Annotated in this window: 57 protein-coding genes, 4 tRNA genes and 1 pseudogene; 55 read left to right on the forward strand and 7 right to left on the reverse strand. The window is 68.4% G+C overall.

All coding sequences use genetic code 11. The features are described from left to right. The 8 genes from AIIKEEIJ_RS15940 to AIIKEEIJ_RS15975 form a co-directional block, all read left to right on the forward strand. On the forward strand, positions 1 to 257 hold a 257-nt coding region (locus AIIKEEIJ_RS15940; RefSeq protein WP_161996071.1), incomplete at its 5' end, for a hypothetical protein. Then, positions 254 to 799 carry a DUF3310 domain-containing protein gene (locus AIIKEEIJ_RS15945; protein ID WP_338020966.1) on the forward strand — a complete coding sequence of 182 codons (546 nt, stop codon included), beginning with the start codon at positions 254 to 256 and terminating at the stop codon, positions 797 to 799. The genes AIIKEEIJ_RS15940 and AIIKEEIJ_RS15945, both read left to right, overlap by 4 nt. Then, the gene (locus AIIKEEIJ_RS15950; protein WP_161996072.1) at positions 796 to 1,101 is read left to right on the forward strand and encodes a hypothetical protein; all 306 of its coding nucleotides are present in this window, start codon (positions 796 to 798) and stop codon (positions 1,099 to 1,101) included. Before AIIKEEIJ_RS15945 ends, AIIKEEIJ_RS15950 begins: the two co-directional genes overlap by 4 nt. Next, complete coding sequence (locus tag AIIKEEIJ_RS15955; protein WP_161996073.1) at positions 1,098 to 1,289, forward strand: hypothetical protein; 192 nt, start codon at positions 1,098 to 1,100, stop codon at positions 1,287 to 1,289. Before AIIKEEIJ_RS15950 ends, AIIKEEIJ_RS15955 begins: the two co-directional genes overlap by 4 nt. Next, positions 1,286 to 1,888 (forward strand): hypothetical protein, encoded by a 603-nt coding sequence (locus AIIKEEIJ_RS15960; protein ID WP_161996074.1) that lies wholly within the window; start codon positions 1,286 to 1,288, stop codon positions 1,886 to 1,888. Before AIIKEEIJ_RS15955 ends, AIIKEEIJ_RS15960 begins: the two co-directional genes overlap by 4 nt. A gap of 96 nt (positions 1,889 to 1,984) precedes the next feature. After that, a tRNA-OTHER gene (locus tag AIIKEEIJ_RS15965) sits at positions 1,985 to 2,055 on the forward strand. Between the two features lie 218 nt (positions 2,056 to 2,273). Further along, positions 2,274 to 2,346, forward strand: a tRNA-Asn gene (locus tag AIIKEEIJ_RS15970). A gap of 149 nt (positions 2,347 to 2,495) precedes the next feature. Then, positions 2,496 to 2,568: transfer RNA gene (locus tag AIIKEEIJ_RS15975), tRNA-Trp, on the forward strand. Positions 2,569 to 2,940: 372 nt separating this feature from the next. On the opposite strand, the gene AIIKEEIJ_RS15980 is transcribed toward AIIKEEIJ_RS15975, so the two are convergent. After that, positions 2,941 to 3,141 carry a hypothetical protein gene (locus AIIKEEIJ_RS15980; protein ID WP_161996075.1) on the reverse strand — a complete coding sequence of 67 codons (201 nt, stop codon included), beginning with the start codon at positions 3,139 to 3,141 and terminating at the stop codon, positions 2,941 to 2,943. A gap of 297 nt (positions 3,142 to 3,438) precedes the next feature. On the opposite strand from AIIKEEIJ_RS15980, the gene AIIKEEIJ_RS15985 reads away from it, so the two are divergent. The 33 genes from AIIKEEIJ_RS15985 (at position 3,439) to AIIKEEIJ_RS34055 (ending at position 32,281) form a co-directional block, all read left to right on the forward strand. Beyond that, positions 3,439 to 4,062 (forward strand): hypothetical protein, encoded by a 624-nt coding sequence (locus AIIKEEIJ_RS15985; RefSeq protein WP_161996076.1) that lies wholly within the window; start codon positions 3,439 to 3,441, stop codon positions 4,060 to 4,062. After that, on the forward strand, positions 4,055 to 4,351 hold the full coding sequence (locus AIIKEEIJ_RS15990; RefSeq protein WP_161996077.1) for a hypothetical protein: 297 nt from the start codon (positions 4,055 to 4,057) through the stop codon (positions 4,349 to 4,351). Before AIIKEEIJ_RS15985 ends, AIIKEEIJ_RS15990 begins: the two co-directional genes overlap by 8 nt. A 530-nt stretch (positions 4,352 to 4,881) precedes the next feature. Continuing rightward, positions 4,882 to 5,352: a hypothetical protein gene (locus AIIKEEIJ_RS15995; protein WP_161996078.1), complete on the forward strand. Its 471-nt coding sequence runs from the start codon at positions 4,882 to 4,884 to the stop codon at positions 5,350 to 5,352. After that, entirely contained in the window at positions 5,339 to 6,364 is a 1,026-nt protein-coding gene (locus tag AIIKEEIJ_RS16000) for a terminase (RefSeq protein ID WP_161996079.1), read from the forward strand. The genes AIIKEEIJ_RS15995 and AIIKEEIJ_RS16000 overlap by 14 nt, the downstream gene beginning before the upstream one ends. Beyond that, positions 6,348 to 6,956, forward strand: a complete 609-nt coding sequence (locus AIIKEEIJ_RS16005; RefSeq protein WP_161996080.1) for a terminase — start codon at positions 6,348 to 6,350, stop codon at positions 6,954 to 6,956. Before AIIKEEIJ_RS16000 ends, AIIKEEIJ_RS16005 begins: the two co-directional genes overlap by 17 nt. Before the next feature lie 12 nt (positions 6,957 to 6,968). Further along, positions 6,969 to 8,357 carry a phage portal protein gene (locus AIIKEEIJ_RS16010; protein WP_161996081.1) on the forward strand — a complete coding sequence of 463 codons (1,389 nt, stop codon included), beginning with the start codon at positions 6,969 to 6,971 and terminating at the stop codon, positions 8,355 to 8,357. Further along, a complete protein-coding gene (locus tag AIIKEEIJ_RS16015) occupies positions 8,338 to 9,372 on the forward strand; it encodes a hypothetical protein (RefSeq protein ID WP_443217110.1) in 1,035 nt (344 codons plus the stop codon). Before AIIKEEIJ_RS16010 ends, AIIKEEIJ_RS16015 begins: the two co-directional genes overlap by 20 nt. Before the next feature lie 131 nt (positions 9,373 to 9,503). Then, positions 9,504 to 10,217 carry a hypothetical protein gene (locus AIIKEEIJ_RS16020; RefSeq protein ID WP_202917114.1) on the forward strand — a complete coding sequence of 238 codons (714 nt, stop codon included), beginning with the start codon at positions 9,504 to 9,506 and terminating at the stop codon, positions 10,215 to 10,217. A 35-nt stretch (positions 10,218 to 10,252) separates the two neighbouring features. Next, the gene (locus AIIKEEIJ_RS16025; RefSeq protein WP_161996082.1) at positions 10,253 to 11,149 is read left to right on the forward strand and encodes a phage major capsid protein; all 897 of its coding nucleotides are present in this window, start codon (positions 10,253 to 10,255) and stop codon (positions 11,147 to 11,149) included. Continuing rightward, positions 11,146 to 11,445: a hypothetical protein gene (locus AIIKEEIJ_RS16030; RefSeq protein ID WP_161996083.1), complete on the forward strand. Its 300-nt coding sequence runs from the start codon at positions 11,146 to 11,148 to the stop codon at positions 11,443 to 11,445. Before AIIKEEIJ_RS16025 ends, AIIKEEIJ_RS16030 begins: the two co-directional genes overlap by 4 nt. Continuing rightward, positions 11,442 to 11,855, forward strand: a complete 414-nt coding sequence (locus AIIKEEIJ_RS16035) for a hypothetical protein (protein WP_161996084.1) — start codon at positions 11,442 to 11,444, stop codon at positions 11,853 to 11,855. Before AIIKEEIJ_RS16030 ends, AIIKEEIJ_RS16035 begins: the two co-directional genes overlap by 4 nt. Then, a complete protein-coding gene (locus AIIKEEIJ_RS16040; RefSeq protein WP_161996085.1) occupies positions 11,852 to 12,226 on the forward strand; it encodes a hypothetical protein in 375 nt (124 codons plus the stop codon). Before AIIKEEIJ_RS16035 ends, AIIKEEIJ_RS16040 begins: the two co-directional genes overlap by 4 nt. 7 nt (positions 12,227 to 12,233) lie before the next feature. Further along, entirely contained in the window at positions 12,234 to 12,419 is a 186-nt protein-coding gene (locus AIIKEEIJ_RS16045) for a hypothetical protein (protein ID WP_161996086.1), read from the forward strand. Positions 12,420 to 12,423: 4 nt separating this feature from the next. After that, positions 12,424 to 12,732 carry an HK97 gp10 family phage protein gene (locus AIIKEEIJ_RS16050; protein ID WP_161996087.1) on the forward strand — a complete coding sequence of 103 codons (309 nt, stop codon included), beginning with the start codon at positions 12,424 to 12,426 and terminating at the stop codon, positions 12,730 to 12,732. Positions 12,733 to 12,735: 3 nt separating this feature from the next. Further along, complete coding sequence (locus AIIKEEIJ_RS16055; RefSeq protein WP_161996088.1) at positions 12,736 to 13,179, forward strand: hypothetical protein; 444 nt, start codon at positions 12,736 to 12,738, stop codon at positions 13,177 to 13,179. 108 nt (positions 13,180 to 13,287) lie between these two features. After that, positions 13,288 to 13,860, forward strand: a complete 573-nt coding sequence (locus tag AIIKEEIJ_RS16060; protein WP_161996089.1) for a phage tail tube protein — start codon at positions 13,288 to 13,290, stop codon at positions 13,858 to 13,860. 15 nt (positions 13,861 to 13,875) lie between these two features. Next, complete coding sequence (locus AIIKEEIJ_RS16065) at positions 13,876 to 14,352, forward strand: hypothetical protein (RefSeq protein WP_161996090.1); 477 nt, start codon at positions 13,876 to 13,878, stop codon at positions 14,350 to 14,352. A 56-nt stretch (positions 14,353 to 14,408) separates the two neighbouring features. Next, positions 14,409 to 14,690, forward strand: a complete 282-nt coding sequence (locus tag AIIKEEIJ_RS16070; RefSeq protein WP_161996091.1) for a hypothetical protein — start codon at positions 14,409 to 14,411, stop codon at positions 14,688 to 14,690. A gap of 49 nt (positions 14,691 to 14,739) precedes the next feature. Next, on the forward strand, positions 14,740 to 15,075 hold the full coding sequence (locus AIIKEEIJ_RS16075; protein WP_161996092.1) for a hypothetical protein: 336 nt from the start codon (positions 14,740 to 14,742) through the stop codon (positions 15,073 to 15,075). Positions 15,076 to 15,209: 134 nt separating this feature from the next. Beyond that, the gene (locus AIIKEEIJ_RS32645; protein WP_238406434.1) at positions 15,210 to 20,615 is read left to right on the forward strand and encodes a phage tail tape measure protein; all 5,406 of its coding nucleotides are present in this window, start codon (positions 15,210 to 15,212) and stop codon (positions 20,613 to 20,615) included. Further along, on the forward strand, positions 20,612 to 21,517 hold the full coding sequence (locus AIIKEEIJ_RS16085; protein ID WP_161996093.1) for a phage tail protein: 906 nt from the start codon (positions 20,612 to 20,614) through the stop codon (positions 21,515 to 21,517). Before AIIKEEIJ_RS32645 ends, AIIKEEIJ_RS16085 begins: the two co-directional genes overlap by 4 nt. Then, positions 21,517 to 23,109 carry a Gp37-like protein gene (locus tag AIIKEEIJ_RS16090; protein ID WP_161996094.1) on the forward strand — a complete coding sequence of 531 codons (1,593 nt, stop codon included), beginning with the start codon at positions 21,517 to 21,519 and terminating at the stop codon, positions 23,107 to 23,109. Before AIIKEEIJ_RS16085 ends, AIIKEEIJ_RS16090 begins: the two co-directional genes overlap by 1 nt. A gap of 19 nt (positions 23,110 to 23,128) precedes the next feature. Further along, positions 23,129 to 23,272: a hypothetical protein gene (locus AIIKEEIJ_RS16095; protein ID WP_161996095.1), complete on the forward strand. Its 144-nt coding sequence runs from the start codon at positions 23,129 to 23,131 to the stop codon at positions 23,270 to 23,272. Continuing rightward, positions 23,269 to 24,372, forward strand: coding sequence for a hypothetical protein (locus AIIKEEIJ_RS16100; protein ID WP_161996096.1), 1,104 nt, complete (start codon positions 23,269 to 23,271; stop codon positions 24,370 to 24,372). Before AIIKEEIJ_RS16095 ends, AIIKEEIJ_RS16100 begins: the two co-directional genes overlap by 4 nt. Before the next feature lie 16 nt (positions 24,373 to 24,388). After that, a complete protein-coding gene (locus tag AIIKEEIJ_RS16105; protein WP_161996097.1) occupies positions 24,389 to 25,444 on the forward strand; it encodes a hypothetical protein in 1,056 nt (351 codons plus the stop codon). Then, a complete protein-coding gene (locus tag AIIKEEIJ_RS16110; protein WP_161996098.1) occupies positions 25,441 to 26,850 on the forward strand; it encodes a C39 family peptidase in 1,410 nt (469 codons plus the stop codon). Before AIIKEEIJ_RS16105 ends, AIIKEEIJ_RS16110 begins: the two co-directional genes overlap by 4 nt. Next, positions 26,850 to 27,239, forward strand: coding sequence for a hypothetical protein (locus AIIKEEIJ_RS16115; protein ID WP_161996099.1), 390 nt, complete (start codon positions 26,850 to 26,852; stop codon positions 27,237 to 27,239). Before AIIKEEIJ_RS16110 ends, AIIKEEIJ_RS16115 begins: the two co-directional genes overlap by 1 nt. Before the next feature lie 3 nt (positions 27,240 to 27,242). After that, positions 27,243 to 27,539 carry a hypothetical protein gene (locus AIIKEEIJ_RS16120; protein WP_161996100.1) on the forward strand — a complete coding sequence of 99 codons (297 nt, stop codon included), beginning with the start codon at positions 27,243 to 27,245 and terminating at the stop codon, positions 27,537 to 27,539. Positions 27,540 to 27,542: 3 nt separating this feature from the next. Continuing rightward, positions 27,543 to 28,835: a phage upper tail fiber protein gene (locus AIIKEEIJ_RS33110; RefSeq protein ID WP_238406435.1), complete on the forward strand. Its 1,293-nt coding sequence runs from the start codon at positions 27,543 to 27,545 to the stop codon at positions 28,833 to 28,835. Further along, entirely contained in the window at positions 28,835 to 29,329 is a 495-nt protein-coding gene (locus AIIKEEIJ_RS16130; protein ID WP_161996101.1) for a hypothetical protein, read from the forward strand. The genes AIIKEEIJ_RS33110 and AIIKEEIJ_RS16130 overlap by 1 nt, the downstream gene beginning before the upstream one ends. A gap of 12 nt (positions 29,330 to 29,341) precedes the next feature. Continuing rightward, the gene (locus tag AIIKEEIJ_RS16135) at positions 29,342 to 29,590 is read left to right on the forward strand and encodes a hypothetical protein (protein WP_161996102.1); all 249 of its coding nucleotides are present in this window, start codon (positions 29,342 to 29,344) and stop codon (positions 29,588 to 29,590) included. Positions 29,591 to 29,599: 9 nt separating this feature from the next. Continuing rightward, the gene (locus tag AIIKEEIJ_RS16140; RefSeq protein WP_161996103.1) at positions 29,600 to 31,219 is read left to right on the forward strand and encodes a hypothetical protein; all 1,620 of its coding nucleotides are present in this window, start codon (positions 29,600 to 29,602) and stop codon (positions 31,217 to 31,219) included. Positions 31,220 to 31,366: 147 nt separating this feature from the next. After that, positions 31,367 to 32,281, forward strand: coding sequence for a tyrosine-type recombinase/integrase (locus tag AIIKEEIJ_RS34055; RefSeq protein ID WP_161996104.1), 915 nt, complete (start codon positions 31,367 to 31,369; stop codon positions 32,279 to 32,281). A 158-nt stretch (positions 32,282 to 32,439) separates the two neighbouring features. Here the strand turns inward: AIIKEEIJ_RS34055 and AIIKEEIJ_RS16150 are convergent, their stop codons facing one another. Then, positions 32,440 to 33,087: a helix-turn-helix domain-containing protein gene (locus AIIKEEIJ_RS16150; protein WP_161996117.1), complete on the reverse strand. Its 648-nt coding sequence runs from the start codon at positions 33,085 to 33,087 to the stop codon at positions 32,440 to 32,442. Positions 33,088 to 33,294: 207 nt separating this feature from the next. On the opposite strand from AIIKEEIJ_RS16150, the gene AIIKEEIJ_RS34335 reads away from it, so the two are divergent. Beyond that, a complete protein-coding gene (locus AIIKEEIJ_RS34335) occupies positions 33,295 to 33,639 on the forward strand; it encodes an HNH endonuclease signature motif containing protein (protein ID WP_443217111.1) in 345 nt (114 codons plus the stop codon). A 49-nt stretch (positions 33,640 to 33,688) separates the two neighbouring features. On the opposite strand, the gene AIIKEEIJ_RS16160 is transcribed toward AIIKEEIJ_RS34335, so the two are convergent. Then, positions 33,689 to 33,762: transfer RNA gene (locus AIIKEEIJ_RS16160), tRNA-Gly, on the reverse strand. Between the two features lie 221 nt (positions 33,763 to 33,983). Between AIIKEEIJ_RS16160 and AIIKEEIJ_RS16165 the strand changes: the two genes are divergently transcribed. Continuing rightward, on the forward strand, positions 33,984 to 35,267 hold the full coding sequence (locus AIIKEEIJ_RS16165) for a PGAP1-like alpha/beta domain-containing protein (protein WP_161996106.1): 1,284 nt from the start codon (positions 33,984 to 33,986) through the stop codon (positions 35,265 to 35,267). Here the strand turns inward: AIIKEEIJ_RS16165 and AIIKEEIJ_RS16170 are convergent. Further along, positions 35,218 to 36,039, reverse strand: coding sequence for an oxygenase MpaB family protein (locus AIIKEEIJ_RS16170; protein ID WP_161996107.1), 822 nt, complete (start codon positions 36,037 to 36,039; stop codon positions 35,218 to 35,220). The two genes, AIIKEEIJ_RS16165 and AIIKEEIJ_RS16170, sit on opposite strands and share 50 nt — an antisense overlap. A 90-nt stretch (positions 36,040 to 36,129) precedes the next feature. On the opposite strand from AIIKEEIJ_RS16170, the gene AIIKEEIJ_RS16175 reads away from it, so the two are divergent. The 12 genes from AIIKEEIJ_RS16175 (at position 36,130) to AIIKEEIJ_RS16230 (ending at position 48,836) form a co-directional block, all read left to right on the forward strand. Next, complete coding sequence (locus AIIKEEIJ_RS16175; RefSeq protein ID WP_006947584.1) at positions 36,130 to 36,747, forward strand: TetR/AcrR family transcriptional regulator; 618 nt, start codon at positions 36,130 to 36,132, stop codon at positions 36,745 to 36,747. A gap of 87 nt (positions 36,748 to 36,834) precedes the next feature. Beyond that, positions 36,835 to 37,425 (forward strand): dCTP deaminase, encoded by a 591-nt coding sequence (dcd, locus tag AIIKEEIJ_RS16180; RefSeq protein WP_006947585.1) that lies wholly within the window; start codon positions 36,835 to 36,837, stop codon positions 37,423 to 37,425. A 293-nt stretch (positions 37,426 to 37,718) separates the two neighbouring features. Then, on the forward strand, positions 37,719 to 38,756 hold the full coding sequence (locus tag AIIKEEIJ_RS16185; protein ID WP_161996108.1) for a patatin-like phospholipase family protein: 1,038 nt from the start codon (positions 37,719 to 37,721) through the stop codon (positions 38,754 to 38,756). 4 nt (positions 38,757 to 38,760) lie between these two features. Beyond that, positions 38,761 to 39,198, forward strand: a complete 438-nt coding sequence (locus AIIKEEIJ_RS16190; protein ID WP_006947587.1) for a PPOX class F420-dependent oxidoreductase — start codon at positions 38,761 to 38,763, stop codon at positions 39,196 to 39,198. A gap of 22 nt (positions 39,199 to 39,220) precedes the next feature. After that, entirely contained in the window at positions 39,221 to 40,096 is an 876-nt protein-coding gene (locus AIIKEEIJ_RS16195; RefSeq protein ID WP_161996109.1) for an alpha/beta fold hydrolase, read from the forward strand. A 146-nt stretch (positions 40,097 to 40,242) separates the two neighbouring features. Next, entirely contained in the window at positions 40,243 to 41,787 is a 1,545-nt protein-coding gene (locus AIIKEEIJ_RS16200) for an ABC transporter substrate-binding protein (protein ID WP_161996110.1), read from the forward strand. Positions 41,788 to 41,837: 50 nt separating this feature from the next. After that, positions 41,838 to 43,361: an ABC transporter substrate-binding protein gene (locus AIIKEEIJ_RS16205; RefSeq protein ID WP_161996118.1), complete on the forward strand. Its 1,524-nt coding sequence runs from the start codon at positions 41,838 to 41,840 to the stop codon at positions 43,359 to 43,361. A gap of 61 nt (positions 43,362 to 43,422) precedes the next feature. Then, positions 43,423 to 44,958: an ABC transporter substrate-binding protein gene (locus AIIKEEIJ_RS16210; RefSeq protein WP_161996111.1), complete on the forward strand. Its 1,536-nt coding sequence runs from the start codon at positions 43,423 to 43,425 to the stop codon at positions 44,956 to 44,958. 53 nt (positions 44,959 to 45,011) lie between these two features. After that, complete coding sequence (locus tag AIIKEEIJ_RS16215) at positions 45,012 to 45,959, forward strand: ABC transporter permease (protein WP_006945898.1); 948 nt, start codon at positions 45,012 to 45,014, stop codon at positions 45,957 to 45,959. Next, positions 45,956 to 46,861, forward strand: coding sequence for an ABC transporter permease (locus tag AIIKEEIJ_RS16220; protein ID WP_050035823.1), 906 nt, complete (start codon positions 45,956 to 45,958; stop codon positions 46,859 to 46,861). Before AIIKEEIJ_RS16215 ends, AIIKEEIJ_RS16220 begins: the two co-directional genes overlap by 4 nt. After that, positions 46,858 to 47,844 (forward strand): ABC transporter ATP-binding protein, encoded by a 987-nt coding sequence (locus tag AIIKEEIJ_RS16225; protein WP_050035822.1) that lies wholly within the window; start codon positions 46,858 to 46,860, stop codon positions 47,842 to 47,844. The genes AIIKEEIJ_RS16220 and AIIKEEIJ_RS16225 overlap by 4 nt, the downstream gene beginning before the upstream one ends. Before the next feature lie 2 nt (positions 47,845 to 47,846). Then, the gene (locus AIIKEEIJ_RS16230) at positions 47,847 to 48,836 is read left to right on the forward strand and encodes an oligopeptide/dipeptide ABC transporter ATP-binding protein (RefSeq protein WP_161996119.1); all 990 of its coding nucleotides are present in this window, start codon (positions 47,847 to 47,849) and stop codon (positions 48,834 to 48,836) included. 73 nt (positions 48,837 to 48,909) lie between these two features. Here AIIKEEIJ_RS16230 and AIIKEEIJ_RS16235 read toward each other — a convergent pair whose 3' ends face one another. From AIIKEEIJ_RS16235 to AIIKEEIJ_RS16245, 3 genes and pseudogenes are all read right to left on the reverse strand, one after another. Continuing rightward, positions 48,910 to 50,739: a glycoside hydrolase family 15 protein gene (locus tag AIIKEEIJ_RS16235; RefSeq protein ID WP_161996112.1), complete on the reverse strand. Its 1,830-nt coding sequence runs from the start codon at positions 50,737 to 50,739 to the stop codon at positions 48,910 to 48,912. Next, on the reverse strand, positions 50,736 to 51,884 hold the full coding sequence (locus tag AIIKEEIJ_RS16240) for an alpha/beta fold hydrolase (RefSeq protein WP_161996113.1): 1,149 nt from the start codon (positions 51,882 to 51,884) through the stop codon (positions 50,736 to 50,738). Before AIIKEEIJ_RS16240 ends, AIIKEEIJ_RS16235 begins: the two co-directional genes overlap by 4 nt. A gap of 125 nt (positions 51,885 to 52,009) precedes the next feature. Then, positions 52,010 to 52,327: pseudogene (locus tag AIIKEEIJ_RS16245) on the reverse strand (SDR family NAD(P)-dependent oxidoreductase); the annotation flags it as partial.

The following is a 52,327-nucleotide window of genomic DNA, read 5'->3' on the forward strand; positions in this document are numbered from 1 at the left end:
GAGTCAGCCGCGCGGGCTCGATCGTTGAGATGATGCAGGCCAGCGAAGAACGCGACCGCGCCGAAGCCAAGCTCCGGGACGTACAGGACCGCCTTGACAAGCTCATGCGGGATCTGCACGAGCAAGCCGAAGGGCTCGGTGAGTGGCACGACGCTACCGAGTACCTCGAATGGGCCGAGAAGGAAATTCGACTGGCGTGGCTGCGCAGCAAGGGACTCGACGAGCGCGGCAAGCCGCTGCAGGAGGATGTGAAGTGACCACCATCGGTGAAGCCCTCGACAACAACACCATCCACCGCGAAGACCAATGGGGCGCCAGCGCCGTCACCATCGGCCAAGCCCTCGACCGCGGATGGATCACCGAAGACATGCCAGCACCCGCCAAGCCCAAGCCCGACAAACTCGACGCCGCCGGCATCGACCCCGTCTCGCTCGTCGGCGGCCCGGGAAACGCGCAGAAGATCAGGGAAGCCGTGACCGGCTACCGGGGAGGGGATCCGGGAGCGGATCCGGCAGAGGAATGGGACCGGCAGGACGCTGTGCATGATGCGGTCAACCACCCCAGCCACTACACCGGATTCTCCAACGGCGCCGAAGTCATCGACATCACCGAGAACCTGACCTTCAACCGCGGCAACGCCGTCAAGTACCTCGCCCGCGCCGGCAAGAAGGGCCTGGACCTCGGGATGCCCGCGTTCGAAGCGAAACAGCTCCGCGCGAAGGAACTCGAGGACCTACGCAAGGCCGCCTGGTACGTAGCCCGCGAGATCCAGCGACTCGAGAAGGAGTCCACAGAATGAAGTGGCCGTTCACCACCAAACGCACCGCCACCGCATACGCCAGCGCTCAGGTCGAGCGCACTGCGAACGCCAACAGGGCCGAGATCGAGCGGCTCGCAGACTGCACGATCCGCGCCGAAGGCAAGGTCGATGCGGTGTGGAAGCTGCACACCCCGCCGTACCCACAGAACAAGGGCTCAGCGGTGGACGCGTACCTGAATTGGTACTGCCCGGAGTGCCGCACAGCGTGGCCGTGCGACACGGTCCAGGCAATCAAGGGCGGGAGCTACTCGCCGCTCCAGTCAGAGCGGGTGGCCGAATGACTGCGACTGTGCACCCGCTCCCCGTCCGCACCCACGCAATCGTCTCCGAAGTGCACTACGACAGCGTCGCCGGTGAATGGACCATCGTCGCCACCGAACGCGAACTACTCACACTCGCCACCCCTGACGCCCTGCCCGACTACGTGCGGGACGCCCTCCGCGCGTTTCTGGAAGGAGCCGCCGCGTGACCCTCCTCGACGACCTCAACTCCACCGCAGACATCCTCGCGAATCTCAACGCACTCGTCACCACACCCCCCGTCGTCCGCGGCGGACCCCGCATCGGATCATCCGGGCACAGCGCAGCACACCTCCCCATCAACGCCCACGCACTCGACACTGTCCGCCGGCTCACCCACCGCCTCAACCGCGAAGTCATCGAACTCAAACTGTCGGCACCGACCTTCCCGGATGATGCCCCCGGATGGACGTACACCGCTGTTCTCGCCGCGGACTGGCTCGCGGCCATGTACCGCCACGACCCCGACGGGTTCGGGGTGGAGCGTGAGCAGCGGCTGTTGGACGAGTACGCCACCGCCCGCGCCGTCATCGACGGGCCCGCGGACGCGCCGGCCGAGGTGTCGCCGCTGGTGAAGGCCGCGGTCACGCAGAAAATGGGCACCGCTGTCGAACTCGAGGAACTCACCGCACAGACCGGGGAGCGCGTGAAGGCCTCCACCATCCGCGTGTGGGCGACCCGCGGCAAGATCCGCAAGTACACGTTCGACGGCAGCACGTTGTACCTATTGGGGGAGGTGCTGGCTTGCGCCGCAGGGAAGGCGGCATGACCTGGGCTGCTACCACTATTGACTGGGTGTAACGCCTAGTGGTATAGGCTATCGCCAATCGATCAGCCCATCCATTCAAGGAATGGGCTGGTTTTCCGCCTTGTAGCTCAATGGAAGAGCTCCTCGGGTGCGCCGGGTGGACGCAGGTTCGATTCCTGACATGGCGACAAAGCGTCGGGTAGCTCCCGACGCTGGCAGTGACAGAGAGTTCGCGTACTCGACCGCGCGCAATGTGCACGACGAAGCGGGATACCGACGCCCAAGTGGGTGAGGCGAAGCCCTGGCGGGCGGACACCGTGTGCGTAGCTGCATCGTCGTGGCCCGAGCGACTACATCGAATCCGAGGTCGACGCTCGGCGGGGACTGGACATCCCCCTGCCACCTTTGGTCTGTAGCTCAATTGGCAGAGCTGGCGGCTGTTAACCGCCCGGTTTCAGGTTCGAGTCCTGACAGGCCAGCAAACGATCCCGTGCCGGTACGGCCGCCGCGGGACGGCCCGACGTTCACAGCTACGGCAGGCGTCGGGTAACCAGTGCTGATCCAGCCCAGTTGGCTGGGGTAGGCGCTAGCCGCCGTTCCTGCGCACGGCCTCACAAAGCGCGGGCATGGGTGCGTAGCTCAATGGCCAGAGCAGCGGTCTCCAAAGCCGCCGGTTCCAGGTTCAAGTCCTGGCGCATCTGCATAGACCGACAGTCCAGTCCCGCACCAGGGGCGGCTGGCAATACCTGAATCAACAGGGCGTGCGCACGATGACCCAGGGAAGCATGTGCGTGCTCGGTCATCTCTTGCCCGCAGACATCGGGCACCAGGAGAGTGAACCGCCAGCGGTGGCGGGCCGGCCTCGAAAACCGATCGGGCGTAACTGCCAGCAGTTCGACTCTGCCGCTCTCCGCGCAATGCCGCCGATCGCCACGGCCATCGACGGCATACAAACATTGACGGTGGGGCCAACAGGCGCGAAACCGTCACGCGGGCCCGCTTCCTAGGACGTGCGCGGTCCGACCTTCCGTCGCGCCGGGGCACCCGAGACCGGGTCCCCGGCGCAGACGCGACTACATCTTGTACGACCCCCGGAAGTTCGACATCCCCGGCTCCCCGCTGATGCTCGTACGACCAGTCACCATCAGGTCGGCATACCCCGACTTGCCCTCACGCTGCATGCGAGGGAACACCTCGTCCCGCAGAGCGATGTTCTCGACATCCTCGAACGGAGTGCGCGACGGCGCCTTGATAGTGAAGTGATGCTGGGTCATGGACACGTGATCCCCTAACTGCAGTAACCGACACGCCGGATTCGACGCTCCCGCCACCATAACGCACAATCCCGCCCGAGAATCACTGCGCCCCACACAGTTTCGTGCACCCACAAACCGTTGACGTGCACACCCACACAAGCCCGCCCCGACTCCCGCGACTGATCACCCGGTCGAGTCGGGGCGCCCAACTCTCGCCCCCACACACGCTCCCGCAAGAACCATCGAAAACGGCGGACGAAGCTGTGTGGGGGCGAGACACCACATCCCACACCCCACAAGACAAGGACCCACAGGGTGACCCCACGCGAAGACGGCAAGGAAGTCCTGCAAGAAGTCCACTTCCGCCCGAGCGGCAAAACACCCCCACCCGGCTACGTGGAGAACCCCAACTCGCCCGGCCAGTGGGTCACCCCGCAGTACCTCGACTGGATCCGTGACAGCCTCTCCGGTGCCGTGGCCGCACGGGCGGCTGAGGCCGAGCTCGATCCCGAGGTCAAGCGCCTCGCCGACTTCCTCGCAGTCCTGCACCTGCCCGAACACACGATCGGCGAACGCAAGGTCGCCGACCCCACCCGCGTCGAGATCCACCAATCCGCCCGCATGGCGCAATACCTCGTCGACTGCGGCTGGCGCTTCCACTCCGAACACGAGACCAAGCGCTGGGTGCCCACACCCAACGGTCCCAGCGGCGACCTCGGCATCCACATCGAACGCAACCCCGACGGCACCTGGCCCACCCCGGACCCCGAGGACTTCTACGACCCCGAGAAGATCGTCACCTCACAGGGCCGGGACGGAAGCTGGGTCGCCTCGCACCCCTGCGGCGTCTACGCCCAGGCCCCGACCAAGGCACGCGCACACGCCGACGTCGTGCAGCAGCTACTCACCAAGACCGAGGAGGCACGAGCCGATGAGTGACGACATCCAGGTGAAGGAAGCCGGCACCGGCCAGTGGACCACCCTCACCGACGCCACCTCACAGGTCGACGGCGGAATCACCATCACCATCCCCGCCACCTCCGAATTCGCCGCACGCCTCAGCGCCGCCGGGCCACGCAAGTACCTCGTCCTCATCGGCGACCTCAACCCACCCGAGGGCCGGCCCGTCCACATGCTGCACGGCGTCATCCGCAGCTGGAAGCCAGTCGGCGACAGCCTCGTCATCGACGTGCGCCCCGCCGCCACGGTCGAGGACATGCAAGGCTGATGGCACTCAAGCCCTGGCTCGCCCTGCTCGTCCGACTGCTCAGGCTCGTCCGATGAGCAGGGCCCGTAAGCGCGTATGCACCGAGCCCGGCTGCCCCGCCATCCAGCCCGAGGCCCGCTGCGCACAACACCGACGCGACACCGAACGGCGACGCGGCACCTCAACCGCACGAGGCTACGGCCAAGCCCACCGCAACCTACGCGAAGCATGGCGCCCCAAAGTCGAGGCCGGCACCACCCGCTGCGCCCGATGCGGCCGGACCATCCAACCAGGGCAGCCCTGGGACCTCGGACACGACGACCATGACCGCAGCCGCTACCTCGGACCCGAACACTCGGCCTGCAACCGAGCCACCGCCGGCCGCCGAACCCACACCTGAGGGGCAGGGGGAGGGGGTGACCCCCAACGCACCCACTCTCCCCGACCGCGGGTAAGGGCAAAAAAGTCCGCGGCGGGTTCAAAACTTTCCGGACCGGCGCAAGGCCGGCCCAACTCGGGAGGCGCAATGCCCCACTGAGGAGTGATCACGAATGACGTCTGGAGGTTCGCGCACCCGCTCCGGCCCGGCGAAGGATCCGAACTCGTTGCGGTCTGCGATGTCGCAGAAACAGGGGTCTTGGCGGACGCTGCCGACCGAACCCCCGGAGGCCGAAGCGCCACCGTGCCCGCTGCCGGAGATGTCGGTGGCGGAGTCGGAGATGTGGGAGACGTACTGGCGTAAGCCGCAGTCGATCATCTGGCGTGAGAACGGCATGGAGATCGAGGTCGCACTGCATGTGCGGCACCTGGTCGAGTCGATGGCCTCGGAGGCATCGGCCGGCGCCCGCAACCTGGTGCGCCAGCAGATGGACTCGCTCCTGCTCACGCACAAGGCGATGTCCGATGCGATGATCCGCATCGGTGTCCCGGAGGAGCCGGACGAGGACACGGCACCGAAGTCGCAGCGCCGAATGTCGGCTCGTGAGCGCCGCAAGGCCGCGAGGTCCGATGAGGCCTCCTGATCTGACCCTCGACGTCGTCCCGGACTGGATCGAGCAGCACTGCGCTGTCCCGGACGGGTTCGACGCCGGCACGATGCTGGAGTTGGTGCCCGAGCAGCTGACGTTCGTGCAGAACCACTACGCGATCCGCCCCACCGCCAAGCGTGGCGAGTTGGCGCAGGCGTTCGTCTATCGCCGCTCGCAGTTGGTTCGCGCGCAGAAGTGGGGCAAGTCCCCGCTGATCGCCGCGTTCGTGTGCGCCGAGGGTGTCGGGCCGGTCCTGTTCGACGGCTTCGCCGAGGGCGGGGAGCTCTACCGCTGCAACCAGCACGGTTGTAGTTGCGGCTGGGTGTACGAGTACGAGCCGGGTGAGCCGATGGGCCGGCCGTGGCCGACTCCGCTGATCCAGGTGACGGCGACGACGGAAGATCAGACGGACAACACCTATGGGGCGTTGCGGCCGATGATCGACCGGGGCCCGTTGTCGGAGGTCATTCCCCGCACGGGTGAGGAGTTCATCCGTCTGCCCGGTGGTGGCCGCATCGACGTGGTGACCTCGAAGGCGACCTCGCGTCTGGGCCAGCGTGTGACGTTCGTGCCGCAGGACGAGACCGGCATCTGGACGGACTCGAACGGTATGACGAAGACGGCGCGCACGCAGCGTCGTGGTCTGGCCGGTATGGGTGGCCGGGCGATCGAGACGACGAATGCGTGGGATCCGTCCGAGAACAGTGTCGCGCAGCGCACCTTCGAATCCTCCGCTGAGGACATCAACCGGGACTTCCGGCTGCCGCCGGCCGATTGGTCGTTCAAGGACAAGCGTCAGCGCCGCAGGATCCTGCAGTTCAACTATGCGGGTGTGCCGTGGGCGTTGAAGAACCTCGACGGCATCGAAGCCGAGGTCAACGAGATGATCGAGAAGGACCCGTCGGAGGCGGAGCGGTTCTTCGGGAACCGCATCGTGTACGGCGCTGGTTCGTGGCTGCGTGACGGCTTGTGGGAGGACCGGTGGGCGAATGCTGTGGCTGCCTGAACCTCCGGCCGGCACCCGCATCTCGTTGGGCTTCGACGGTTCGGAGAACAACGACTTCACCGCCATCAAGGCGGAGACGATCGACGGGCTGATCTTCACGCCCCGGTACGGGCCGGACAAGCGGCCGACGATCTGGGATCCGGCGCAGTGGGGTGATCAGATCCCTCGGGGCGAGGTGGATGCCGCGGTTGATGAGCTGTTCGACCGGTTCGAGGTGTCGCGGATGTATTGCGACCCGCAGGACTGGCGGTCGGAGATCGGGGACTGGGCGCTGCGGCACGGCGACGAGCATGTGTTCGAGTGGGCCACGAGCCGGATTCGGCAGATGTACGACTCGATCCGCCGGTTCGAAACAGACCTCGCCACCGGGCGCATCTCGCAGGACGGCTGCCCGATCACCGCGGTGCATATCGCCAATGCCCGCAAGGTCGCGAAGCCGGGGCAGAAGTACATCCTCGGCAAGCCCGCCGACCACCAGAAGATCGACGCCGCGATGGCGTCCATTTTGGCGCACGAGGCCGCATCCGATGCCCGCGAGGCCGGATGGGCGAAGGAATCCGCAGTGGACAGACGAGTGATCGTGTTCCGATGAGGGGGTGAAGAGATGGCAGAGCTAGGCGATGACCAGAAGAAGGTCTTCGATTCCCTCTCGGATGAATTGAACAAGCTGGCGCCCGATTTCGAGTTGCTGGACAAGTACTACGACGGGCAGCAGACCTTGCAGCAGCTCGGGTTGGCGATTCCGCCGGACCTGTTGCAGTTCACGGTGATCGTGAACTGGCCGCGCATCGCGGTCGATGGTGTGAACGAGCGTCTCGAGCAGAAGGGGTTCCGGCTGCCGGGGGCCGATGGACGGGCGCAGGACCTGTGGAATATGTGGCAGCGGGCCCGCATGGTCGAGCAGTCCTCGATGGCGCGTGCCGACTACCAGATATTCGGACGTACCTACGCCTGCATCGGCTCGAACGAGGATGACCCGTCGACGCCGATCGTGACGGTGGAGTCGCCGCGCAACGTGATCACGAAGCGTGATCCGCGCACCGGGAAGGTGTCGGCGGCGCTGCGTCTGTACGACGTGCAGAACGGGCAGCCTACCGCCTCGACCCTGTACCTGCCGGAGGAGACGGTCTATCTGTCGTCGTCGGGTGGCGGCTGGTCGATCGATGAGAAGGACGAGCACAACCTTGGCGTGGTGCCGGTGGTGCCGACGTTCCGGCGGCGGCGTACGCAGATCCCTTCGCATCGCACCGGTCAGGGCGTGTCGGCGATGGCTGACGTCATCCCGATCACTGACTCAGCGGCCCGGGTGATCACGAACGCGCAGGTTGCACAGGAAACACACGCGGTGCCGCAGCGGTACGCGTTGGGTGTGACCAAGGGCGACTTCGTCGACCAGGACGGCAATCCGCTGCCGGTGTGGGAGGCGTACTTCGGGTCCGTGTGGGGCTTGGCCAACCAGGACGCGAAGGTCGGCAACCTGTCGTCGTCGGACATGTCGAACTTCGAGCGGATGGTTGAGTTGTACGCCCGGCTCGCGTCGGGTGTGTCGTCTCTGCCGCCGAACTACTTCGGGCTTTCCGCTGACGATGCAGCATCCGCCGATGCGATCCGCTCGCGTGAGGCGAAGCTGGTCAAGTCCGCCGAGATGGACCAGCAGGCCCTCGGTCATGCGGCCGTCGAAACGCTCCGCATCATGGTGAAGATCCGGGATGGCGCGAACGCCGACCCGCTCGACGGTCTCGAGTCCCTGTGGTACGACGCGGCGACCCCGACGGTGGCGCAGCGCACCGACGCGGTGGTGAAGCAGTACACCGCCACCGACGGCCGCGGCCTGTCCCTCCTCCCCGCCGAGGCGGCCTGGGAAGAACTCGGGAAGTCGCCGACGGAGATCGAGCGACTCAAGGACATGCGGGCGCGTGACATGGAGGACCCGCAGTTGGATCGGATCACGCGCACATTCAACGATGTGACCGGTGGCAATGCTGCCGCCTGAGGCCGGGCGTTACTGGGCGGACCAGCAGCGCACCACCGCCGCCCTGGTGATAATGATCCGCCGGCTGTGGCGGCGCATGGGCAGTGACTTCGACGCCTCGTGGCAGATGATCGAACCGATCTTGCTGATGTCCGTCCTGCAGGCGCAGGAGAGCATCGCAGTTCGGTCTGCCGCGTTCATCCCCGAGGTCGTCGACGCCCTGAACATCGACGTCGCGCCGGAGGGGGCGATCGTGCCGGACGCGGTCGTCGGGGTGACCGGAGACGGACGCCCCGTCGACGCATTGCTCGCGGGCGGCCCTATCGCCGCGAAACGCGCCATCACCGCGGGCGCCACTGAGACTGTCGCTCTCGAGACCGGTGGGCGGTGGCTCGAACTTGCGGTGAAGACCCTCATATCGGACACCGGGCGGGCCGTCGAATCGGTCGGTGTCGCCGCCCGGCCGGGCGTCGGGTACGTGCGGATGCTCAACCCGCCGTCGTGCTCCCGGTGCGTGATCCTCGCCGGACGGTTCTACCGCTACAACCGCGGGTTCCTGCGCCACCCTGGATGCGACTGCCGGCACATTCCGTCCCGCGAGTCGATGGCAGGGGACCTGCGGATCGACCCGGACCGCTACTTCCACAGCCTCCCTGCGTCCGAGCAGGACCGGATCTTCACCAAGGCGGGCGCCGAGGTGATCCGCGAGGGCGCCGACATCAACCAGGTGGTCAACGCCCGCTCCGGCATGTCGACAGCACAGACGAACCTCGCCGGGTGGATCCCGAAGGGCCGACTGTCCCGCACCGAGGTGTACGGGCAGATGGTCGAGACCACCACCGCCGGAATCACCCGCCGCGGTGTCGCCTACCGGGCGATGAGCCGCGCCGGGTACGCGCAACGACAAACCGACGTCCGAACCGGACGGTACTTCCAAGCCCGGGCGCCGCGGCTGATGCCGGAGTCGATCCTACGACTCGCCGACGACCGCGCCGATGCGATCCGGCTGCTGAAACTGTACGGCTACATGACCTGATTCCCGCTCGAATCACCCACCGACCCAGAGGACCCCGAACTGCGGCATTCCGCTTCGTGGCCCTGTGTCATGCCCCGATTCCCCTGCCCGCAACGGGTGGGACCGACCTCTCGCAAGGAGAGACCACTCCCATGAAGAACACTCGTCTTCCCCTCTGGATGATCCCCGGTGTCGAGTTCACCCGCGGCGGTCTGGCATCGCGGAAGTTCCCGATGCGTGACGGCGACGGCCACCCGAACGGCGACGCCGTCGACAACGACGACGAGGCTGGCACCGACGGTGTCGGCGACGAAGACCAGGACTCCGACGTCGACGTCGATACGGACACCGGGGAGGACGACGACGAGAACCCCGACGGCGCCGACCAGCTCGGCGACAAGGGCAAGAAGGCCCTCGACGCCATGAAAGCCAAGTGGCAGGCGGAGAAGGCGAAGCGCGTCGCCGCCGAGAGCCGCGTCGCCGAACTCGAAACCGGCGACGACGAGAACGCGCAGGCGCAGCGCCAGGCCGACGCCGCGGCACTGGCGAAGGCGAACGCCCGCATCGTCAAGGCAGAGGTGCGCGCCGCCGCCGCCGGGAAACTGTCCGACCCGGCCGACGCCTTCCGATTCCTCGACCTCGACGACTTCGAGGTCGACGACGACGGCGATGTCGACCAGGACGAGATCGCCGCCGCGATCACCGATCTTCTGGAACGCAAGCCCTACCTCGCTGCGTCCAGTTCCGACGGCACGCAACGTGCCTCGAAGAGCCCGAAGCCTGACCGCTCGCAAGGAGCCGGAGGTAAGGGCAAGGCCACCCCGCAGCAGGACTTCGAGTCCGCGATTGGCCGGCTCCTCTCCTGATCCACCCCTTTTGACTGAAAGGACGCGAGTCCATCATGGCTCCCTCGAACATCAACCGCGGCACCAGCGGAATCGTCCTGCCCAAGACCGTCTCGAACGAGATCTGGCAGAACACGCAGAACCAGTCGATCGTGCAGCAGCTGTGCCGCCAGATCCCCCTGCCCGGTGGTGGCGTCGACGTGCCGATCATCACCGGTGACCCGGTCGCCGCGTGGACCGCGGAGACCGAAGAGAAGCCGGTCAGCCGGTCCACCTTCGGGTCGAAGAACATCAAGGGCTACACCCTCGCGGTGATCGAGCCCTTCTCGAACCAGTTCAAGCGCGACCTGCCGGGCCTGTACAACGCGCTGGTGCAGCGTCTGCCCGGTGCGCTCGCGAAGACGTTCGACCAGACCGCTCTCGGGTTCGCAGCGTCCCCCGGGTCCGGCTTCGACACCCTCGCTGGTGCGCCCACCGCGTCGGTCTCCACCAACTTCTACGACGGCATCCTCGCCGGTCTCGGGGCGGTCGCCGCGAACGGTGGTGACGTCACCGCATGGGCCCTGTCCGGTCAGGGTGAGATCGCCGCGCTCGGAGCGAAGGACGGCAACGAGCGCCCGATCTTCATCGACTCGGTGACCACGCAGGGCTCGGTCGGCAACATGCTGGCCCGCCCCGTGTTCAAGACCCCGAACGCGTACAAGGCCGGTGCCGCCGGCTCGCCCGGCACCCCCGAGACCATCGGTTTCGGCGGCGACTGGAGCTCCGCGGTGTGGGGCTACGTCGAGGGCATCCGCATCGACATCGCCGACCAGGCCACCCTCAACGACGGCGGAACCGCGCTGAACCTGTGGCAGCGCAACATGTTCGCCGTGCGCGCCGAGGTCGAGGTTGGCTTCGCCGTGCGCGACGTCAACCGCTTCGTCCGGATCACCGGAGCCACCCCCGCGTGATCACCCTCCGGCTCCCCTACGGCGGAGGGTCGATCACCGTAGCTGACGACGTCGCCGACCGGTACCTGTCCCAGGGATGGGTGCAGGTCGGCGCGGCGCAGCCCGCCACCGTGTCCCGGCCGCTTCCGGACCCGCCCCCACGCACAGGCAAGGGGTCCGGGGTGAAGGAGTGGCAGAAGTACGCCCTCGCTCTCGGCATTGCGTCCCCAGAGGACGCTGAGGCCACCCGAGACGAGATCATTGCCCGCATCGAGGCCGCCGGGTTCGCGGTCGATCGCACCGGTGACGGTGCATGACCGCGCCGCTGCAGACGCTCGTCGAGACGACTGACGTCGAGGCCCGGCTGGGGGAAACCCTGGCCGGGCCCGAGCTCATCCAGGTCAACTCGCTGATCGAACTCGCATCGGAGAAGCTGCGCACCCCGGCCGCACGCGCAGTCATCGGCGACATCGACGAGAGAATCACCGACGGCACCCTCCGAATCGGGCTGGTGCGAGGAATCCTGGTCACCGTCGTGCACAGGGCATTCGATGCCCTGCGCGTCGGAACACGCGTCCGCTCCGAGCAGTACCCGGAGATCCAGACGACCTACGCCGACCCGGACCAAGGGCTGGTGTACTTCACCGACGAGGAGATGGCGTCGCTCGCCCCCGAGCCGGACGCGTCCGCCGCCGGTGGCGCCTTCACGATTCGGCTCGGCCGATGAACCGCCTACCCGAGTCGTGGACGCTGCTCGTCGACAACCCACCGACGCAGGACGACTCGACCGGCAACCGCATCCCGTCCCCACCGACGGAGATCCACTGGACCGGGCTGCTGCAACAGCGGCAGCTCTCCGCCGCATCCGTCGATGCCGGCAACACCGAGTTCGAAGCCGGGCACGTGGTGTCGTCGTACCTCCTGCTGCTCGATCCCGGCATCCCGGTCCTCCCCGGCCGGCGGGACCGGTTCCGCGACGACCAGAACGTCATCTACCAGATCGAAGGCACCCCGCGAGTACGGCGCCCGGCTCGGGGCTCGCGTCGACCTGCCTACATCGCCGCCAACGTGCGCCGTGTATCCGACATGAAGGAGTGAGCCAGACATGGCCGAAGCGAAGAAACCCACCAACAAGATCGTCAGCTACACCGACGACGCCGGCAACACCCACTGGGCGTCCGAGGACTCGAAGGCCTACCAGCAGCACCTGAGCGCGCAGGAGGCGAAGAAGGCGAAGCCGGTGAGCGCCACCACGACCGGCGCCGCGGCGAAGTCCGACGGCAAGTCCTGACGTCGTGGCGAATCGGATCACCGTCTACGGCGATCGCGCCCGCAGGGAAGCGCGCGCGCTCTCGTTCGACGGCAGGGTCGAGATCGCCCGCAAAGCCGCCGCCGACGCACGCTCTGCTGCGCCGGTCTACACCGGCGAATACCGGGACGGCATCGACGTCGAGGTCCAAGGAGACCGCGTCTTCGTCGTCGACAACGACGACGAGTCGATCTTCAAGGAGTACGGCACCAGTGACACCCCGGCCCATGCGTCGGTGACCGACGCCGCACGCCAGTACGGCCGCTACTCCGGCTGGCAGCCGAGAGGGGGATAGTCGATGGCCATGCCGTTCGCGCCCGGCGCCGCCCGGGCATTCCTCACCGGGCAGCCAGGGTTCGTCGCACTCGTCCCTGCGGAGAACATCGCCACCCGCGACCTTCCCGAGGAGATCACCGGCCCGTGCGTGACGATCCGTTCGCCGGGCAACGTCGGCGGCGACCCCATGCTGCGCCGCCCGATGATCCAGGTCGACGCGTGGGTGCCGAAGCTGGAAATCCTCGGCGGCAACATCGATCCCGACGAAGTCGCGTGGAACATCGCAGCCCTGGCCGGTGAACTCATCGGGAAGGCCCGCACCATCCGGTTCCGCAACGCGGCCTGGTCCGGCAAGTGGGTGGACGGGCCGATCACCTTTCCGCCCGACGTCAAACGCGGACCGGACTTTCCGCTGTTCCGCGCGACCATCCGCGCCGAACTGAAGATGCGGATCAACCCCGCCTGACGCCACTCGGCGTCTCTCATTCGTCCCGCCCCGGGGTGCCTGCCGGACACGCCCTGGGCGGGACTTTCCATTGCTCACCGCCGGTGAGCTGACCTCAGGAGGTAACCCGTGAGCACTTTCGCGGATCCCAACAAGGCATTCGTCTGGCTCGACGGCGACATCTTCCGCGCCCCGGCCGGCACCGCCATCCCCACCGACCCGTTCGCCGCCACGGTCACCAGCGGCACGAGCCCGGTCGTGAACTGGGACGCCTTCGGTGGCGTCGAGGCCGGGTTCAACGTCGACCCCAAGCGCGACCTCAAGCCCCTCACCGTCTGGAACCGGCGCACGTCGCCGTACAAGTACGTCAAGGGCGTGCTCGAGGAGCGCATCAAGTTCCGGGCCGTCGACTTCTCCAAGGCCACCGCGCTGACCGCCCTGCAGGGCGGCACCATCGAAGAGATCGGCACCAGCTCCGGCATCTTCCGCTGGAACCCCGGCCAGGACGAGGAGTTCGCCGCCCTGTTCCGGGTCGTCGACGAGACCGGCAGCGCCGGGTTCTACGTCGAGAAGGCCACCCTGGCCACCCCGCCCCCGCGGGTGTTCGGCGGTGAGACGCTCGACGGCTTCGAGTTCGAGCTCCTTGCGCTGAGCGAGGTCGTCCCGCTGACCGACTTCAACCCCCTCGTCACCACCCCCTGATAGGAGCTACACCCCATGTCCGGCACCCCGAAGAAGAACGCCCACCGTGAGGCTCCGGTTTCCGCTCCGGAGCCTGCGGTGGAGCGGTTCGACATCCTCACCGAACTCGCCATCGACGGCGGCGCTCCGCAGCCGATCACCCTGCGTGGGGTGGACGCCGAAGTTCGGTGCACCTACACCGGCGACGAGGCCGCACGATTCCACGCTCTCGTCGCCAAGAACGAGTTGCGCGACGCGCTGGATCTCATCACCGACGGCAAGGGCCAGCAGATCTGGGACGCGGTCGCTGACCTCCCGTCTACCATCGTCGCGCGCCTGCTCAACAAGGTCATCTCCCTTTCCGGGCTGTCGGAGGGGGAATTGCGGCCGCTCTCGCCTCCCTCCTCCGAGAGGATGGCTGGCGCGGTGCTCTCACAGGCTGTCGCCGATGGTTTGGCCTCGACCTCCGCCGAGCGCTCCGAGAACTCGACTGGCGCGACTGCGGCCGCCTGATCCTCGACGCCGCCGAACGCGAGGCTCAGGCCGGCCGCGACGCCGAGAATCTCGCGATGTTCGTCGACCGGATCGACTACTGGCTCACCAGCGAGTACCGAAGCTGGATCACCGACCCGAATGATCCCCAGGTCAAACAGGAACGGGAGATGCAACGTCGCAGCGGCCGCAGGCCACCGCCGATGCCGCTGATACCGCCGGTGGCCCTGCGTCCGGCGGACATCGCCGAGCTTCGGCGCAGGCAATACGCCGACGCAGTCGCCGCCCATGCGCCGGAGTCGGGCGAACGAAAGATCAGCAGCGCCGCAGATTTGAAGCGGCTTCTCGTCGGACGGTAAGTGCGACAGGCTCTGCTGCGCTGTGCGCGAGTCTGACATGATTCGCCCCATGAGAAAGCGGATGTGGGTGGCGGCGGCGGTCGGTCTCGTCGCGGTGGGATGCAGCTCATCGCCCCAAGGGCCGAGCCCGGAAGAGGAGCGACAGCGACTGTGCGAGTCCTTCGCGCAGATCACCCCAGGCGTCTACGAGAATCGGAAGAACCTCGACATCTTGGCAACCCCTGGGATCTCGAGTTCCGAGCGGGTGGCTGCCCTGCGGGATCAGATGGACATGCAGGCAGGCAACGGCCGATCCCGCCCGTACGACTGCAACTCTCCGGCCGACCAGGAGTTCTTCGATGACTTCGTCCGCTCGCAAGATGACGGCCAGCAGGACGCTGGCTGACAGCCTGCCATCGCGGTAGACGCCTGGAAGGGCGTGGAGCGGCGGTCCATGACAACTGAATAGCAATTGATGTAGGAGACCCCGGAAGGCGTGATGCCTCCGGGGTCTCTGCATTCTCGCGTGAGGAGAAAGCCATGGCCGGCGGACGCATCGACGTCGAAGTCGCACCCGATCTGCGGCATTTCCCCGCGCAGCTCGAATCCGGGATGCGCGGGGCGATGGGTGTCGCCACGAAGATCGGCGGCGCACTCGGGGTGGCCCTGAGCGTCGGAGCCGGTGCGAAGGCGGTCCTCGACCTGGGCAACAGCTTCACCAACGAGCTCAACACTCTGCAGGCTGTGTCGGGTGCGACCGCGGACCAGTTGCAGAAGGTCCGGGACGCGGCGATGGGGCTCGGCAACGACGCGTCGTTGGCGGACACCTCGGCGACGGACGCTGCGGCGGCGATGACCGAACTCGCCAAGGGCGGGTTCTCGGTCGATCAGGCCATGGGCGCGGCCCGCGGCACCCTGCAGCTCGCCGCGGCGGCGCAGATCGATGCGGCCTCGGCGGCGACCATCCAGTCGCAGGCCCTGCAAGCGTTCGGGCTGGACGCCGACTACGCTGCCAAGGCCGCCGATGTTCTCGCCAACGGTGCGAACGCCTCGTCGGCGGAGATCACCGACGTCGCGCAGGGTCTACAGCAGGCCGGTGCGGTGGCGAACCAGTTCGGTCTCACGCTCGAGGACACCGTCGCCGGTCTCGGCCTGCTGGCCAACGCAGGTATCCAGGGCAGTGACGCCGGCACTCTGATCAAATCCACCCTGCTTGCGCTCACGGACACGGGGAAGCCGGCGCAGGCCGCGATCCGCGACCTCGGACTGGAGGTGTACGACGCGCAGGGCCGGTTCGTCGGTCTTGGTTCGCTGTTCGAACAGCTCGAGGACGCCGCCGGGCAGATGACGCCGGAGCTGTACCAGGCGGCGACGGCGACTCTGTTCGGGTCCGACGCTATGCGCCTGGCCGGTATCGCCGCCGATGATGGGGCGGCCAAGTGGGACACGATGCGGGAGGCGATCGACCGGCAGGGCTCTGCCGCCGAGGTTGCCGCGTCCAAGACCCAGGGTCTTCCTGGGGCGATGGCTGGTGTGCAGAATGCGGCCGAAGGTCTCGCCCTGTCGATCTACGACGTTGTCGACGGGCCGCTGCAGTCCTTCGCCACCAAGGGCGCGGAGTTCATCACCGCTGCCGCACCGCAGATCGTGTCTGGTCTTAGCAGCGTGGTCGACATCGCGGGCGAGGTCGGCTCCGCCTTGGCGCCGGCCGCCGGTGTGGTCGGAGACCTGGCCGCCGCGTTCCTCGAACTTCCCGCGCCGATCCAGCTCGCGGTCGCCGGTATCGCCAGCATGAAGGCGTTCGGTGGCGACGACAGGATCGGCACCTGGGTCGACGGAATCAAGGACAAGTTCGAGGGCTTCCGGGAGCAGATGGACGCTGTCCGTCTGGCCATGGCCGAATCGCAGCTCGAATCCGAGGGCTACGACCTTTCGGGTGAGACGCAGAGCGTGGAGCAGCTCGGGGTCCTGCTGGCGGAGAACGAGGAACAGATCTCCGACGTGGCCGCGGCGTGGTCCACGCTCGAGGCGCGTTCCCCGGCGATCGCTCGGATGGGCGAATCCTACCGGGGTGTGACGGCGCGATCCGCTGAGTTCGCGCAACGCCAGCGGGAAGCCGCGACCGAGTCGGGCCGGATGGTGGGGGCACTCCGCAATGCGGGCGCCGCGGCCGTCACGTTCGGTGGACGCGTCGGAGGTGTTGCCGCAGCTGGCCTGTCGGGCATGCGGTCCGCGGCCGGCAACGTGATCTCGGCGTTCGGCGGTCCGTGGATGGTCGGTCTCGCAGCAGCGGGCATGGCCGTCTCCGGCATCATCGCCGAGGTTCAGCGAGCCGAACGGCAGAACACCCTCCTGTCCGATGCCACCGAACGAGCCGCTGCCTCCCAGCGCGATCTGGCCAAGGCATTCGTCGAATCCAAGGGCCTGATCACGGACGACGTCCTCGCGGTCGCCACAGAGTCCATCACGAAGTTCCGCGAGGAACAGGAACAACTCGCCGACACCGCCCCGGCCTGGTATGCGGGTGTCGTCGAAAAGTGGAACGACATGCTCGGCTCGTTCAACGGGGAAGAGCAGCGCGGCCGGCAGATGCTCGCAGAAGACCGTGAGGTCGCCGGCCGAGCAGAACGAATCAGCAACGCGCTCAACAGCCTGGGGATGGAGAGCGACGAGCTGGCCTCCACGCTGGCCGGATCGCGGTCCGGCTGGGACATCTTCATCGACGGTATCGACCAGTCGACCGAAGGCGGAGCCGAACTCGTCGCGTCCCTGCAGGGGCAGCGTGAAGAATTCGAACGCACGCAGCGAGTCGCGCAACAGATCGAACCCGAGTATCTGGCGATCCGCGATGCGATCGAGCAGATCGCCGAGAGCGCCGGCAACTCGGAGCAGAAGGTCGCTGGTCTCAAGCGGATCCTCGACATCCTCGCCGGTGGGCAGGTGTCCTACACCGAGGCGCTCGACGAGTACAACCAGACGATCATCGATGTTGCCGAGTCGACGCAGCAGGTGGTGGACCAGTCTCAGGGCTATGGCTCGGAGCTGATCGCCCAGAACGGCACCCTGGCCACGAACACCAAGAACGGCCAGGCACTGTCGGCGACGCTGCGTGATCTCGCTGACGCCAGTGTCGAGGTCGCCGAAGCTGCCTACCAGCAGGCCATCACGGATGGGTCCACCGTCCCGGAGGCGCAGGCCAAGGCGCGTGAGGCGATGGCGCAGACCGAACTACAGCTGGCCGCGCTCGCCGAGCAGTACAACGTGCCGATCGAGAAGGTCCGCGAATTCGCCGCGGCGCGCGGGTACCTGCCCGAGGATCTGATCTTCCACCTCGCGGTGGAGGGCGCCGACGAGGTGACCAAGAAGCTCGTCGAGGTGCGCGATCAGCTGATCCGGGACCCGGACAACGTGATCAAGCTGCCGATCGACGACGAGGGCGTCAAAGAGGTACTGCGCGGGGTCGGTCTGCAGCTCAGGGACCTGCCGGACGGGATCGTGGAGATCAAGGCGGACAGCGAGCTGGCCGTCGCGGGTCTCGAGCAGGTGATCCGCAAGACCCTCGAAACCGGCGGGACCATGGCCGATGTCAAGGTCACCGCCGACACCACCGAGTTCGACCTCAACGTCGATCAGGCGAAAGCACTGATCGCCCAACTCGACGCCGAGGAGGCCAACCCTGCCGTCGGGGCGATCTTGGACAAGCTCAAGGAAGGCAAGGCGATCACCCTCGCCGACCTGCAGGAGCTGGACAAGTCCACCGCCACGCCGGAGGTCAAGGCGGCCGTCGCTCAGGCCATCGCGGACCTGGATTCCGTACAGATCCACCTGGCCGGGATCAAAGACAAGAACGTCAACGTCACGATCAACATCGACGAGGTCCGCCGAACTGCATCGACCTACGGCGCCGGCTCCCGGCAGGCGCTCGACGCGGCGGGCCTGACAGGCATGTCCCCCGACGAGTACGAGCGGATCTTCGGACGACGACCACCTGGACGTGAGCGCGGCGGCCGGATGCCGACCACCGGGCCGGGCACCGAGACCACCGACGGGATCTACGCGGTCGATCCGAGCGGCATGCCGATCGCGATGGTCGACGGCGGCGAATGGGTCATCCGCAGCGAGATGTCCGACAAGTACGACCGCGAGCTGGCGATGATGAACGCGGGCACGTTCCCGAAGCTGCCCGGCTTCGAGACCGGCGGCCGCATCGCGGTCAACCGGGCCACGTCGTACCTGAGCGGGGAGGACGGCAAGGAGTACCAGTACGGCGGTGTCGGTTCACCGTCGTGGGACTGCTCCGGCTACGTCTCGGCCGGCTACGCGATGCTCACCGGCCGGGATCCGAACACGCGCTGGTTCACCACCGAGTCCGATTTCAACGCTCTCGGCTTCGAGGACGGGCCAGGTCCGCGGTCGGCGCTGAACATCGGCGTCATGCGTGGCGGCGGCGGCATGTACTCGCACATGGCCGCCACCCTCGACGGCATCCCGTTCGAGTCGGGCGGCGCCGGCGTCGTCTTCGGCCACTCCACTCTCGGCGCGGACGATCCGAACCTGCCGCTGAAGTGGCACCTGCCGGTGTCGGCGTTCGTCCCACCTGGGGACGAGTCGTCGGCCGGTGGCGGGTACGAGCGGCGGCGGCCGCGTAACCGGGAGACGTGGGACGAGCAGGACGATCTGAAGCTCGATTCGGCGCGGATCGCGGTGCAGCAGGCGATCGAGAGTCGCGACAAGGCGATGAACGATCCGAAGAAGTCGCAGGCCGACAAGGACCAGGCCGAGAACAAGGTCGCCCAGGCCGAGGCGAAGGTCCGCGAGCTCGAGGAGAAGAAGCGCGCCGCCGAGTCGGGGGCGTCGATCTCGCCCGAGGCGCCGGAGCTGCTGACCAACCTGACCGACGAGGAGCTGCGGCTGCGCAGCCTCGAACGCGCGGTCGACGAGGCGCGGTGGGATCGCAACGACGTCTACGCAGATCCGGAGTCGACGAAGTTCGAACGCGACGAGGCCGACGACAAGCTGCAGACCGCGATCAACGCGCTGCGTGAGGAGCAGGTCGAGCAGCGCGACGAGCTCGCGCCCGCGGCCCCGGCGTTGCGGGGCCGGATGACCGACGATCAGATCCGGCTCGTCGAGCTCGAGCAGGCGGTGAAGGAGGCCGAGCAGGACCGCAACGCGGTTTACGCCGATCCGCGCTCGACCGACGACGAGCGCCTGGCCGCCGACCTCGACCTGCAGAAGGCCCTCAACGCACGCGACGAGGGCCGCAAGGGCGGATCCGGCTCCGGGTCGGGTGTGAAGTCGCTCGGCGCGGTCGGCCTCGAACTCGCCGAGGTCTTCGCCGGCGGCGTCCTCGAGACCTTCGGGCTCGAGGACTCGCCGCTCGGGTTCGTGCCGAAGCTGTTGTTCGGCTCCGGAGACATCGGCGGCCCGCTGCTGGAGGGCATCGGCACGACCGGCATCCCGGCGATGATCGCCCAGCAGCAGGTCGGTCCGGCGGTCGCCCCGACGTTCTCCGATGCGGAGATCGCCACCCAGGGCCCGGTCGTACCGGGCTCGCCGGGCTGGCTCGAAGAGCTGGTGAACAGCCTCCGTATCCCGGCGGTGCTCCGCGATGCCGGTGGTCCGCTGCCGCACGGCATGGCCGGACTGAACCTCTCCGGTGAGACGGAGTGGGTGCAGACCGCCGAGGACAAGCGCCGCTACGACCGGGACATGCGGGAGTTGGCGGCGCTGCGGGCGGGCGCGTCCGGCGCGAGCGGGGCGGCGCTCGAACAGTTGGGGCAGCGGCAGGAGTCGCTGCTGAAGTCGCTCGGTCAGCTCGCCACCCGGCGAGGTCACACGATCAACGCCTACGGCATGGATCCGGACAAGGTCGGCCGGCAGATCGAGCAGGTGCTGCGGCGCGATTCGCTGGCGCAGATGAGCATGGGAGGTCTGCCCGGGTGAACATCCTCGAGTTCGACGATACGAAGCTGCTGTGGATCGGCCCGCCGAAGCTGGACGGCACCCCGGGCAGGACCTACCACCTGTCCGGGGTGAACTCCGGGACCGAAGGAGTGTTGCTGTCGGATCATCCGGACGGGTTCGAGTTCGGTCCGACGAGCCTGCTCCGCTCGAAGGGCGCCAAACAGGACGGCGCCACGTTCCTGCGGTCGGTGCGTGACGAACGCGAGATCCGTTTCAACGTCCACGTGTTCGGGCGCACCGCCCGTGAGGCGATGGCGGTGCGCACCGGCTGGTTCCGGTCCTGGGAGACCGACCGGCCGGGTCACCTGTGCTTCTACTCGCAGAACCTCGGGTGGCACTTCATCCGGCTCCAACGCGGGGAGGCGCCGCGACCGACGCTCGGGGTGGACCTGGCCGACGAGCGGCAGTTCGGGTTCGTCGAGACGTACGAGATGCACGGTGTGGCGATGGACCCGGACTACTCCTCGTTCGAGGAGGAGATCATCTGGACCAACAACCTCGGGTTGAACGAGGCCACGCTGCGCGCCCGTAACCCGGGGCAGCGCAAGCTGTGGCCGCGGTACACGATGAACGGCCCCGGCCGGTGGTGGATCGAGGATCCCCTCAACGCCGAGGACGATCTGCGGCTGCTCTCGACCCCGCCGCTGGCGGCGAACGAGGAGCTGCGCATCAACACCCATCCGCGGCGCCGGACCGCGCGGGTGTACTCCCCGGCCACCGGCATCGACGGCCGCAACGTGTGGGCCCAGCTCGGCGGCCGGCGCTGGCTGCAGCCGGTCCTGCCCGGCACCAGCAAGGAAATCGTGGTGCGCATCGAAGGAGGAACCTTGGCGTCGAAGCTCATCATGCAGGGCGTCCCGAAGTTCGAGGAGCCGTACTGATGACCGCGGTGTGGGATGCGCGCGCCGCGGCCCGGCGCATGGATCAGGCCGACCTCGACGACGAGGCGATCTACCGGGCACCCGAATCCTACGTGCGGGTGTGGAACAAGTTCATGGAAGAGGAGGGGGTGGTCGGCGACTACCTCTCCAAGGTCCACGGCAAAAAGCGCAACGCCGTCGGCACGGCGACGATCGAGCTGCCGCACGACACCCAGTTCCGCAGTCACCTGCTGAACAACCCCGACGGCGAGGACGCGATGATCCCGCTGACCATCGACACCCCCGGGGACCGGTGGTCGGGCAAGGTCGAGCGGGTCACGCTGCTGCGCGACGCGGACGGCACCGAGACGATCGAGGTGTCGGCGCTGTGCGACCTGCAGCACGTGGCGACGACCTGCCTGTGGGCCTCGCCCGGGGCGCCGCTGTGGGCGCAGTTCCCGCGGCACTCGATCAAGATCGGACCGGCGCGGTCCATCTGCACCAGCTGGCTGGACGAGAACATCACCCGCCTGCAGCGCCCGCGCGGTTCGGACAACTGGCCGATCGCGGTCGTGCCGACGAACGTATGGACCGACACCTCGAAGTGGGCCGGCGGCAGCGCCCGGTTCGACATGGCGTTCCCGTTCCTCGAGCAGTTCCTCAAGGATGCGGGCCTGGTGATCCGCGCCGAGATGTTCCTGCCCGAGGAGGACGAACAGCCGGCGCCCGAGTGGTTCTGGCTCGATCAGCCGACGATCGTGATCCGGATCGACGACGAGTCGAACGTCACCGGCCCGACCGGCACGCTGCTCGACGGCCTCGTCTCGTGGTTCGAGGATTTCCTCGACGACGGCACCACCCCGGTGCGGTACCCGAACTTCGGGGCCGAGACCGACTACGAGCAGGCGTACGCCAGCGGGAAGCTCGGCACGCGGACGAGGTTCCCGCACGTGTGGTACTTCCAGTCCGAGTACGACGGGCTCGGCGACATGCAGATCGCCGTGCACAAACCGCCGGCCACCGACATCCTCGTCGGTGGCCGGTCCCCGTCGTACATCAACGCCGCGATCGAGATCGCGATCAAGAACATGCTCTCGTGGCTGGGTCTGCTCATCGGCGTGCCCGGTCTCGACTCGCTCTACCGCGGGCAGCTCGACGACGTGTTCCTCGCATTCGACGTCGGTGTCGACATCGGCCGGGTGCAGCGCGCCGGCCCGTACGCGTGGCGTGAGCTGTTCATGACCGGCTCGGAGAAGGCCTTCACCATCGACGGGCAGATGGCGAAGCTGCAAGGCCTGCACGACTCGCGGGGCTACACCAGTCACAAGGTCACGATCCAGGACTTCGCGCCGTACATCTACGGCAAGGACTTCCGGGTCGGGCAGCAGATCGGGTTCGCGCTCGAGCAGCTGCTGTTCACCGACTACGTCACCGAGGCCGTGCACACCGACGACCGCCAGACCGCGCCCCGGTGGACGCTCACCGTCGGTGACGGCGCGAAGGAACTGCACCCGGTGGTGCGCGGCTGGAACCGCACCAAGCAGCTCACCCAGATCGTCTCGGTTCTGTCCAAGGACGTCGGCATGGAAGCCGACTTCTTCGGCCTGTTTTGACTCACCCAGGGAGGAAACCATGCCCAACCTCGACGAGGCATTCGCCCGCATCCGCGAACTGCTCGACTGGCTCGGCGACTTGATCGGTGTCCCGACTCTGGCCGCGCTCATCGATGACGACGAGATGCGCGCCGACATCGCGCTGGCGATGAGGGCCGCATGAGCGATCTCGTCATCCCGGCGAAGGTCACCATCACCCGCGAGGTGGATCTGTTCGGGCTGCCGATCACCCGCGCCCACCTCGACGTGGACGACGACACGAAGGGGTTGCCGCTGCCCGCCGGACGCCAAGGCGACCCGGGCCCGCGGGGTTTGCCGCGGGCACCGTGGATCAAGGCCGGGGAGGTCGCCACCGCCGCGGCCCTGCCGACCGGCCTCGGCCCGGACGATCGCGGTAAGTGGTGGCACGACCTGGCCACCGACGACATGTGGACCTGGAACGGCTCCGAGTGGAAGCAATCCGTCGGTGCCGTCGGCCCCCGCGGTCCGGTGGCACCGGACTACTCGCTCGACATCACGCAGACGATGTCGAACCCGAAGATGCGGGTCGCCGCCGCCGAACTCACCGGAGGCGGCGGCGCGCAGAGCATGAAACTCACCGTGCCGGCCGGACCGAAAGGCCCGGTCGGACCGATCGGGGCGTCCGGGTCGCTGCAGACCTCGACGGACTACAACGCCACCGCGTCCGGGCCCGTGAACGGATCGCTCATCGCATACGACCGCATCACGCGCAAACTCCGGGCGACGCCGCCGCCCGGCCCGGTCGGCATGTGGGCGAAAGGCCCGGCGGACTTCCCGGCCACAACCGCACTGGCGAACGTCGAGACGATCGAACTCGTCATCCTCGAGATCCCGGCATTGCCGTTCGCCTGGCGCCCCCGGGTGCACGGACGGATCGCGACACTGGCCGACTCTACCGGCGGCAACAACGCACCCGGCTACCCGCACGTGTGGGCGCGGCTCAACGACTGGGCCGGCCCGATCCTCGCCGTCGGACTCAACCCGTTCCGCGGCAGCCTGCTCAACGAGAACATCATCCGCCCCCACTACTCGGAGCAGGGCGGCACCGTCTCGACCGGCAACAGCCCCGGGCACGTGCGCCTGTCGCCGACGTCGACAGTCGGGGTCGTGCAGCCGTACGAGCCCGCGCGGATCTACGTCCGCGTCGAACGCGACCTCGGGAACGCGTCCACCGGGTCGCAGATCCAGTACGTCAAGACGGCCCCCTACATCCAAGTCCAAGCCATGCCGCTGTGGCTGTGAAAGAAAGAGGCAGAACATGGCCGAAGTGACCGTCGGCGAATACCTCGCATCCGTGCGTATCACCGGCATCGACGACGGCGTCGGACTCGAGAACGCGGTGAACAGCTTCCAGGCCACCCCGAACGACGGGCGGCTCGAGATCATGGCCGGCAACCCGGGACCGCCCGGGCCGCAGGGCCCGGACGCGCACCCGTGGCTGTGGCGCGGCGACGTGGCGGACATGGCCGCGCTGAACGCGATCCGCCCCACTCTCGGCATCGCGCACCGCGGCTGGGCGTACCGGGTCGTGTCCACCAACGCCGTCATGTACTGGGACGGTGAGACGTTCTACCCGTTCCTCAACGCATTCGGCGCCGAAGGACCGCGCGGGCTGCCGAACGAACTCGCCATCGGCACGGTCACCACGATCGACGAGGGTGAACCCGCTGACGCGCAGCTCGTCGGCGATTCTCCGAACCAGGTGCTGAACCTGTGGCTGCCGCGCGGCGGCCTCGGCGAGCAGGGCGATCCGGGCCAGCCCGGGCCGATCATGGGCTCGGCGGACGTCGACAGCTCCGTGCCGCTCGCCGACGGGTACGTGCTCGCCTACCAGGATGCGACGGAGAAGTTCACGCCGACACCGTGGCCCGGCGCGGCAGGCCCGTACGGACTGAGCAACACCGACTTCTCGTCGGGTTCGAATGTGTCCGCGGCATCGAGTGTGATCGCCACCCGCACGATCCCGGCGCAGCCGACCGCGTGGCGGCCGCGCTGCGAGGGCGGGATCTCGATGCAGTCGCATGTCCAGTCGGTCGGCGCGGGCCGGGTCGACGCCGAGGTGCGGATCGGGTCGGCGACCGGCCAGATCGTGGCGCAGGCACCCGGATTCCCGTCGGCGAACTGGATCCGGGCGACGTTCTCCCCGTATTTCGGGGCGACGCTCACCCCCGAATCGACGATCGGTGTCGTTCCCGCCAACACCACCGTGACTCTCTACGTCGTGATCAATCGCAATCTCGGCAGTTCCAACTACTCCTGGTCCAACAGCCTTGCGTCGCTGATGGTCTACTGCGAACCGGTGGTGATCCCGTGACCGAGAAGGTCCTTCCGTACAACCGCAACATCGTGCCCCAGGAAACCGGATACTGGTGCGGACCGGCATCGACACAGGTGGTGCTCGACAGTCTCGGCATCCACGTGCCCGAACCGCAGCTCGCCCGCGAGATCGGCACCCACACCGGTGGCACCGACCACATCGGTCTGATCACCCCGATCCTGAACCGCTACACGAACGCCGGCTACTTCGCTGTGCAGATGCCGCAGGACCCGCCCACCCAGGCGCAGGTCGATCGACTGTGGCGCGACATCGTCGCCTCGATCAACGGCGGCCGCGGCGTCGTCGTGAACTGGGTCGCGCCGCCGTCGAACTACCCCCGCGGGGTGAAGGGCTCGGAATCGCCGCGCTACCACTCCGGCATCGTCTACCACTACGTCGCGGTCATGGGCTACGACGACGAGGCCATGGCAGTGTGGGTCGCCGACTCCGGGTTCCAGCCGCAGGGCTACTGGCTCTCGCTCGCACAGCTCGCCACGCTGATCCCGCCGAAGGGATACGCCGCGGCCCCGGGCCCTGCCAAGGTGGAGCCCGCACCCGTGCCAGCCGCCGAGGGGCTCACGGCCGAGGTGCTCGCCGAGGCTATGGGCGGCGCCGTCCCGCTCGACCGCTACCGCCAACTGCTGCCAGCCTTCTCCTCGGCGATGATCCAGGGAGGCTGCACAACCGTCGAACGCGCCGCGATGTGGTGCGCGCAGCTGGGACACGAGTCGAAGGGCTTGAGTCTGTTCCGGGAGTTGTGGGGCCCAACCGATGATCAGCGCACCTATGACGGGCGTATGGGCAACGGCGCCGGTGAGGGGTTCAAGTACCGCGGTCGAGGCGCCATTCAGGTCACAGGCAAGAACAACTACCGGTCGTTCTCGCAGTGGGCCCACAAGCACGGCCACGTTCCGACGCCGACGTTCTTCGTCGACGATCCTGACCAGCTCGAAGCCGATCGCTATGCCCTGCTGGGCGCTGTCTGGTACTGGACGACTCAGCGCCCGCTGAACGACCTGGCCGATGCCCGCGACATCGTCGGCGCCACCCGTGCGATCAACGGCGGCACGAACGGTCTTCCGGACCGGCAGCTGCGATATCAGCGGTGCCTGGCGCTCGGGTCCGCACTACTACCCACTACAGGGGGTTTCCTCATGGCACTGTCCGAAGCCGAACAGCGGCAGCTGTTCGAGGCGATCTGCAAGCCGCAGAAGTCGCTGGTCGAAGCGGAGTTCCTCGGCGGTCAGCCGCCGGCCGAACTCGACGCCGCGACGTTCGCGCGCACCGCGGACTACCAGGCATTCCACGCCGCCAGGCTGGCCGAGAAGTCCGTGAGCCTGGTCGAGAAGCTGACCGAGCGGGTCGCCCAGCTCGAGCAGCGTCTGGCGAACGGAGGCAAGTGATGCTGCAGAAGATCTCGACGACCTGGCCGGCGATCCGGCAGGTCATCTACTCCGCCGCGGCCGCGATCTTCGGCGCCCTGACACTGCTCGGGGTGTTCACCGACGCCGACGTGACGACCTACCTCGGACACACCGCCACGGTCCTGACCGGCATCGGCACCCTGGTCTACATCCTGGCTGGGCTCTACACCCCGAAGCCGAAGGGCGCGCAGCCGCCCACGATCGGTGACGGCACCGACACCCCGGTCAACTACCAGACAGAGACGGTACGGCCGGGAGCCGGTGACGTCGTCACCGAGACGATCCGCGTCGCCACCGAGCGGGCACAGCAGCTCGCCCCCAGCGTCGGACAGTTGCGCGCCGACCTCGAACGCCGACTCAAGGGGTAACGCGTGCTGCTCGAGCTTCTTTCGCCCGAGCGGATCCAGCAGTTCGGAATCGCAGCCACGAGCATTCTCGGCGTGTGGCTCGGCCGGCAGTCCTCGAAGGTGAAGAAGCTCCAGGCACGGCTCGACGAGCTCGAAGCGCAGTCCGAAAAGGATCGGAATCTCATCTCGAAGGCCGTGCGCTACATACGAGAACTGCTCTGGCATATCCGGACGCAAGATCTGCTATTGCGGCAACACGCCCCGGCCGTTCAGATCCCCGACCCGCCGGAGGTCCCCGACGAACTCAAAGAGGAGGTCTGAGTTATGGGAACCCTGCAGCCCGCGAAGTACGGGAAGGTCATCGGCCGCCTGATGGCGATCGTCGGTGACGGACCCGACGAGGACGAGTATCCCGTCGCCGGTGGATTCCCGGACGCGCGCCCGCTCGCCGGGACGGTGACCTTCACTCCGCGGGTCGGAACCATCCTCGTCGCCGGCGCGCAACCGGACCCTGTGACTGCGTTCGCCCATCCGGTCACCGCCCAGCTCGACGAGAACGGGTACCTCACTCTCAACGGGAAGAGGGGCGTGTTCCTGCTCTGCCCCAGCGCGGAGACGAACCCCAGCTTCTTCACCTACTCGGTGCGCTACAACGTCACCCTCGACCAGCGCCCGGTCTCGACACCGGCGTTCGACATCGAGCTCGTCGAGTACGTGCCGGGACCGGACCCCGATGATCCCGACGAGGGTTCGACCGCGGTCAACCTCACATTGATGACCCCGGCGCAGCCGTCGGCGGGCACACCGGTGGTGCGTGGCCCGAAGGGCGACAGCGTCACCGATATCGCCCTCTCGCCGGACGGCACCGCGCTGGTGTTCACGATCGCACGAGCGAACGGCGACGAGGAGCGCACCGTCCCGGTGCCAGCGCTGCCGATCATGTCCGACGTGGAGGCGTTCGCGGCGATCGCTGGCGCGGGTGCGACGACCGCGACGGAGATGGCGGAGGACGCGGCCGACTTCGCGGCTGCCGCGGCGGCATCGGCGGCCGAGGCGGCCGGGTACGTCGGTGGCGTGGCGGACAACACGATCACCTCGGCGAAGATCATCGACGGGGCGATCATGGACGTCGATATCAACGCCGCGGCCGGGATCGCCCAGTCGAAGATTGCTGGGCTCGTCGATGATCTCGCCGGGAAGGCGCCGTCGTCGCACACGCACACGGCGGCGCAGATCTCCGACGCGACAACCGTCGGGCGCGGCGTGCTCACCGCCGCGACGGCTGGCGACGCTCGGACGGCGATCGGCGCCGGCACGTCGAGCCTGACGCTCGGCACGACCGGGACGACGGCGTGCGCCGGGAACGACGCTCGGCTCTCCGATCAGCGCGTGCCGACGGACAGCTCCGTGACGAGCGCGAAGATCGCCGACGGGGCGATAGTCGACGGAGACATCTCGCCGACGGCCGGGATCGCGCTCTCGAAGCTCGCGACCGGACGCGTCGCCGGATCCGACAACGCCGGCGCCCGGACGCTGACGATCTGGGTCGGCACCGAGGCGCAGTACACCGCGATCGGAACGAAGGACGCGAACACGCTCTACTTCAGGACCGCGTGATGGCGGGCCTCGCATGGGCTGCGACGGCGATCGCGAAGGTCGCTCTCGGTGCCGTCGCGATCGAGAAGATCAGTCTCGGCGCCGCGCTCGTCTGGCAGGCTGTGACGTTCCTGCCGTCCGGCATGACGAAGAACGGGACGCAGAACTTCACGACGTCGTGGGCGCTGCTCACCGGGTGGACGGCGAACACCGGCACCTACCCGGGATCGACGGTCGTGTCGAATGCGCTGCAGGCGCAGGGCGGAAAGACGGGCGCGACAATCTCGGTTTCCCTGCCCTACACCGGATCGTTCACCAATCCGCACACGGCACGCATTCTGTTGAACGGGGCCGTGATAGCGACCGGAACACCGAACGGTGCGGCGTCGGGAACGATGACCGCGACCGCCTCGGATGTCACGCTCGCCGACGGCGACGACGTCACGGTCGAAGTCATGGTCGACACATACGCGGACGGCTCCGTCTCCGCCGGCGGCACCGTGACCATCACGTAGGAGGAAGATCCAATGACTTCGCCGAACCCTCTGGTCGAGCAGCTCGTCGCGCGTATCGGCGCACTCGGCTTCGGCGCCCCGCCGTCCGTGCCGGACGGTGCGATCACGCTCGCGAAGCTGGCACCCGACGTCACCGCGCAACTCGGCGCCGGAGGTGGAGGGTCGGTCACCGTCGACCCGGACGACCCCGACTATCTGACCGCGACCGGCGGCACCATCGCTCCGGATCCGTCCGATCCCGACTACCTCACCTTCACGTAGGAGGCCACCGTGACCACACCCTCGCAGCCGCGCTGGCCCAACCCGGGCTCGGACGGGCGACTCAAGGAGAAGCACCTGCCCGCGCACCTCGGGCAAACGAACCTGAATGCCACTTATGGGCTCCAGGCGAAGACGACCGGGCCCGTACAGGACGCACTAGACGCTGGCGCAGTGGGCGGCCTTCCAGTGTTCGTTACGCCGGGAACCCATACGGTCACGCGCACCACTTCCGGCGATCGCCGGGCGCTGGCGAGCGCGGCTGGAACCCGGATCTCCGGCCTCGGAACATCCTCAATCGTCAGGCTCGATACGTCTGAGGCGCCGCAGGCCAGTCTCAGCCACTTTCTGCTCCTAGGCAGCACTGTCGACGGTGTAAGCGACGTGACTGTCGAGAAGATCCGTGCCGAGATCAATCAGCGGCAGATCAACCGGTGGTCCCGGATCGTGTCGCGCCAGGTGGCTTCGGACAACTCCTACTGCACAGTGTTCACCCTGGGGGACCACTACCTCACGGTGGGCGACTCCATCGAGATTGCGAACGCCGAACTCGCGGCCCTGAACGGGATCAAGACGGTCAGCGAGGTCCTGACCCCCAAGTCCTTCCGCGTCACGGGCGCCTCGTCCTCGAACAAGGCGGTCGTCACGCAGGGGTATGACGCGACGGTTCGTCTGGTCGGTGCTACCGGGTCTATCGACGGAATCACGTCGATTCCGAACAGCCTGTCAACGAAGGCGTCCGAGAACATCTTTGTCCGGGACTGCATCATCAACGGCACGTCGAACGCGGTGAGGGCAACAATTATCCGGGCTGCGGAGAGTGGCGTATTCCACCGAAACTGGCTCGTGCAGAACTGCCGGGGCCGCGACTTCAGCAACAAGGTTGTCGAGTACGGCTTTGTCGACGGCGGCAAAGTGATCGACTCCCAATTCTCGGGCTGCGCCGACGGTCTCCAAGCGATCTTCTGGTCTCGCAACATCGAGTTTCGGGGCAACCGCATCGGCTACTACCTGAGCGGGATCAACGTCACCTCAGGCTCGCACGACGTCGACATCGTGAACAATCTGGTCGAGGCAGAGGCGGACGCCCCCAAGCTCTTGCGCGGGGCCGCTCTACTCCTGCGGACCGAGAACACGTCCGGCGAGAACTACGTGAGCTACAACGTCCGCTCACGCGGGAACATCTACCGCAACACCGTGACGGACTCGCGGGACGTCCTCGCATTCTCAACACTGAGCGCCGTCGCATCATCCGAGTTCCGCGATCTCTCGTTCGATCATGACACCTTCGACGGAGCTGTTCGGCTGTACGAGCAGGTCACGCCCGCAAAGACGACTATCCGCGGGGTCCGCTTCACGGCGTGCCGGATCAAGACCCTCGTCACGGTGCCGTACGCGACCAGCAAGGTCTACGACGTGGTGTTCCGTGACTGCGACTTCACCGACGATGTGACGGTCAACGCCAGCGACGTGCAGTTCATCGACTGCCGTTTCGCGGGCGGGGTCACCATCTCGGCGGACGCATCGGACATTGTGATGCGCGGGTGCACCTCGGCGACCGCGATCGTGAACAACGGTACCGGCGCGGTGCTCGAGGGCAATCGCGTGCGGCCGACTTACCCCCGCCCGTAACGGCTCACGCGAAGCCCATTACCAACTCGAGTTTTCACGACCATGCAGGTATGGTGGCGAAGCCCCCGAAACGAGGGCGGCCCCGCACCGGTGCTACCAACACCGATCGGGGCCTTGCCACCACACCAGCGCAATGGAGTGATGACCGTGCCCAACCCTACCCTCGAGGCGACCGAAGTCCTCGGAACACCCAAGTTCACCCAGGACGACGTCCTGTTCGCCTCGTTCCTCGCCCGCTACACCGGGCAGACCTTCACCAGCTACAGCCTCGACATCCGACTCTGGCGCGACTGGTGCCGCAGCTACGGACTCGACCCCATCCGCGGAATCCAACGCGCCCACATCGAACTGTTCGCCCGCCACCTCGAAATCGAGCGCAACAACAAACCCTCCACCGTGCACCGCCGCCTGTGCTGCCTGCGCACCTTCTTCTGGCTCATGCAAGAAGACGGCATCATCGACAAGTCCCCGGCGGTCAACGTGAAGATGCCCCGCTGGCAGATCGACATGACCAAGAAGGTCGGGCTCGAACGCAAGGACTACATGGCGCTGATGGCCGCGGCCCGCGAATCCTCACCGGCCGACGAAGTCCTCATCGCTCTGATGGGGCAGCTCGGGTTGCGGGTATCCGAGGCGTGCGGGCTGGACATCAAAGACTTCCAGGACACCGTGCTGGGGCATCGGGTGGTGCGGTTCGTCGGCAAGAACACCAAGGCCGCATCGATCCCGATTCCGGTGCCGGTGCTGCGATCGATGGAACGCGCCGCCGGCGGCCGCACGTCGGGCCCGCTGATCCTGCGCCGCGACGGGAGTCGTATGACGCGCCGGTCTGCGGATCGGGTGGTCAAGCGGATCGCTCGTCAGGCTGGTCTGCCGTCGATCTCGTGCCACACCTTGCGGCACACGTTCGTGGTGTCGGCGCTCGATTCGAATGTGCCGTTGCGTGAGGTGCAGATAGCGGCCCGTCATGCCGACATTCGACAGACGTTGGCGTACGACCGGGGACGGTCGAGCCTCGACCGGCATGCCGCGTACGTGGTGTCCGCGTACATGGGGCAATAGACACAGGCAACCCGCTTCTATCGGCGGACACACACGAAGCGCCCCACGACCCAGGGATGGGTACGTGGGGCGCTTTTCGTGTATGCGGGGAAGGGGCGGGCGTAATGCTTCCCGGACACCGCGACTTCGGTGGCCCACCACACCCGCCGGTGTCGAGTCTAGGCGGCGGTCTGCCAGCGGCGGATGGTGCGTTCGGTGACCCCGACCATCTCGGCGGCTTGGCGTTGGGTCATGCCGGCGGCGATCGCTTCGAGGGCTCTGGTGCGTCGGTCGTCGCCTGGTTCGTCCGGCGCCGGGGTGGGCTCGCCGGCGACCGGTTCCGGATCCGGTTCGGGTGTGGGGATCGGGGCGGGATCATCATGACAATCAACGAGCTCGAACGGCTCCAGAACGTCCGGTTCTGTCACGTGACCAATCGGTGTAGGGGTGTGGAGTAGCCGAACCGTCAGGTGGGTGGCGACCAGATGGGCGAGCGGGGGCGTAGCGGCGATCGCAGCGGACAGCCCGACCGCCAGGGCGCCGGGGGCGAGCACGGCGTGGGTGACGTTCCCGGCGAGGGAGCCGAGCGAGGCCACCGACAGGATCGCCCACGGGTAGGCCCGGCGGTGCGGGTCGGCGTAGACGGAGAGGGTGGCGACGACGATCAGGCCGTCGACGACGACGGCCCACGCTTTGGATTCCCAGTGTCCCCAGCCGGCCCAGGAGGCGAGGGTGGACAGGGCGACGAAGGACAAGGCGAGGGCGAGGGCGGCGATGGTCGCGGACGTGGTGACGGCGATCCATCGCGCTGGGGTGCGCGTGGTCATGGTGGGTGGTTCCTTGCTGGTCGGGCGCCTGGCAGGGCGCTTTCGATCTTGACGACACTCTACCGCGGTGCTGCCATGGGGTGTATGCGGCGGGAACCGGATGGGCACATGTTGGCGAGGTTGCCGGCGCGGTGGCGGCACAAGATCCGGCGGGACCGGGCGGGGTGTTGGATCTGGGGCGGTGCGGTCGGGACCCGCGGGTACGGGATGGTGCGCCACGAGCGGCGGACGCAGACGATCCACCGGGTGGTCTATCGCGAGCTTGTCGGGGAGATCCCGGAGGGGTTTGAGATCGATCACACGTGCACGGAGAAGCTGTGCGCCAATCCGCGGCACTTGGAGGCGATCGCTCCGGCCGAGCATCACCGGAGGACGAGGGAGAGGGCGAACGAGCGGTGTAGAAGACGCGAGGAGAGGCGCCGCATTGCCCGTCTGAGCGATGTTTGCACTTCGGTTTACCCCGAGAGCCGGGCGACGCTCTCAGGAGCGCTCAGCGGGCCGGATTTCCCGGTCGCGGAAATTGGGCATCAAATGAGACTCTTCGCAGGTTGACCTACGGATTGGAGGATTGAACCTTGCGCTCAGGCAGTTGTCTGTCAAATGGAGCCGATGACGGGAATCGAACCCGCGTATTCAGCTTGGGAAGCTGATGTTCTACCATTGAACTACATCGGCACGCTGGGCTTTTGCCGATTTCTCGGCTCCGTCCACGCTCGTCGCACACTGTAGCAGACTCCGCACGGACGACGTCACATCCACCCCGGAGCGTTCCGTTTCGAGGGGGAGGTTGTTGCGGCAAACGCCGAGTGGAGGCCTCCGGAACCACCCCCTCGTCGCCGGAACCTCCCGCTCGCACCCGCCGCGACAGCGGCGCGTCGCACCCCCACACTGGGAGCATGAAGGCCACGGGGGAGCGGTCCGAGGCGTCCGAGCTGGCTCGGCTGCTGCTGGACGAGGTGGGCGCGGCGACCGGGGGCGTGCAGGCGATGCACCGCAGCATCTCCGACCGGGTGTTCGGGGCGGTCGCACTGGGCGTCGGGACGCCGGCGCTCGCGGTGAAGGCCGCGCACGACGCGATCGCCGACGGGGTCTATTCCGCGATCAGGGGTGCCGCCGCGGCGACGGGGAAGCTGGCCGCGCTCGGGCTCGCGGAGTCCACCGGCGACCGGTTGCCGTCGGAGAGCGTCCGCGGGGCGATGGCGATCGCCGCGGTCGAGGGCCTCATCGGCGACGTCCTCGAGGCCGAGGGCTCACCGCTGGCGCTGCCGATGTCGGTGCGGGTGGACAGCCGGGCCGTGCCGCTCACGACCGAGGGCCTCGCCCGCGCGTTCCCGCCCGCGACGGGCCGCGTGGTGGTGTTCGTCCACGGTCTGATGGAGACCGAGACGACGTGGCGGTTCGGCGGCCGTCGTACCTACGGCGAACGACTCGTCGACGATCTCGGCTGCACGTCCGTGTTCGTCCGCTACAACACGGGCCGGCGCATCTCCGCGAACGGTCGGGAGCTGTCGGCGCTGCTCGACGCGCTCGTGCGGGCGTGGCCGCGCAAGGTCGAGCAGCTCGCGTTGATCGGCCATTCCATGGGTGGGCTCGTCGCGCGCAGCGCCTGCTTCTACGGCACCGAGACCGATGCGGCGTGGACTCATCTTGTGCGCCATGTCGTTTCGCTCGGATCCCCGCATCTGGGGGCGCCGCTCGAGCAGGCGGTGCACTACGCGAGCGCCGCGCTCGTCGCGGTCCCGGAGCTGCGGCCGTTCGGGACGCTGCTGCGACGGCGCAGCGCCGGCATCCGCGACCTGAACCAGGGCGCCGTGGTGGACGAGGACTGGTCCGGTCGCGGCATCGACGACCTGCGCCGCGCCGTGTGCCGGGAGGTGCCCCTGTTGGACGGGGCGATGCACTGCTTCGTGTCGGCGACCCTGACGCGCAGCCCGGCTCATCCGCTGGGGCGGTTGCTCGGGGACGGACTCGTCCTGGTGCCGAGCGCGTCGGGGCACGGCCGGACCCGGCGCATCGGCTTCCGCATGGAGGACGGCATGCACCGGGCGCCGGCGCACCATCTGACGCTGCTCAACGACGACGAGGTCTACCGGCAGCTGCTGATGTGGCTGCGCACCGGCCCCGGAGGGCCTAGACCAGCGGACGGCCCGTCCGGATCCGCCGGCGCAGATCGGCCATGAGCAGCCGGTAGGGGGCTTCGCGCAGCGCCACCGGGAGCCGCGAGTTGACCGCCCCGAGGGTGCGCATGAGCCGGTCGAAGCGGCGCTGGTCGCGCGGGCTCCACGGCAGCCGCATCCGGTCGCGGAACATCGGCGGCAGGAAGCCGGTGGTGAGGAACAGGTTGAGCCGGCCGAACAGCAGCGACATCGGGCGGGGCAGGAACCGCATGGCGGCGATGGCGTAGAGGTGGTCGCGCACGACGTCGTCGATGTCGACCTTGGCGAGCGCTTCGTTCCAGTACTCCTCGAACGCCTCGCGGTCGATCGGCCACATGTCGGGCTCGACCTGCAGGGTGGTGCCGAAGGTGGCGCCCTTGCGGTAGTACCACTCGACGGCCTCGGCCGGGATCGGTCCGTAGAGCGCGTGGTGCACGTCCTCGAAGCCGCGGTAGATGCACGCGGCCACCCACAGCTGCAGTTCGGGGTCGAAGGCGTTGTATTCGACCGGGCTCGCCTCGGTGGAGCGGATGTGGCGGTGGGCGGTGTTGACGGCGCGCCGGAAGAGTTGCTTCTCCTCGTCGGTGCCGGTGGCCGCGACCGCCAGGTAGGTGAGGGTGGTGCGGGTGCGTTTGATCGGATGGTCGAACAGCCGGCCGGAGGCGACACGGCTCTCGACGACGCCGTAGCCGACGCCGGGGTGGGACAGCTGCATGATGACGTTCGCCGCGCCGGCCATGAGGCCGAGGCCGTCCATGACGTCGTCGAACTCGGCAGGCTTCTCGAGGGTGGTCACGAGGTCGATCCCTTCGTCCGTCCTATATGTGAACACGAATGTAGTCACATATATGATCGGGGTAAAGAGCTCTCCTGAGAAGATGGACGGATGGTGACAGGACGGCTCTACGGGGGACGCGGGGGAGAACAGCGGCAGGCGGAACGGCGGGCGCAGCTCATCGAGGCCGGGCTCGACATCCTCGGCGGACCCGACGGCGATCACACCCTGTCCGTCCGCGGCGTGTGCAAGCGCACCGGCCTGGCCTCACGCTACTTCTACGAGAACTTCCCCGACCGCGACGAACTCACCGTCGCCGTGTACGACCACGTGATCCAGCGGATCGCCGAGAGCACCCTGCGCGCGGTCACGGAGGCACCGCGCGACGAACGGTCGGTGGTCCGGGCCGGCGTGGAGAACATCGTCCGCGAGGTCGCCGAGGACCCGCGCATGGGCCGGCTGATCTTCTCCGTCAGCCAGGCCAACCCCCAGCTGGTGAGCCGGCGACTCGAGTCGTCGCGCATGTTCGCCGGGCTGGTGACGGCGCAGGCGGTGGACTTCTTCGAGGTGAGCTCGACGCCCCGGCTCGACCTCGCGGCGCACTTCGTCGTCGGCGGCCTCGCACAGGTGCTGACGGCGTGGCTCGAGGGCGACAGCCCGCTGAGCCAGGACGAGGTGATCGAGGCCTGCACCGATTTTCTGCTCACGATGTCGTCGCAGGCCCGCTGACGCGACCGGCGGCGACGGACATCCGGCGCGGCTGACAACCTCGAGCGCTCTCGGAGCCGCCCTGTGCGGGTTGTTAGCCTCTACCTCGTGCTGCTCTCCGATCGCGACATCCGCGCCGAGGTCGCCTCCGGGCGTCTCGGCATCGACCCCTTCGATGCGGCGATGGTGCAGCCGTCGAGCGTGGACGTACGGCTCGACAGCCTGTTCCGCGTCTTCAACAACACCCGCTACACGCACATCGACCCCGCGCAGCGCCAGGACGAGCTCACCTCGCTGGTGCAGGCCCCGCCCGGGGAGCCGTTCGTGCTGCACCCGGGCGAGTTCGTGCTCGGCTCGACGATGGAGACGTGCAGCCTGCCCGACGACCTCGCCGGCCGGCTCGAGGGCAAGTCGTCGCTCGGCCGCCTCGGGCTGCTCACCCACTCCACGGCCGGGTTCATCGACCCGGGCTTCAGCGGGCACATCACCCTCGAGCTCTCCAACGTCGCCAACCTGCCGATCACGCTGTGGCCGGGGATGAAGATCGGGCAGTTGTGCCTGTTCCGGCTGACCAGCCCGGCCGAGCACCCCTACGGCAGCGCCGCCGTCGGGTCGAAGTACCAGGGCCAGCGCGGCCCGACGCCGTCGAAGGCGTATCTCAACTTCGTGCGCGAACACCCCGACGCCCGCCCGAGCTGACCGGGCGGTTGTCGCGTCGAAGGGGCGGTTGCTGCGCCGGCCTCTCGGCGTTCGCCGCAACAGGCGCCCCCTCGACACGAGATCCTCCCGTTCAGCCGCCACTTCACAGTCCGGACCGCGATTTCCTGCCAGCGTTCGCACGGTGCCCGGCATAGTGTGAACGGGACAGGGGAGCCGGGTGCGTCCGTCCCGCGAACAGTTCGTCGATGCGGCACTGCGGTGCAGGAGGAGGCGGCCATGTACGGGTGCGAACGGATCGTCCCGGGCGGCGGACGCGGCCTCGGGGGTGTGCGATGACCGCAGCCCCGCATCCGGACGTCGCCGACCTCGTCCTCGCCGGCGGCGGGGTGAAGGGCATCGGCCTCGCCGGTGCCGTCGTGGCTCTGGCCGACGCCGGATACCGGCTCAACCGGGTGTCGGGCACGTCCGCGGGGGCGGTGGTCGGCGCCATCGTCGCGGCCGGATCGAAGGCCGGATGGACGGGCGAGCAGATGCGCGACGCCGTCTTCGGGATCAGGTACCGCAAGTTCCTCGACCCGGGGCCCGTCGAACGGATTCCCCTGCTGGGTCCCGCATTCGGGGTGCTCCGGGGGTCGGGGATCTACCAGGGCGACTACGCGCACGCCTGGATCCGGGACACGCTGAAGGACCTGGGCGTCAGCACCTTCGGGGATCTGCGGATGGAGGACGACGACATCCCGGAGGAGCGACGGTACCGGCTGGTGGTCACCGTCACGGACATCACGCGGGGCCTGCTGGTCCGGCTGCCGTGGGACTACCGGTCGGTCTACGGCCTCGATCCCGACGAGCAGTCGGTGGCCGACGCGGTGCGCGCGTCCATGTCGATCCCGTTCTATTTCCGGCCCGCGACGCTCACCGCCACGTCCGGGTTGACGTCGACACTGGTCGACGGCGGGCTACTGTCGAACTTCCCGATCGACTCGCTCGACCGGATCGACACCGAGCAACCCCGCTGGCCCACCTTCGGCGTCACCGTGCTGCCGAACCTGCCCGCCGACAACGACAAGGTCCTCCCACCGCTGCGGCTGCTGCGTCCGTTCTCGGCCCTCGGCGACTCCCCGGAGCTGATCGAGGGCATCGTCACCACCGTGCTCGTCGGCCGCGACCAGGCCCACCTCAACCAGCTGTGGGTCAGCGCCCGCACGATCCGGGTCGACTCGACCGAGGTGGGGGTCCTCGACTTCCACCTCGACAAGTCCGAGATCGAGGCACAGTTCGCCAAGGGGTACGAGGCGGCGCAGGGGTTCCTGTCGACCTGGAACTGGGTGGAGTACGTCAAGCGCTACCGTTCCCACGGAAAGAGATGGTGATCCCATGACGGCGCCCGCGGACAGGATCGAATCACTCTTCGCTGCAACGAAGATCGGCGCCCTCGTCACGCTGAAGCGGGACGGGCGGCCGCAGCTCTCCAACATCGTGTACCACTACGACCCCGGCGCCCGGACGTTCTCGGTCTCCATCACCGACGGGCGGGCCAAGACCGCGAACATGCGCCGCGACCCGCGCGTGAGCCTGTATGTCAGCGCCGCCGACGGCTGGGCGTACGCGGTCGCGGAGGGCACCGCCGAACTGTCGCCCGTCGCGAAGGACCCGCACGACGACACCGTCGAGGAACTCGTCGCCCTGTATCGGGCGGTGCAGGGCGAACACCCGGACTGGGACGAGTTCCGGGACGCGATGGTCGCCGACCGCCGGCTCGTGCTGACGATGCGGGTCGAACGGTTCTACGGGATGGCCGGACCGACCGGCTGATCCGGACGAAGGGGGGAAGGCGATGCCGCGTGCGTCGACAACAGAATTCGCAGCCTCCACTGCGGGGAGGCAGTTCCTCCGCGCCTACGATGCCGTGCTCGCGAAGTGGCCGGCGGACGTCGGCGCAGTGACGGTCGAATCGGAATTCGGCACAACGCATATCAACGTCTGCGGCCGCGAGGACGCGCCGCCGGTCCTCCTGCTGCCCGGAGGGGGAGCGACGTCGACGGTGTGGTTCGCCAACGCCGCCGCGCTCGCCACCCGGTACCGGGTCCTGGCGGTGGATCCGATCGGTGACGTGGGACGGAGTGTCGCGCACGGAAAGCCGATGCGCAGCGTGGACGATCTGCTGTCGTGGCTCGACGGCATCGCGGCGACGCTCGGCCTGTCCTCGTTCCGGCTGGCCGGCCACTCGTACGGGGCGATGATCGCGCTCGCCTACACGCTCGAACGCCCCGAGCGGATCTCGAACATGGTGTTGCTCGATCCGAATTCGTGCTTCGCCGGGATGCGCGCACAGTACCTCGCCCGCGCGATCCCCCTGCTGCTCCGGCCGAGCGACCACCGCCAGCGCAGCTTCCTCGCGTGGGAGGCCGGCGGCCGGCCCCTCGACGCGGACTGGCTGAACCTCGCCGCCCAGGGCGCCGAGCACTTCCCGACGGCGAAGCTGGTCGTCCCGAAACGACCCGCACGTCCCACCCTCGCCGGGCTCGGGGTCGACACGACGGTGATTCTCGCGGCCGGCAGCAAGATCCACGACAGCGCGCGGGTGGCGGCCGCGGTCGCGGCGACGAGCTCGCGGCTGCGGCCGGTGATCGTCGAGGGAGCAACGCACCACACGATGCCCATGGTCCCGGCCGCGGAGGTGAATTCCACCCTCCTCGGCGCGCTCGGCTGACCACCTGTTCCCGCACGGTCTCGTTCAGTGGGAACGGCGATGTGCGGCATGTCACAAGCCCCTACGTTCGGTCGGTAACAGGCCGTGCGCATCGACGTCCGTCCTGAAATCGACTGTGCGCGCGAGCGCTTCGAGGAAGGGGCGAGATGCCGGTCGCAACGGGCAGGTTTTCCATCCGGCGGTGGACGGCCGCCCTCGGGACGTGCGCGGTGCTGGCGGCCGCGTGCGGCTCCGAGGTGTCCGAGCACTCGGGTGTCGCCGACCCGACGATCCCCCTGCGCTACGCGACGGTCTTCGGCGCGTCCTCCTTCGACCCGCACAAGACCAAGATCACCAGTGACGCCACGATGCTCAACCTGGTCTACGACCGGCTCGTGCACCGCGACGTCGACGCGCAACCCGTCCCCGGCCTGGCCGAATCGTGGGAGCTGACGGACGAGTCCCTCACCCTGCATCTGCGCGAGGGGGTGAGCTTCGCCGACGGTTCCCCCGTGGACGCGGCCGCCGTCCGGGCCAACCTGAACCGCGCCCTCGAACCGGACTCGGTGACCGCACCGATGCTCGCCGGGGTCACCGGCATCACGACCCCCGACGATCGCACCGTCGTGCTCGCGCTGGACCGGCCCGGCGCCCAGCTCGTCCTCGCGCTGTCCGACCTGGCCGGGATGATCGTCGACCCCGACGCATTCGGAACCCCGGAGAAGAACGCCGCGCTGGCGCTCACCCCGGCCGGTGCCGGCCGCTACACGGTCACCCGCGCGCAGCCGGGCGCCGAGTACGAGTTCGCCGCGCGGCCCGGCTACTGGGATCCCGACGCGGTCCGCACCGACAGCGTGGTGTGGACCGTGATGACCGATCCGCAGGCCCGGCTCAACGCCGTGTCCTCCGGAGACCTGGACGCCGCCATCACCACGCCACTGACCATCGATGCCGCCGAGCAGCAGGGCCTTCGGGTCGAGGCGGCGCTGCGGCTCGACCACATGGCCGTCAACCTCAACCGGTCGCGCGGGGAGTTCGGCAAGCTGGAGGTGCGGCAGGCGCTGGCGTACGCGATCGACCGGCAGTCCATCGCCGACACTGCGATGGAGGGCCACGCCGAGGCCGCGACGCAGAACTTCCCGAAGGACTACTTCGCCTACGAGCCCGACCTGGCCGGAGCCTACCCGTACGACCCCGACAGGGCGCGGGAGCTCCTGGCACAGGCGGGACTGCCGAACGGGTTCTCCTTCACTGCGATCCTGCTCAACCTGCCCGAGAACGTGCAGGTGGCCCAGATCGTGCAGCAACAGCTCGCCGAGGTCGGCATCGACATGCAGTTGAAGCCGATGCCGCCGTCCGAAGCCTCCCCGACGTTCAACCGCGGGGACGCCGACGCCGTCGTCACCACCTTCACCGGCCGGTCCGATCCCGCCCTGCTGTTCTCCTCGCTGTACGGGGCGGAGTCGCCACAGAACCCGTCCCGCAGCACGGCCCCCGGATTCCAGGAGGCCCTGGATGCGGCCAACCGCGAGTCCGATCCGCAGGCGCGCGCCGGCAAGCTCGGCAACGTGTCGAAGCTGGTCAGCGACAACGCGCTCGCGATCCCGCTGGTGTTCTTCGAGCTCGGCTCCACCCTGACCGATCAGGTCGTGGGCTACGAACCCACCCTGCTCGTCGACGAGTGGCGCGGCGTCGGCGTCGCCACCCCGTGAACCCCTCGACGACCCGAACCCCCCCGAGGAATCTGATGTTTCACAGATCGATGAAGGCCGCCCTGTCCGTGCTCGCCGTCGCCGTCGCGGTGGCCGGGTGCGGCAGTTCCGCGGCGACGGACGCCGCGCAGACCGTCGACCCGAACGCGACATTGCGCTATGCCACCACCTACGGTGCGTCGTCGTTCGACCCGCACAAGACGAGGATCACCAGCGACTCGATCATGCTCAACCTGGTCTACGACCGGTTGGTGCACCGTGATCGGGACGCGAATCCGATTCCCGGGCTGGCCGAATCGTGGGAGTTCGCCGACGACGGGTCCACCCTGACGCTGCGCCTGCGGCAGGACGTGACGTTCTCCGACGGCACCCCGTTCGACGCCTCCGCGGTGGTGGCCAACCTCGAACGGGCGATGCAGCCCGACTCGATCACCGCCGCCATGCTCGCCGGCGTCGCCGCCGTCGAGGCCCCCGACCCGCAGACCGTGGTCCTGCGACTCGACGGCCCGGGCGGGCAACTCGTGCTCACCCTCCCCGATCTGCCCGGAATGATGTTGAACCCCAACGCGTTCGGCACCCCCGACAAGGACGCCGCCCTGGTGCTGACCCCCGCCGGCACCGGACGCTACACCGTCGCGCACGCACAGCCCGGTGCGCAGTACGAGTTCGTCGCCCGGGACGGCTACTGGGATCCGGAGGCGGTGCAGGCCCGCGCCTTCGAGTGGATCGTGATGACCGATCCGCAGACCCGGGTGAGCGCGGTGGCCTCCGGTCAGCTCGACGCCGCGATCGCCACCCCGCTGTCCGTCGACCCGGCCGAACAACAGGGCCTCGAGTCGCACGTGCAGACCACCCTCAACAACTACGTGCTCAACCTCAACCGGACCCGCAGCGAGTTCGGGAACCTCGAAGTGCGGCAGGCACTCGCCCACGCCGTCGACCGGGAGGCCGTCGTCGAGACCGCACTCGAAGGACACGGCGAGGCCGCCAGCCAGAACTTCCCCTCCGGGTACTTCGCGCACAACGCCGCCCTCGACGGCCAGTACGCGTTCGACCCCGAACGCGCGAAGGCCCTGCTCGCACAGGCCGGTGTGCCGAACGGATTCTCGTTCGTCGCCGGCGCGTCGAACCTGCCGGAGAACCAGCTCATCGCGCAGATCATGCAGGAACAGCTGGCGCGGGTGGGGATCACGATGGAGATCCGGTCGATGACGCCGACCGACCTCAATCCCGCATTCAACCGCGGCGAGCTCGACGCCATCCTCACCACCCTGACCGGTCGCGCCGAACCGTCGCTGCTGCTGACCTCGTACTACGGGCAGGACTCGCCGCAGAACCCGTCGCACGACGATATCCCCGGCTTCCGGGCGGCGATGGAAGCAGCCAACCGGGCCACCGATCCCGGCGAACGTGCCGCCCTGCTCGGGGAGGTGAACGCGGTGGTGATGGATCACGCCGCGATGTTGCCCGTCGCGTTCGCCGACCTGGGTGCGATCACCTCCGGCACCGTCGTCGGCTACGAGCCGAGCCGGGTGCTCGACGAGTGGCGCGGCGTCGGGGTGGCCGCGCCGTAACACCCGTCTTCCTCCCACCCCGCGTCCCGTCTCCATCCCACGCCGAAAATCGGAGAACATCATGGCCCGTCGTACGAGACTCGCCCTGGGCGCCGCGCTGGCCGTCGCGCTCCTCGCCGGGTGCGGGTCCGCCGGCACCGCGACGTCGGACGCCGTCGATCCCCAGGCGACGCTGCGGTACGCCACCACCTACGGGGCGTCGTCCTTCGATCCGCACAAGACCCGGGTCGCGCAGGACAACATCATGCTGACCCAGGTGTACGACCGGCTGGTGCACCGCGACCCGGACGCGAACCCGATTCCGGGACTGGCCGAGTCGTGGGAGTTCTCCGACGACGGCCGCACCCTCACCTTCCACCTGCGGGAGGGGCTGCAGTTCCAGGACGGCACCCCGCTGGACGCACAGGCGGTCAAGGCCAACCTCGAACGCGCCCAGGAGCCGGACTCGATCACCACGACGATGCTCGCTCCGGTCGAGGCGATCGAGACCCCCGACCCCACCACGGTGGTGCTGCGGTTGACCGGACCCGGCACACAACTCGTCCTGACCCTGTCCGATCTGCCCGGAATGATGGTCAGCCCGAATGCGTTCGGCACGCCGGAGAAGGACGCCGCCCTGGTGCTGCGACCCGTCGGCGCGGGCCGGTACATCGTCGCCGACGCCCAGCCCGGCGCATCGTACGACTTCGTGGCCTGGGACGGCTACTGGGATCCGGAGTCGGTGACCGCCGGACGCTTCGAATGGGAGGTCGTCACCGACCCACAGACCCGCATCAACGCGATGGCGTCGGGCGAACTCGACATCGCGATGGCCACGCCGCTCTCGATCGACCCCGCCGCCGCACAGGGCCTGGACTCGCAGGTGCAGACCAGCCTGAACCACTACGTCCTGCACTTCAACCGCACCCGAAGCGAATTCGGCAATGTCGACGTGCGCCGGGCGCTGAGCACCGCGATCGACCGGCAGGCTCTTGTCGACTCCGCCCTCGAAGGTCACGGCGAGGCGGCCAGCCAGAACTTCCCGCAGGGCTACTTCGCCTACAACCCGGAACTGGCCGACCGCTACGCCTACGAGGAGCGGGCCGCCCGCGAGATGCTCGCGGCCGCCGGCCTGCCCGACGGGTTCACGTTCACCGCCGGGGTGATGAACCTGCCCGAGAACGAGCGGATCGCGCAGATCGTCCAGCAGCAGCTCGACGCGATCGGGGTCACCATGCAGATCCGCCTGCTCAGCCCGGCCGAGATGTCACCGGTCTTCAACCGGGGGGAGCTCGACGCCGTGCTCACCACCTTCTCCGGACGCGCCGATCCGTCGCTGCTGCTGGCCACCTACTTCGCCCCGGATTCGCCGCAGAACCCGTCGCACGACGTCACTCCCGGCTTCGCGGAGGCCCTGGCCGCCGCGAACGCCGAACCGGACCAGCAGACCCGGGGACGGCTCATCGGCGACGTCTCCGCCACGGTCGTGGACCAGGCACTGATGATCCCCCTGGCCTTCGCCGACCTCGGCGCCACCCTCACCGACCGGGTCGTCGGATACCAGCCGTACCGCGCATTGGACGAATGGGGAGGGATCGGCCTCACGGCCGCCGAATGACCGCTGCGGCAGCGCCCCGAGCGACACCTCGAGAGATGTAAAGGACCGGCAGGATGCTTCGATTGATCGGCCAACGGCTGCTCGCGGTGCTACCGCTGCTGCTGATCGCCACCGCCATCACGTTCGGCCTGATATTCCTGATCCCGGGCGATCCCGCCCATCGGATCGCCGGGGAGAGCGCGACACCGCAGCAGATCGAGGCGGTGCGCGTGGATCTCGGCCTCGACCAGCCCGTCGTCGTGCAGTATCTCGACTTCCTCGGCGGTCTGGCGCGAGGTGACCTGGGGACGAGCTTCACCTATCAGGCCCCCGTGCTCGAGATGATCGTCGACCGGCTGCCGGTGACCGTGTCGTTGACCCTCGTGTCGGTGCTGGTCGCGCTGGCAGTGGGTATTCCGGCCGGCATCATCGGCGGCAGCCGCCCCGGCAGCTGGCAGGACCGGACCACCAGCCTCGGGTCCACGCTGGGCGTCGCGACACCGAACTTCGTGCTCGGTCTCATCCTGGTGCTGGTGTTCTCCCTGCAGTTGAAGGCACTCCCCGCGACCGGGTACACACCGCTCGCAAAGGGGCTGTGGCCGTGGCTCAGCCACCTGCTGCTCCCGGCGATCGCGCTGGGACTGGCTGCCGCGGCCGAGATCGCCCGCCAGTTGCGCAGTTCCATGATCGACGTGATGCAGCAGGACTACGTCCGCACCGCCACGGCCAAGGGGCTGGGGCGACGTGCCGTCCTGTGGAAGCACGCCCTCAAGAATGCGTTCATCCCCACCGCGACGGTGCTCGGCATGCAGATCGCCTTCCTGCTCGGCGGCACGGCGGTCATCGAGTCGGTGTTCGGGCTCAAGGGACTCGGGGACTTCGCCGTGCAGGCGGTGCTGTCCGGCGACCTGCCCGCCATCCAGGGCGTGGTGATCTTCGGTGTCTTCGCGACGGTCGTGATGAGCCTGCTCGTCGACATCTCGTACGGCTACCTCAACCCCCGGACCAGGAGCGCCGCATGAGCGAAACCATCACGCCGCCGAAGACCGTCGAGGATGCGTCCCCGGTTGTCGTCGAATCCCCGCGCCGCCGGTTCCTGCGCCGGTTCCGTGGCCGCCGCGCAGCCGTCGCGGCGGCCGTGTTCCTGACGCTGATCACGGTGCTGGGTCTCGCCGCGCCGCTGATCGCGCCGCATGATCCGCTGGTGCAGGAACTGACGGCGCGCCGGCTGCCGCCGCTGAGCGAGGGCTATCTGCTCGGCACGGACAACCTCGGCCGGGACACGCTGTCGCGGTTGCTCTACGGCGCGCGGGTCGCCGTCTCGGCCGCGGCGATCTCGGTGTCGGTGGGGCTGGCGTTCGGCGTGATCCCAGCGCTGACGGCGGGGTTTCTCGGCGGCCGCTGGGACGCGCTGCTGTCCCGGATCGCCGACGCATTCCTCAGCTTCCCGCCGCTGCTGCTGGCGATGGCGATCGTCGGCGTCATGGGGCCGAATCTCACCAACGCGATGATTGCCATCGGAATCGTCTTCGGGCCCAGGTTCTTCCGCGTGGTGCGCGGCGCGGTGATCGCGGTGCGGGAGAACACCTTCGTTGAGGCGTCCCGCAGCATCGGCACCCCGACCGCGTGTATCGTGCGCAAGCACATTCTTCCGCACACCCTGTCCCCGCTGATCGTGCAGGTCAGTCTCGCCTGCGGCTTCGCCATGCTCGCCGAATCCTCGCTGAGTTTCCTCGGCCTCGGGGTCCAGCCGCCCGACCCGAGTTGGGGGCGGATGCTCGCCGAGGGACGCGAGGCCTGGAACTACACCGCCTGGCCCGTCCTGATTCCCGCCGTCGCCATCGTCCTTGCCGTGCTGGCCTGCAACACCCTCGGTGACGGCATCCGCGATTCGGTGGGCCGCGAGAACCGGAGCGAACGATGATCGAACCACTGCTGAGCGTCGACGGCCTCGGCGTCGAGTTCGCCACCGCGTCCGGCTGGACGCCGGTCCTGCAGGACGTGTCCTTCGACGTCGCGGCCGGCGAACTGGTCGGGCTGGTCGGGGAGTCGGGCTCCGGCAAGTCCGTCACGTGTTCCTCGGTGCTGCGGCTGCTGCCGCCCCGGCAGTCCCGAACGGTCGCCGGCAGCATCCGGTTCCAGGGACGGGACCTGCTGACCATGCCTGCTCGCGAACTGGAGTCCGTGCGCGGCAACGACATCGCCATGATCTTTCAGGAGCCGATGACCAGCCTGAACCCGGTGTTCACGGTCGGTGACCAGATCACCGAGGTGGTGCGCCGGCACCGCCGCATGAGCCGGAAGGACGCCACGGCCCGGGCCGTGGAGGTACTCGACCTCGTCGGAATCCCGAATGCCGCACGCCGGGTCCGGCAGTATCCGCACGAGTTCTCCGGGGGCATGAGGCAGCGGGTGATGATCGCGATGGCCCTGGCATGCGAGCCGAAACTGCTCGTCGCCGACGAACCCACCACCGCGCTCGACGTCACCATCCAGGCACAGGTGCTCGATCTGATCCGCGAGATGGCCGGACGATTCGGCATGGGGGTGCTGTTCGTGACCCACGACCTCGGCGTGGTCGCCGACCTGTGCACGGAGGTGGTGGTGATGTATGCGGGACAGGTGATCGAACGGGCCCGCACCGAGGCGCTCTACGCGGCGCCCCGGCATCCGTACACCGAGGGCCTGCTGCGATCGGTGCCCGACATCGGCGGCCGGACGGACCTGCACACCATCCCCGGCTCACCACCGCCGCCCGGCTCGATCCCCGTCGGCTGCCGGTTCGCACCGCGCTGCGCGCACCGGGCCGACGAGTGCGCGGTCGACGTGCCGCTGCGGCCGGTCGGCGACGACCGCGTATCGCGCTGCGCGCGGGTGACCGATCTGATCCTGGAGGGAACCTCATGACTGTGGACGTCGTCGAATCGGCCGCGAGCGCACCGCTGCTCAGCGTGCGGGGCCTGCGGGTCGAGTTCCCCGTCCGGGGCCGGATGTCGCGTAAGAAGCGGACGATCCGCGCGGTGGACGAGGTCGGCTTCGACATCCGGCCCGGCGAGACCTTCGCCCTGGTCGGGGAATCCGGATCCGGAAAATCCACCACCGCCCGCGGCATCCTGCGGCTGGTCGACGTCGCCGCCGGCTCGGTGGTCCTCGACGGCGTCGACCTCACCACGCTGAACCGGTCGGAACTGCGGGATGCGCGGCGCAACATGCAGATGGTGTTCCAGGACCCGTACTCCTCGCTGGATCCGTCGCGCACGGTCGGGGACGCCATCGCCGAACCGCTCGAGGTGCACACCGACCTGGACGCCGAGGCCCGGCGTCGAAAGGTGCGCCGCCTGCTCGAACAGGTGGGGCTAAGGGCCGAGCACGCCGAGCGCTACCCCTACGAGTTCTCCGGCGGCCAGCGCCAGCGCATCGCCATCGCGCGGGCCATCGCGGTGGAGCCGAGGCTGGTGATCGCCGACGAGGCGGTGAGTGCCCTCGACGTGTCCACCCAGAACCAGGTCATCGCGCTGCTCGAGGAGTTGTCCGCCGAGCTGGGCATCGCATATCTGTTCATCGCCCACGACCTGGCCGTGGTCCGGCACATCGCCCACACCACGGCGGTGATGTACCTGGGCCGGATCGTGGAGTGGGGGCCGTCGGAACGGCTGTTCACCGAGCCCGCGCATCCGTACACGCAGGCGCTGCTGTCCGCGGTGCCCGTCCCGGACCCCGTGCGGCAACGCACCCGCGTACGGATCCGACTCGACGGCGAGCTGCCCGATCCGGCGAATCCCCCGGCCGGATGTGCGTTCAGCTCCCGCTGCCCGCAGGTGATGCCGGTGTGCCGGGAACGCCGACCGGAGACCACCGAGGTGCCCGGCGGCGGGCAGGTGGCCTGCCACCTCGCGTGACGGGTTCGCCGGTGCGACGATCACGCGGCCGGCGAACTCCGGAACTCTCTTCCTCCACCTCGATCCAGCCGGTTCAGTGGAACGTGCCGACGTGCTCTGCCTGGTGCAGCGCCCAGGCGGCGTTGACCAGTCCGATGTGGCTGAACGCCTGGGGGAAATTGCCCAGCTGTTCCCCGGTGGCGGAGTCGATCTCCTCGGCGAGCAATCCCACGTCGTTGACGTAGCCCACCGCGCGTTCGAAGACCTCGGCACCTTCGTCGGTGCGACCGGCCAGGGCGAGGGCCTGGGCGAGCCAGAAGGTGCACAGCAGGAAGGTCCCCTCCTGGCCCTCGAGGCCGTCCACCCCCGCCGCGGTGTGGTAGCGGTGAACCAGGCCGCGGGCGTCGGTGAGCCGCTCGCGGACGGCATCGATCGTGGACAGCACCCGCGGGTCGTCCGGGGGAAGGAAACCCACGATCGGCAGCAGCAAGGCGGTGGCGTCGAGGTTCGATGCGCCGAAGGACTGCGTGAACGAACCGAGGGCCTCGTTCCACCCCTGCGTGAGCACCGCATCTCGGATCTCCTGGGCAGCGGCCGTCCATGCCTCGACATGGCCGTCGGCGTGGAGCCAGTCGGCCAGGGCGACAGCACGGTCGAGGGCCACCCAGCACATGACCTTGGAGTGCACGAAGTGCCGCGGCTCGCCGCGGACCTCCCAGATGCCGTTGTCGGGTTGGCGCCAGCGTGCCGCGGCGGCGTCGGCGAGGCCCACCAGGAAGTTTCGAGTCGGACTGTCGAGCGAGCCGACCTGGTCACGGAGCTGGGCGGCGGCGTCGAGCAATTCGCCGTAGGTGTCGAGCTGGGGCTGGGTCCAGGCACCGTTCCCCACCCGGACGGGCTTGCTGCCACGCCAGCCGGAGAGGTGCGGAAGGGTCCGCTCCGACAGGTCGTGCTCCCCGCCGATGCCGAACATGATCTGGAGGGGGCGGTTGGTGTAGGAGCAGGCAGCGGCAGTGGCCATGAAATCGAAGAACTCGTGTGCCTCGTCCGGACAGGCAGCGACCCACAACGCTTGCATGGTCATGCTGGCGTCGCGCACCCAGGAGTAGCGATAGTCCCAGTTGCGCGCACCGCCGACCTGCTCGGGAAGCGAGGTGGTGACTGCCGCCACGATCGCGCCGGTGGGCTGGTAGCTCAAGGCCTGCAGCACCCGTCCCGAGTGGTGGACCAGGTCGCGCGCGCGGCCCTGGTAGGCCTGGTGCTGCGCCGACCAGTCCTGCCAGCCGGTCGTCGTGTCGTCGACCGCTGCCCTGACGGCGGCTCCGGGACGCACCGGCGGGACGGGTGCGCCGAGTGCCGCGTGCTGCAGCGCGAAGTACGCGCTCTCCCCGGCGTGCAGGTCGAGCTGGGCCCGGGCTGCGCCGCCGCCGACCTCGAGGGGCACCGTGCTCGACAGGGTCAACCGGCTCGCCCCACCGGCGGCCGTGATCCCGCCGTCGACGGCGGTCAGTACCGGCGCGACGAGACCGTACTCCGGACGAGGCCGGAACAGCAGCTCCGCGCTGACGCTGCCGCGGGTGCAGCTGACGGTCCGGGCCAGCATGTGCGGCGCATGCTCCCCCAGGCGATGGGGGTCCTGCGCATCCCCGAGGATCAGGGCATCGCGCAGCTCGAGGGTCCCTCCGCCGGTGTGGAAGAGCGTGCGAAGAACCATGCTGCCCTCGACGTACTCGCGCCGAACCCGGAATTCGCCGGCCGGCCGGATCGACCAGTGCCCGGCGTTGTCGTCGAGGATCGCGGCGAAGATCGAGGGGCTGTCGAAGCGGGGCATACACAGCCAGTCGATCGAACCGTCGGACGACACCAGTGCGGCCGAGTGCCGATCCGAGAGCAGTGCGTAGTCGCCGATGGGCAGCGAACTCATGCCGGTGCCGGCCCGGTCGTCGCCGTCGGTGCGTCGCGGGTCTCCCGGTCGGCGGGGTCACCGGCTGCGAGGGCGGTGTCCACCACGATCTCCGAGTGCAGCGTCCGGTGCACCGGACAGCGGTCGGCGATGTCGAGCAGACGCTGCCGCTGTTGCTCGTCGAGAACACCGGCGAGGTGGATCACGCGTTCGATCTTGTCGAGCCGCCCGGTCCGGGTCTCGCAGTCCTCGCAGTCCGCGGCGTGGATCCGGCTGTGACGCAGGGAAACCGTCACGTTCTCCAGGGGCCATTGCTTGCGATCGGCGTACATGCGCAGCGTCATCGACGTGCAGGCGCCGAGGGAGGCGAGCAGCAGGTCGTACGGCGAAGGCCCGGTGTCGTCGCCCACCGGTGTGGGCTCATCGGCGGTGATCAGGTGCCGGCCGAGGGTGATGCGCTGCCCGAACCGGGTGGCTCCGTTCCCGGTGACCTCGACGACGCCTTCGGCCGAGGCCGGCGCGGTGGGCGCCTGCGCCGCAGCGTTCTCGTCGAGGTACCTGCTCGCCCATGTCGCCAGCAGCGAGGCGGCGAACCGGGCGTCGGACTGCCGGGTGAGCAGGTGGTCGGCGCCGTCGAGGGAGAGGAAGGACTTGGGGTGGCGGGCGGCCGCGAAGATCTGTCGGGCGTTGTCGATGCCGACCGTGTCGTCGGTGGGGGAGTGCATCACCAGCAGTGCGGTACCGGGTCGGTGGATCCGCTCGGTCCCGGCCGGGGCACCGATCGTGATCACGGCTCGCGTCTCGGGCACGTGCTCGCTCGCCGCGAGGACGGCCGTGCCGCCGCGGGAGTGGCCGATCAGGATGCTGGGAGCGGCATGGTGGGTGCGCAGGAAATCCGCCGCACGCACGAGGTCGGCGACATCGGGACCGGAGGTGGTGCCGGCACAGTCCCCGCCGGACCCACCGCGACCGGCGAAGTCGAAGCGCAGGACGGCGATGTCGTGCTCGGTGAGGACCTCCGAGATCCGCGCCGCCGGTACGTCCTCGCTGGAGGGGAAGCAGTGCGCGAACAGTGCGAACGCGCGCGGCGTGCCCTCCGGCAGGTCCAGCCGGCCCGCCAGTTCCGTAGCGCCGGAGCCGGCGAAGTCGAGTCTCTCGCTGTGCATGCTGCCGCTCCCTTTCACCCTCTCGCCCGAGGCTATCTCGTCCTCGGGAAACCCGGTGAGAACCGCGGAAGATCCGCACCCGCAGGGGTGATCACGGCGTCTCGCCCGGTGCGCCGGACAGCGGATCAGTACAGCGGGCCGCCGCCGAACGCGGCCCGATGCGAATCCGGTTGATTGCCTTCGACGTCGACGACCCCGTAGTCGAGGGCGGTCTCGGCGGTGATCAGGGTGCGCCCGCTGCGCTCGTTCACCTTCGGATCGTTCGCCAGCGCGACGATCACGCGGCCGACGAACTCCGGGGTCTCGGCGTTGGCGAGGGAGAAGCCCTCGAAGTTGTCGATGCCGCGGGCGAGCATCGCCTCGTTCTTCACCAGTCCCGGCCACAGCGACAGGGCGGTGACGCCGGTGCCGGCGAGATCGACGGCCATGTCGGCGGCCATCTT

Source organism: Rhodococcus sp. YH1 (genome assembly GCF_009939605.1).
GTDB classification, from domain to species: Bacteria; Actinomycetota; Actinomycetes; order Mycobacteriales; family Mycobacteriaceae; genus Rhodococcus; species Rhodococcus aetherivorans.

Excerpts from the sequence above, each read along its gene's own strand:
- AIIKEEIJ_RS15950 (WP_161996072.1), top strand. The coding sequence starts at position 796 with ATGAAGTGGCCGTTCACCACCAAACGCACCGCCACCGCATACGCCAGC.
- AIIKEEIJ_RS15955 (WP_161996073.1), top strand. The coding sequence starts at position 1,098 with ATGACTGCGACTGTGCACCCGCTCCCCGTCCGCACCCACGCAATCGTC.
- AIIKEEIJ_RS15980 (WP_161996075.1), bottom strand. The coding sequence starts at position 3,141 with ATGACCCAGCATCACTTCACTATCAAGGCGCCGTCGCGCACTCCGTTC.
- AIIKEEIJ_RS15990 (WP_161996077.1), top strand. The coding sequence starts at position 4,055 with ATGAGTGACGACATCCAGGTGAAGGAAGCCGGCACCGGCCAGTGGACC.
- AIIKEEIJ_RS15995 (WP_161996078.1), top strand. The coding sequence starts at position 4,882 with ATGACGTCTGGAGGTTCGCGCACCCGCTCCGGCCCGGCGAAGGATCCG.
- AIIKEEIJ_RS16000 (WP_161996079.1), top strand. The coding sequence starts at position 5,339 with ATGAGGCCTCCTGATCTGACCCTCGACGTCGTCCCGGACTGGATCGAG.
- AIIKEEIJ_RS16005 (WP_161996080.1), top strand. The coding sequence starts at position 6,348 with ATGCTGTGGCTGCCTGAACCTCCGGCCGGCACCCGCATCTCGTTGGGC.
- AIIKEEIJ_RS16010 (WP_161996081.1), top strand. The coding sequence starts at position 6,969 with ATGGCAGAGCTAGGCGATGACCAGAAGAAGGTCTTCGATTCCCTCTCG.
- AIIKEEIJ_RS16020 (WP_202917114.1), top strand. The coding sequence starts at position 9,504 with ATGAAGAACACTCGTCTTCCCCTCTGGATGATCCCCGGTGTCGAGTTC.
- AIIKEEIJ_RS16025 (WP_161996082.1), top strand. The coding sequence starts at position 10,253 with ATGGCTCCCTCGAACATCAACCGCGGCACCAGCGGAATCGTCCTGCCC.
- AIIKEEIJ_RS16035 (WP_161996084.1), top strand. The coding sequence starts at position 11,442 with ATGACCGCGCCGCTGCAGACGCTCGTCGAGACGACTGACGTCGAGGCC.
- AIIKEEIJ_RS16040 (WP_161996085.1), top strand. The coding sequence starts at position 11,852 with ATGAACCGCCTACCCGAGTCGTGGACGCTGCTCGTCGACAACCCACCG.
- AIIKEEIJ_RS16045 (WP_161996086.1), top strand. The coding sequence starts at position 12,234 with ATGGCCGAAGCGAAGAAACCCACCAACAAGATCGTCAGCTACACCGAC.
- AIIKEEIJ_RS16055 (WP_161996088.1), top strand. The coding sequence starts at position 12,736 with ATGGCCATGCCGTTCGCGCCCGGCGCCGCCCGGGCATTCCTCACCGGG.
- AIIKEEIJ_RS16065 (WP_161996090.1), top strand. The coding sequence starts at position 13,876 with ATGTCCGGCACCCCGAAGAAGAACGCCCACCGTGAGGCTCCGGTTTCC.
- AIIKEEIJ_RS16070 (WP_161996091.1), top strand. The coding sequence starts at position 14,409 with ATGTTCGTCGACCGGATCGACTACTGGCTCACCAGCGAGTACCGAAGC.
- AIIKEEIJ_RS16075 (WP_161996092.1), top strand. The coding sequence starts at position 14,740 with ATGAGAAAGCGGATGTGGGTGGCGGCGGCGGTCGGTCTCGTCGCGGTG.
- AIIKEEIJ_RS32645 (WP_238406434.1), top strand. The coding sequence starts at position 15,210 with ATGGCCGGCGGACGCATCGACGTCGAAGTCGCACCCGATCTGCGGCAT.
- AIIKEEIJ_RS16090 (WP_161996094.1), top strand. The coding sequence starts at position 21,517 with ATGACCGCGGTGTGGGATGCGCGCGCCGCGGCCCGGCGCATGGATCAG.
- AIIKEEIJ_RS16095 (WP_161996095.1), top strand. The coding sequence starts at position 23,129 with ATGCCCAACCTCGACGAGGCATTCGCCCGCATCCGCGAACTGCTCGAC.
- AIIKEEIJ_RS16100 (WP_161996096.1), top strand. The coding sequence starts at position 23,269 with ATGAGCGATCTCGTCATCCCGGCGAAGGTCACCATCACCCGCGAGGTG.
- AIIKEEIJ_RS16105 (WP_161996097.1), top strand. The coding sequence starts at position 24,389 with ATGGCCGAAGTGACCGTCGGCGAATACCTCGCATCCGTGCGTATCACC.
- AIIKEEIJ_RS16115 (WP_161996099.1), top strand. The coding sequence starts at position 26,850 with ATGCTGCAGAAGATCTCGACGACCTGGCCGGCGATCCGGCAGGTCATC.
- AIIKEEIJ_RS33110 (WP_238406435.1), top strand. The coding sequence starts at position 27,543 with ATGGGAACCCTGCAGCCCGCGAAGTACGGGAAGGTCATCGGCCGCCTG.
- AIIKEEIJ_RS16130 (WP_161996101.1), top strand. The coding sequence starts at position 28,835 with ATGGCGGGCCTCGCATGGGCTGCGACGGCGATCGCGAAGGTCGCTCTC.
- AIIKEEIJ_RS16135 (WP_161996102.1), top strand. The coding sequence starts at position 29,342 with ATGACTTCGCCGAACCCTCTGGTCGAGCAGCTCGTCGCGCGTATCGGC.
- AIIKEEIJ_RS16150 (WP_161996117.1), bottom strand. The coding sequence starts at position 33,087 with ATGACCACGCGCACCCCAGCGCGATGGATCGCCGTCACCACGTCCGCG.
- AIIKEEIJ_RS34335 (WP_443217111.1), top strand. The coding sequence starts at position 33,295 with ATGGTGCGCCACGAGCGGCGGACGCAGACGATCCACCGGGTGGTCTAT.
- AIIKEEIJ_RS16165 (WP_161996106.1), top strand. The coding sequence starts at position 33,984 with ATGAAGGCCACGGGGGAGCGGTCCGAGGCGTCCGAGCTGGCTCGGCTG.
- AIIKEEIJ_RS16175 (WP_006947584.1), top strand. The coding sequence starts at position 36,130 with ATGGTGACAGGACGGCTCTACGGGGGACGCGGGGGAGAACAGCGGCAG.
- AIIKEEIJ_RS16185 (WP_161996108.1), top strand. The coding sequence starts at position 37,719 with ATGACCGCAGCCCCGCATCCGGACGTCGCCGACCTCGTCCTCGCCGGC.
- AIIKEEIJ_RS16190 (WP_006947587.1), top strand. The coding sequence starts at position 38,761 with ATGACGGCGCCCGCGGACAGGATCGAATCACTCTTCGCTGCAACGAAG.
- AIIKEEIJ_RS16195 (WP_161996109.1), top strand. The coding sequence starts at position 39,221 with ATGCCGCGTGCGTCGACAACAGAATTCGCAGCCTCCACTGCGGGGAGG.
- AIIKEEIJ_RS16200 (WP_161996110.1), top strand. The coding sequence starts at position 40,243 with ATGCCGGTCGCAACGGGCAGGTTTTCCATCCGGCGGTGGACGGCCGCC.
- AIIKEEIJ_RS16205 (WP_161996118.1), top strand. The coding sequence starts at position 41,838 with ATGAAGGCCGCCCTGTCCGTGCTCGCCGTCGCCGTCGCGGTGGCCGGG.
- AIIKEEIJ_RS16210 (WP_161996111.1), top strand. The coding sequence starts at position 43,423 with ATGGCCCGTCGTACGAGACTCGCCCTGGGCGCCGCGCTGGCCGTCGCG.
- AIIKEEIJ_RS16215 (WP_006945898.1), top strand. The coding sequence starts at position 45,012 with ATGCTTCGATTGATCGGCCAACGGCTGCTCGCGGTGCTACCGCTGCTG.
- AIIKEEIJ_RS16220 (WP_050035823.1), top strand. The coding sequence starts at position 45,956 with ATGAGCGAAACCATCACGCCGCCGAAGACCGTCGAGGATGCGTCCCCG.
- AIIKEEIJ_RS16225 (WP_050035822.1), top strand. The coding sequence starts at position 46,858 with ATGATCGAACCACTGCTGAGCGTCGACGGCCTCGGCGTCGAGTTCGCC.
- AIIKEEIJ_RS16235 (WP_161996112.1), bottom strand. The coding sequence starts at position 50,739 with ATGAGTTCGCTGCCCATCGGCGACTACGCACTGCTCTCGGATCGGCAC.
- AIIKEEIJ_RS16240 (WP_161996113.1), bottom strand. The coding sequence starts at position 51,884 with ATGCACAGCGAGAGACTCGACTTCGCCGGCTCCGGCGCTACGGAACTG.